The sequence below is a fragment of the Streptomyces panacea genome, assembly GCF_040560175.1.
Lineage (GTDB): Bacteria > Actinomycetota > Actinomycetes > Streptomycetales > Streptomycetaceae > Streptomyces > Streptomyces panacea.
This window is the reverse complement of the sequence record NZ_JARJHW010000038.1, coordinates 1-47,337: the sequence shown is the minus strand read 5'-3', so window position 1 is coordinate 47,337 and position 47,337 is coordinate 1. Positions and strand designations below refer to the sequence as shown.

42 protein-coding genes are annotated in these 47,337 nt (G+C 71.6%); 19 read left to right on the top strand and 23 right to left on the bottom strand.

The features are described from left to right. Positions 1 to 26 precede the first annotated feature (26 nt). The 4 genes from P3L51_RS12405 to P3L51_RS12390 all read right to left on the bottom strand — a co-directional run bounded on the left by P3L51_RS12405 (position 27) and on the right by P3L51_RS12390 (position 5,947). On the bottom strand, positions 27 to 1,817 hold the full coding sequence (locus P3L51_RS12405) for an ABC transporter ATP-binding protein (protein WP_354605203.1): 1,791 nt from the start codon (positions 1,815 to 1,817) through the stop codon (positions 27 to 29). Continuing rightward, positions 1,814 to 3,688, bottom strand: a complete 1,875-nt coding sequence (locus P3L51_RS12400; RefSeq protein ID WP_354605202.1) for an ABC transporter transmembrane domain-containing protein — start codon at positions 3,686 to 3,688, stop codon at positions 1,814 to 1,816. Before P3L51_RS12400 ends, P3L51_RS12405 begins: the two co-directional genes overlap by 4 nt. 156 nt (positions 3,689 to 3,844) lie before the next feature. Next, on the bottom strand, positions 3,845 to 5,308 hold the full coding sequence (locus tag P3L51_RS12395; RefSeq protein ID WP_354605201.1) for a Gfo/Idh/MocA family protein: 1,464 nt from the start codon (positions 5,306 to 5,308) through the stop codon (positions 3,845 to 3,847). A gap of 168 nt (positions 5,309 to 5,476) precedes the next feature. Beyond that, positions 5,477 to 5,947, bottom strand: coding sequence for a MarR family winged helix-turn-helix transcriptional regulator (locus P3L51_RS12390; RefSeq protein ID WP_354605200.1), 471 nt, complete (start codon positions 5,945 to 5,947; stop codon positions 5,477 to 5,479). A 102-nt stretch (positions 5,948 to 6,049) separates the two neighbouring features. On the opposite strand from P3L51_RS12390, the gene P3L51_RS12385 reads away from it, so the two are divergent. Continuing rightward, on the top strand, positions 6,050 to 7,891 hold the full coding sequence (locus tag P3L51_RS12385; RefSeq protein WP_354605199.1) for a NovA family novobiocin export ABC transporter: 1,842 nt from the start codon (positions 6,050 to 6,052) through the stop codon (positions 7,889 to 7,891). Between the two features lie 152 nt (positions 7,892 to 8,043). Continuing rightward, positions 8,044 to 8,892 carry an endolytic transglycosylase MltG gene (gene mltG / locus P3L51_RS12380; protein ID WP_354605198.1) on the top strand — a complete coding sequence of 283 codons (849 nt, stop codon included), beginning with the start codon at positions 8,044 to 8,046 and terminating at the stop codon, positions 8,890 to 8,892. 44 nt (positions 8,893 to 8,936) lie between these two features. On the opposite strand, the gene P3L51_RS12375 is transcribed toward mltG, so the two are convergent. After that, positions 8,937 to 10,028 (bottom strand): NAD(P)-binding domain-containing protein, encoded by a 1,092-nt coding sequence (locus P3L51_RS12375; protein WP_354605197.1) that lies wholly within the window; start codon positions 10,026 to 10,028, stop codon positions 8,937 to 8,939. A 73-nt stretch (positions 10,029 to 10,101) separates the two neighbouring features. Between P3L51_RS12375 and P3L51_RS12370 the strand changes: the two genes are divergently transcribed. The 3 genes from P3L51_RS12370 to gap all read left to right on the top strand — a co-directional run bounded on the left by P3L51_RS12370 (position 10,102) and on the right by gap (position 12,612). Beyond that, on the top strand, positions 10,102 to 10,524 hold the full coding sequence (locus tag P3L51_RS12370; protein WP_354605196.1) for a YjbQ family protein: 423 nt from the start codon (positions 10,102 to 10,104) through the stop codon (positions 10,522 to 10,524). Positions 10,525 to 10,546: 22 nt separating this feature from the next. After that, positions 10,547 to 11,503, top strand: a complete 957-nt coding sequence (locus P3L51_RS12365; RefSeq protein WP_354605195.1) for a GlxA family transcriptional regulator — start codon at positions 10,547 to 10,549, stop codon at positions 11,501 to 11,503. A 110-nt stretch (positions 11,504 to 11,613) separates the two neighbouring features. Next, positions 11,614 to 12,612 carry a type I glyceraldehyde-3-phosphate dehydrogenase gene (gene gap, locus P3L51_RS12360; RefSeq protein WP_354605194.1) on the top strand — a complete coding sequence of 333 codons (999 nt, stop codon included), beginning with the start codon at positions 11,614 to 11,616 and terminating at the stop codon, positions 12,610 to 12,612. Between the two features lie 89 nt (positions 12,613 to 12,701). Here the strand turns inward: gap and P3L51_RS12355 are convergent, their stop codons facing one another. The 7 genes from P3L51_RS12355 to P3L51_RS12325 form a co-directional block, all read right to left on the bottom strand. Then, positions 12,702 to 13,496, bottom strand: coding sequence for an ABC transporter ATP-binding protein (locus P3L51_RS12355; RefSeq protein WP_354605193.1), 795 nt, complete (start codon positions 13,494 to 13,496; stop codon positions 12,702 to 12,704). After that, a complete protein-coding gene (locus P3L51_RS12350; protein WP_354605192.1) occupies positions 13,493 to 14,305 on the bottom strand; it encodes an ABC transporter ATP-binding protein in 813 nt (270 codons plus the stop codon). The genes P3L51_RS12355 and P3L51_RS12350 overlap by 4 nt, the downstream gene beginning before the upstream one ends. Further along, positions 14,302 to 15,201, bottom strand: a complete 900-nt coding sequence (locus P3L51_RS12345; protein ID WP_354605191.1) for an ABC transporter permease — start codon at positions 15,199 to 15,201, stop codon at positions 14,302 to 14,304. The genes P3L51_RS12350 and P3L51_RS12345 overlap by 4 nt, the downstream gene beginning before the upstream one ends. Next, entirely contained in the window at positions 15,198 to 16,163 is a 966-nt protein-coding gene (locus P3L51_RS12340) for an ABC transporter permease (protein WP_354605190.1), read from the bottom strand. Before P3L51_RS12340 ends, P3L51_RS12345 begins: the two co-directional genes overlap by 4 nt. 27 nt (positions 16,164 to 16,190) lie before the next feature. Continuing rightward, positions 16,191 to 17,711 carry an ABC transporter substrate-binding protein gene (locus P3L51_RS12335; RefSeq protein WP_354605189.1) on the bottom strand — a complete coding sequence of 507 codons (1,521 nt, stop codon included), beginning with the start codon at positions 17,709 to 17,711 and terminating at the stop codon, positions 16,191 to 16,193. Continuing rightward, positions 17,708 to 18,481 carry a DUF1684 domain-containing protein gene (locus tag P3L51_RS12330; RefSeq protein WP_354605188.1) on the bottom strand — a complete coding sequence of 258 codons (774 nt, stop codon included), beginning with the start codon at positions 18,479 to 18,481 and terminating at the stop codon, positions 17,708 to 17,710. Before P3L51_RS12330 ends, P3L51_RS12335 begins: the two co-directional genes overlap by 4 nt. 199 nt (positions 18,482 to 18,680) lie before the next feature. Then, positions 18,681 to 18,767 carry a putative leader peptide gene (locus P3L51_RS12325; RefSeq protein ID WP_354605205.1) on the bottom strand — a complete coding sequence of 29 codons (87 nt, stop codon included), beginning with the start codon at positions 18,765 to 18,767 and terminating at the stop codon, positions 18,681 to 18,683. Between the two features lie 329 nt (positions 18,768 to 19,096). Between P3L51_RS12325 and P3L51_RS12320 the strand changes: the two genes are divergently transcribed. Both P3L51_RS12320 and P3L51_RS12315 read left to right on the top strand, forming a co-directional pair. Then, positions 19,097 to 19,282 carry a hypothetical protein gene (locus P3L51_RS12320; protein WP_354605187.1) on the top strand — a complete coding sequence of 62 codons (186 nt, stop codon included), beginning with the start codon at positions 19,097 to 19,099 and terminating at the stop codon, positions 19,280 to 19,282. Between the two features lie 10 nt (positions 19,283 to 19,292). Next, on the top strand, positions 19,293 to 22,196 hold the full coding sequence (locus tag P3L51_RS12315) for a glycoside hydrolase family 2 TIM barrel-domain containing protein (protein ID WP_354605186.1): 2,904 nt from the start codon (positions 19,293 to 19,295) through the stop codon (positions 22,194 to 22,196). A gap of 68 nt (positions 22,197 to 22,264) precedes the next feature. Here P3L51_RS12315 and P3L51_RS12310 read toward each other — a convergent pair whose 3' ends face one another. Further along, positions 22,265 to 23,224, bottom strand: a complete 960-nt coding sequence (locus P3L51_RS12310) for an NAD(P)-dependent alcohol dehydrogenase (RefSeq protein WP_354605185.1) — start codon at positions 23,222 to 23,224, stop codon at positions 22,265 to 22,267. A 114-nt stretch (positions 23,225 to 23,338) separates the two neighbouring features. On the opposite strand from P3L51_RS12310, the gene P3L51_RS12305 reads away from it, so the two are divergent. After that, positions 23,339 to 24,040 (top strand): TetR/AcrR family transcriptional regulator, encoded by a 702-nt coding sequence (locus P3L51_RS12305; protein ID WP_354605184.1) that lies wholly within the window; start codon positions 23,339 to 23,341, stop codon positions 24,038 to 24,040. Here P3L51_RS12305 and P3L51_RS12300 read toward each other — a convergent pair. After that, the gene (locus P3L51_RS12300; protein WP_354605183.1) at positions 24,037 to 24,918 is read right to left on the bottom strand and encodes a helix-turn-helix domain-containing protein; all 882 of its coding nucleotides are present in this window, start codon (positions 24,916 to 24,918) and stop codon (positions 24,037 to 24,039) included. The genes P3L51_RS12305 and P3L51_RS12300 overlap by 4 nt on opposite strands. Positions 24,919 to 25,077: 159 nt before the next feature. Here P3L51_RS12300 and P3L51_RS12295 point away from each other — a divergent pair, with 159 nt between their 5' ends. Further along, positions 25,078 to 26,112, top strand: coding sequence for an alcohol dehydrogenase catalytic domain-containing protein (locus tag P3L51_RS12295; protein WP_354605182.1), 1,035 nt, complete (start codon positions 25,078 to 25,080; stop codon positions 26,110 to 26,112). Positions 26,113 to 26,149: 37 nt separating this feature from the next. Continuing rightward, the gene (locus P3L51_RS12290) at positions 26,150 to 26,644 is read left to right on the top strand and encodes a hypothetical protein (protein WP_354605181.1); all 495 of its coding nucleotides are present in this window, start codon (positions 26,150 to 26,152) and stop codon (positions 26,642 to 26,644) included. A 183-nt stretch (positions 26,645 to 26,827) separates the two neighbouring features. On the opposite strand, the gene P3L51_RS12285 is transcribed toward P3L51_RS12290, so the two are convergent. The 4 genes from P3L51_RS12285 to P3L51_RS12270 form a co-directional block, all read right to left on the bottom strand. Next, positions 26,828 to 28,153, bottom strand: coding sequence for a vWA domain-containing protein (locus P3L51_RS12285; RefSeq protein WP_354605180.1), 1,326 nt, complete (start codon positions 28,151 to 28,153; stop codon positions 26,828 to 26,830). Continuing rightward, on the bottom strand, positions 28,150 to 29,397 hold the full coding sequence (locus tag P3L51_RS12280; RefSeq protein ID WP_354605179.1) for an AAA family ATPase: 1,248 nt from the start codon (positions 29,395 to 29,397) through the stop codon (positions 28,150 to 28,152). The genes P3L51_RS12285 and P3L51_RS12280 overlap by 4 nt, the downstream gene beginning before the upstream one ends. Before the next feature lie 137 nt (positions 29,398 to 29,534). After that, positions 29,535 to 30,962 carry a hypothetical protein gene (locus P3L51_RS12275; RefSeq protein WP_354605178.1) on the bottom strand — a complete coding sequence of 476 codons (1,428 nt, stop codon included), beginning with the start codon at positions 30,960 to 30,962 and terminating at the stop codon, positions 29,535 to 29,537. Positions 30,963 to 31,083: 121 nt separating this feature from the next. Further along, positions 31,084 to 31,974: an AraC family transcriptional regulator gene (locus tag P3L51_RS12270; RefSeq protein WP_354605177.1), complete on the bottom strand. Its 891-nt coding sequence runs from the start codon at positions 31,972 to 31,974 to the stop codon at positions 31,084 to 31,086. 88 nt (positions 31,975 to 32,062) lie between these two features. Here P3L51_RS12270 and P3L51_RS12265 point away from each other — a divergent pair, with 88 nt between their 5' ends. Continuing rightward, entirely contained in the window at positions 32,063 to 33,070 is a 1,008-nt protein-coding gene (locus P3L51_RS12265; protein ID WP_354605176.1) for an aldo/keto reductase, read from the top strand. Here P3L51_RS12265 and P3L51_RS12260 read toward each other — a convergent pair. Then, positions 33,040 to 33,216, bottom strand: coding sequence for a hypothetical protein (locus tag P3L51_RS12260; protein WP_354605175.1), 177 nt, complete (start codon positions 33,214 to 33,216; stop codon positions 33,040 to 33,042). The genes P3L51_RS12265 and P3L51_RS12260 overlap by 31 nt on opposite strands. Before the next feature lie 184 nt (positions 33,217 to 33,400). On the opposite strand from P3L51_RS12260, the gene P3L51_RS12255 reads away from it, so the two are divergent. From P3L51_RS12255 to P3L51_RS12220, 8 genes are all read left to right on the top strand, one after another. Continuing rightward, on the top strand, positions 33,401 to 34,222 hold the full coding sequence (locus P3L51_RS12255) for an endo alpha-1,4 polygalactosaminidase (RefSeq protein ID WP_354605174.1): 822 nt from the start codon (positions 33,401 to 33,403) through the stop codon (positions 34,220 to 34,222). 189 nt (positions 34,223 to 34,411) lie between these two features. Continuing rightward, entirely contained in the window at positions 34,412 to 35,743 is a 1,332-nt protein-coding gene (locus P3L51_RS12250) for an ABC transporter substrate-binding protein (protein WP_354605173.1), read from the top strand. A gap of 11 nt (positions 35,744 to 35,754) precedes the next feature. Then, complete coding sequence (locus P3L51_RS12245; RefSeq protein ID WP_354605172.1) at positions 35,755 to 36,837, top strand: carbohydrate ABC transporter permease; 1,083 nt, start codon at positions 35,755 to 35,757, stop codon at positions 36,835 to 36,837. Next, positions 36,834 to 37,709: a carbohydrate ABC transporter permease gene (locus tag P3L51_RS12240; RefSeq protein ID WP_354605171.1), complete on the top strand. Its 876-nt coding sequence runs from the start codon at positions 36,834 to 36,836 to the stop codon at positions 37,707 to 37,709. Before P3L51_RS12245 ends, P3L51_RS12240 begins: the two co-directional genes overlap by 4 nt. Before the next feature lie 56 nt (positions 37,710 to 37,765). After that, positions 37,766 to 38,827, top strand: coding sequence for a carbohydrate kinase family protein (locus P3L51_RS12235; RefSeq protein WP_354605170.1), 1,062 nt, complete (start codon positions 37,766 to 37,768; stop codon positions 38,825 to 38,827). Continuing rightward, the gene (locus tag P3L51_RS12230; protein ID WP_354605169.1) at positions 38,827 to 40,137 is read left to right on the top strand and encodes an alpha-glucosidase/alpha-galactosidase; all 1,311 of its coding nucleotides are present in this window, start codon (positions 38,827 to 38,829) and stop codon (positions 40,135 to 40,137) included. Before P3L51_RS12235 ends, P3L51_RS12230 begins: the two co-directional genes overlap by 1 nt. A 35-nt stretch (positions 40,138 to 40,172) precedes the next feature. After that, complete coding sequence (locus P3L51_RS12225; protein WP_354605168.1) at positions 40,173 to 41,018, top strand: class II fructose-bisphosphate aldolase; 846 nt, start codon at positions 40,173 to 40,175, stop codon at positions 41,016 to 41,018. A 46-nt stretch (positions 41,019 to 41,064) separates the two neighbouring features. Next, positions 41,065 to 42,405 (top strand): Gfo/Idh/MocA family protein, encoded by a 1,341-nt coding sequence (locus P3L51_RS12220; protein ID WP_354605167.1) that lies wholly within the window; start codon positions 41,065 to 41,067, stop codon positions 42,403 to 42,405. Here P3L51_RS12220 and P3L51_RS12215 read toward each other — a convergent pair. The 4 genes from P3L51_RS12215 to P3L51_RS12200 form a co-directional block, all read right to left on the bottom strand. Continuing rightward, positions 42,386 to 42,892: a hypothetical protein gene (locus P3L51_RS12215; RefSeq protein ID WP_354605166.1), complete on the bottom strand. Its 507-nt coding sequence runs from the start codon at positions 42,890 to 42,892 to the stop codon at positions 42,386 to 42,388. The genes P3L51_RS12220 and P3L51_RS12215 overlap by 20 nt on opposite strands. Positions 42,893 to 43,012: 120 nt before the next feature. Beyond that, a complete protein-coding gene (locus tag P3L51_RS12210) occupies positions 43,013 to 43,795 on the bottom strand; it encodes a dienelactone hydrolase family protein (RefSeq protein WP_354605165.1) in 783 nt (260 codons plus the stop codon). Between the two features lie 7 nt (positions 43,796 to 43,802). Then, the gene (locus P3L51_RS12205; protein WP_354605164.1) at positions 43,803 to 45,506 is read right to left on the bottom strand and encodes a hypothetical protein; all 1,704 of its coding nucleotides are present in this window, start codon (positions 45,504 to 45,506) and stop codon (positions 43,803 to 43,805) included. Beyond that, on the bottom strand, positions 45,503 to 47,337 hold a 1,835-nt coding region (locus P3L51_RS12200; RefSeq protein WP_435594437.1), incomplete at its 5' end, for a flavin-containing monooxygenase. The genes P3L51_RS12200 and P3L51_RS12205, both read right to left, overlap by 4 nt.

Genomic DNA, 47,337 nt, shown 5'->3' with positions numbered 1-47,337 from the left:
CCGCCCGCCGAGCGGGTCCGGACCGCTCAGCCGTGCCAGGAGCGCCACAGCGCCGCGTACGCGCCGTCCGCCGCCACCAGCTCGTCGTGACTGCCCAGCTCGCTGATCCGGCCCTCCTCGACCACGGCGATCACGTCCGCGTCGTGCGCGGTGTGCAGCCGGTGCGCGATGGCCACGACCGTGCGGCCGTCCAGGACCTTCGCCAGCGACCGCTCCAGATGGCGGGCCGCGCGCGGGTCGAGCAGCGACGTCGCCTCGTCCAGGACCAGCGTGTGCGGGTCGGCCAGCACCAGCCGCGCCAGCGCGATCTGCTGCGCCTGCGCGGGCGTGAGCGTCGTACCGCCGGAGCCGACCTCGGTGTCGAGTCCGTCGTCGAACGCGCGGGCCCAGCCGTCCGCGTCGACCGCGCCGAGCGCCGCCCACAGCTCCGCGTCCGCCGCGTCCGCGCGGGCGAGCCGCAGATTGTCGCGCATCGACCCCACGAAGACGTGGTGCTCCTGGTTGACCAGGGCGACATGGCCCCGCACCCGCTCCGCGGGCATCCGCGACAGCTCGGCCCCGCCCAGCGTGATCCGGCCCGTCCGCGGGGCGTAGATCCCGGCGAGCAGCCGCCCCAGCGTGGACTTGCCCGCACCGGACGGTCCGACCAGCGCGACGCGGGTGCCGGGAGCGACCTCCAGCGTCACCTCATGAAGGACGTCGACACCCTCGCGGTAACCGAAGTCGACCCGGTCGGCGCTGACGTCCCGGCCGTCCGGCACGACCTTCTCGTCACCGTCCTCCGACGCGATCTCGCGTACGCCGACGAGCCGGGCGAGTGACACCTGTGCCACCTGCAACTCGTCGTACCAGCGCAGAATAAGACCCACCGGGTCGACCAGCATCTGCGCGAACAGGGCACCGGTCGTCAGCTGCCCGACCGTGATCCAGTCCTGGAGGACGAAGACACCGCCGCCCACCAGCGTCGCCACGAAGATCGTGACGTGGGTGAGGTTGATGACGGGGAAGAGCACCGACCGCAGCCAGAGGTTGTACCGCTCCCACGCCGTCCACTCCTTGATGCGCCGGTCGGACAGCGCCACCCGGCGGCGGCCGAGGCGGTGCGCCTCGACGGTCCGGCCGGCGTCGATCGTCTCGGCCAGTACGGCGGCGACCGCCGCGTAACCGGCCGCCTCGGAGCGGTACGCCGACGGCGCCCGCCTGAAGTACCAGCGGCAGCCCACGATCAGCACCGGCAGCGCCACCACCACCGCGAGCGCCAGCGGCGGCGCGGTGACCGCCAGAGCGCCGATCAGCAGCGCCGCCCACACCACGCCGATCGCCAGCTGGGGTACGGCCTCGCGCATCGCGTTGGCCAGCCGGTCGATGTCGGTGGTGATCCGGGACAGCAGGTCGCCGGTGCCGGCGCGTTCGAGGACACCGGGCGGCAGCCGTACCGACCGTACGAGGAAGTCCTCGCGCAGGTCGGCCAGCATCTCCTCACCGAGCATCGCGGCACGCAGCCGCATCATCCGGGTGAAGAGGGTCTGGACGACCAGCGCGGCCGCGAAGATGACGGCGGTGCGCTCCAGATGGAGCTCCTTCGCCCCCTTGGCGCCCTCGGACAGGTCCTCGACGACGCCGCCGAGCAGATACGGCCCCGCCATGGACGCGATCACCGCGACCGCGTTGACCGCGATGAGCAGGACGAACGCCTTGCGGTGGCGCCGCAGCAGCTCCACGACGTAGGTCCGCACCGTCGCCGGGCGGGCGACGGGCAGGGTCGTGGCCGACTCCGGTGCCGCCGGGTCGTACTCCGGTGGTGCCACGCCGATCATGCGGATTCCTCGATCTCTTCCAGCCGGTCGCGGGTCTTGAGCGGTGTCGGCACGAGCGCGCCGCCGGTCGCGTCGTCGGGCGTGCCGTCGGGCGTGCCGCCTGTCCCGTTCTCGTTCTCGGTCTCGTCGTCCGTCTGCCGCGTGACGACATTCAGATAGCGCGGGTCGTCCCGCAGCAGCTCCCGGTGCGCCCCCGTGGCCGCGACCTTCCCGTCGTGGACGAACACCACGGTGTCCGCGCGGTCGAGCAGCAGCGGCGACGACGCGAACACCACCGTCGTACGGCCGTCGCGCAGGCGCCGGACGCCTTCCGCGATCCGCGCCTCCGTGTGCGAGTCCACGGCCGACGTGGGCTCGTCCAGGACCAGCACCTCCGGGTCGGCGACCAGCGAGCGGGCCAGCGCGAGCCGCTGGCGCTGCCCGCCGGAGAGCGACCGGCCGCGCTCGGTGATGCGCGAGCGCAGCGGGTCGCCGCTGCCGTCCACCGACGCCTGGACGAGCGCGGCCAGCACGTCGTCGCACTGCGCGGCGTCCAGCGCGTCCTTCGGCTCCACCGTCCCGGACGCGGGCACGTCCAGCAGCTCGGTGAGGGTGCCCGACAGCAGCACCGGATCCTTGTCCTGTACGAGGACGGAGGCGCGCGCCGCGTCCAGCGGGAGGTCGTCGAGCGCCACCGAACCGAGCAGTACGGACGGGCTCTTCTCCTCCTCGGCCGCGTGTCCGCCCAGCCGTTCGGCCAGTCGCCCGGCCGCGTCGGGGTCGCCGCACACGACGGCGGTCAACCGCCCGGCGCGGGCGAGCACGCCGGTGGCCGGGTCGAAGAGGTCCCCGGTGGGCCGGGCGTCGTCGAGACCGCCGCGCTCGTCCTCGTAAGAGGTCCGCTCCAGCCGCAGCACACGGGCCGCGCGCGTCGCTGAGGGACGCGAGAAGGAGTAGGCCATGGCGATCTCCTCGAAGTGACGGAGCGGGAAGAGCAGCAGCGTGACCGCGCTGTACACCGTGACCAGTTCACCGACGGAGATCCGGCCGTCGCCCGCGAGGAGCGCGCCGTACCAGACCACCGTGATCAGCAGCACGCCCGGCAGGAAGACCTGGATCGCGGAGATCAGCGCCCACATGCGGGCGCTGCGGACGGCCGCCACGCGGACCTCCTGCGAGGCTTCCCGGTAGCGCGTGAGGAACAGCTCCTCGCCGCCGATGCCGCGCAGCACCCGCAGCCCCGCCACCGTGTCGGCGGCCAGCTCGGTGGCCCGGCCCGCCTTGTCGCGCTGGACGTCGGCGCGCCGCGTGGCGCGGGGGAGCAGCGGCAGTACGGCGAGGGCCAGCACCGGCACCCCGATGGCCACGACCGCGCCGATCGACGGCAGATACAGCACCAGGCCCACGCACACCACGACGACCGCGATGGCGGCCGCCAGGAAGCGCGACAGCGCCTCGACGAACCAGCCGATCTTCTCGACGTCGCCCGTCGACACGGCGACCACCTCGCCGGCCGCGACACGGCGGGTCAGCGCCGAACCCAGCTCGGCGGTCTTACGGGACAGCAGCTGCTGGACACGGGACGCCGCGGTGATCCAGTTGGTGACCGCCGCACGGTGCAGCATCGTGTCGCCGACGGTGATCGCGGCGCCGAACAGGGCGATGACGACGCCGGCCGTCGCGAGGCGCCCGCCCGAGCGGTCCACGACGGCCTGGACGGCGAGTCCGGCCCCCAGCGGCAGCCCGGCGACGCCCAGTTGGTGCAGCAGTCCCCAGGAGAGCGATCTGAGCTGGCCACGCAGCTGATTGCGGCCGAGCCAGTACAGGAAACGCGGTCCTGACCGGGCATCGGGTGTCCCGGGATCGGGATACGGAAGATCGCGAATCTGCATGACGTCCCAGTGAGTCGTGGATGGCCCAAACCGTGCAAGGTTGTCCCTCGGGCGGGGTCCGGGGCAATCGATTATTCGCTTCTCGGCCACATGGGAGTGAAACGCGACGGGGCCCGGCCGGCGCACTCGCGCCGGCCGGGCCCACGACTTCCTCGGTTACGCCTCGGACGGCTTCGCGGAATCCGTACCGGGCCGGGACTTCTTCCATTCGCCGCGGGTGAAGTCCGGGATCCGCTGCGGTGTGCCGTTCGCCTTGATGGACGCGTGGCTCAGCGGTACGGGGGCGGTCCACGTCGCCGCGTCGTACACGTCGAAGTCGGGGACCAGGCCCAGCCGGACGCACTGCATCAGCCGGAAGACCATGATGTAGTCCATCCCGCCGTGCCCGCCCGGAGGGTTGGCGTGCTCCTTCCACAGCCAGTGGTCCCAGTCGGCGTACGCGGCGAAGTCGCCCCACTCGTCGTTCGTGTGGTCCGGTTCGAGGTAGATGCGCTCCGGATAGTCCTCGAAGACGCCCCTGGTGCCGCCGAGACTGTTGATCCGGCTGTACGGGTGCGGTGTCGAGACGTCGTGCTCCAACCGGACGACCCGGCCCCTGGCCGTCTGGACCAGACTGATCGTCCGGTCACTGCTGACGTAGCTCTCCTTCCAACTGGGGTCGCCCGGCGGCATGTTCTCCTCGCGGTACTGGGCGAGGCCGAGCGCGGGCGTACCGATGCTGGTGATGCTGACGGCGCGGTCACCGCGGTTGATGTCCAGGTAGTTGGCGACGGGGCCGAAGCCGTGGTTCGGGTACAGGTCGCCTCGGAGCCGGGTGTGCCACAGCCGGCGCCAGGGGCCTTCGTAGTAGTCCGGGTCGAACATCAGGCCGCGCAGATCGTGGTTGTACGCGCCGGCGCCGTGCAGCAGATCGCCGAACAGGCCCGCGTGCGCCATCCGCAGGACGCGCATCTCGTTCTTGCCGTACGCGCAGTTCTCCAGCTGCATGCAGTGGCGCCGGGTGCGCTCGGAGAGGTCGACCAGCTTCCACAGCTCGTCGAGCCGCATCGCGACCGGACACTCCACGCCGACGTGCTTGCCGGCCAGCATCGCCGTCTTGGCCATCTCGAAGTGGAAGTCCCACGGAGTGGCCACGTAGACGAAGTCGACGTCGCCGCGCGCGCAGAGCTGTTCGTAGTCGTGCTCGTCCTTCGTGTAGACGGCGGGCGCCGGCTGCCCGGCCCTGACGACCTTGGCGGCGGCGGCGCGCGCCTTGTCCCGCACCGTGTCGCACACGGCGACGACCTGGACGCCGGGCACCGCGAGGAACAGATCGATCATGCTGCCGCCGCGGTTGCCGAGGCCGATGATGCCGACACGGACCGTGGCGCGTCTTTCGAAGGGCACGCCGGCCATGGTGCGGCCCTGGCGCTCGGGGACGGTGGATTCGGCGCTGTCGGAGGCGGCTTGCGCGGAGGCGGCTCGCGCGGTGGCGGCGGCGGTCCCGCTGCCCAGGGCGGTGAGTCCGAGCCCGGCGCCGGCGGCGCCCGCCGTCGTCCGGAGAGCGGAACGGCGGCTCACCGAGCCGCCGTTGTCGTCGTCCTGGTCCCTGCCGGGGTTCTGCGGTGCTGCGTCGTTCATGAAGCCTCCGTAGGAGCTGACGTGCGCGGCGGAATTGAACCTCGGGAAGGACCTTGGTAGGTGGGACTGGTGGTGCGCAAGGGGCCTTGTTTGGACTCTTCGATCGGACCCTTGGACTCTTCGACACGCAGGCCGGGGCGGTGGCCGGAACCCGCTCCCCGGCGCCCCTCAGCAGCGCCGCTCCGGTACGCCGTCGACCGGCCCGCCCACCAGCGCCGACAGCAGCCCGCCGAGCACGCCGCGCTGGTCCGCCGTCAGCGGGGCCAGGATGTCCTCGGCGGCGGACCTGCGCGCGTCGCGCAGCGCCCGCAGCACGCCCCGCCCGGTCTCGGTGAGCTCGATCCGGATCACCCGGCGGTTGGTCGGGTCGGGGGCGCGGCGGACCCAGCCGCTCGACTCCAGGCCGTCGACCAGGCTCGTCACGGCGCGGGGCACCACTTCGAGGCGCTCGGCGAGATCCGCCATCCGCGGCGGACTGTCGTAGAAGGCGACCGTGCGCAGCAGGCGCGACTGCGCGGGGGTGATCCCGATCGGCTCCAGATAGCGCTTCTGGACGCGGTGGAGCCTGCGGGTGAGCCTCAGGAGCTGTTCGGCCAGCAGGCCGTCGGCGTCTGGCGTGCCGGCGTCGGGGGTGCTCATGGCGGAATAATAACAGGACTACGTACATTGTGAAGGTAGGTAACAGTGAGCTATGCTCCTCAAAGCCTTTTTCCCGCTTCCTGAATCCCCTCGAAGGAGCCCATGAAGTCCGAACTGTCGACCTGGAAGCCCTCCGACCGGCCCCCGGATCCGTCCCTGCCCGAACCGCCGGCCCAGCTGCACCGTATCTTCCGGCTTTTCCGTCCCTACCGAGGCAGACTCGCCGTCGTCGGCCTGCTCGTCGGTGCCTCGTCGCTGGTGGCCGTCGCCTCGCCGTTCATGCTGCGCGAGATCCTCGACACCGCGATCCCGCAGGGCCGCACCGGGCTGCTCAGCCTGCTCGCCCTCGGCATGATCCTCACCGCCGTCCTCAGCAGTGTCTTCGGCGTCATCCAGACCCTCATCTCCACGACGGTCGGCCAGCGCGTCATGCACGACCTGCGGACGGCCGTCTACGCGCAGTTGCAGCGCATGCCGCTCGCGTTCTTCACCCGCACCCGCACCGGCGAGGTCCAGTCCCGGATCGCCAACGACATCGGCGGCATGCAGGCGACGGTCACCTCCACCGCCACCTCGCTCGTCTCCAACCTCACCGCCGTCATCGCCACCGTCGTCGCGATGCTCGCGCTGGACTGGCGGCTGACGGTCGTCTCGCTGCTCCTGCTGCCGGTGTTCGTGTGGATCAGCCGCCGCGTCGGCCGTGAGCGCAAACGGATCACCCTCCAACGGCAGAAACAGATGGCCACGATGGCCGCCACGGTCACGGAGTCGCTGTCGGTGAGCGGCATCCTTCTCGGCCGCACGATGGGGCGCGCCGACTCGCTCACCAAGTCCTTCGCCGAGGAGTCCGAGCAGCTCGTCGACCTGGAAGTGCGGTCGAACATGGCCGGGCGGTGGCGGATGTCCGTCATCGGCATCGTCATGGCCGCCATGCCCGCCGTCATCTACTGGGCGGCCGGCTTCGTCCTCCAGTCCGGCGGCACGGTCGTCTCCCTGGGCACGCTGGTCGCCTTCGTCTCCCTCCAGCAGGGCCTCTTTCGCCCGGCCGTGAGCCTGCTCGCCACCGGCGTGCAGATGCAGACGTCGCTCGCGCTCTTCCAGCGCATCTTCGAATATCTCGACCTGCCCGTCGACATCACCGAATCCGAGAGTCCGGTCGCGCTCGACAAGGTCCGGGGCGAAGTGCGCTTCGACGGCGTCGACTTCAGCTACGACGAGAAGGACGGCAACACCCTCCACGGCCTGGACGTGACCGTCCCGGCGGGCGGCAGCCTCGCCGTCGTCGGTCCCACCGGATCGGGCAAGTCGACCCTCAGCTATCTCGTGCCGCGCCTGTACGACGTGACGGGCGGCCGGGTCCTGCTCGACGGGGTCGACGTACGCGACCTGACCTTCGACACCCTGGCCCGCGCGGTGGGCGTCGTGTCCCAGGAGACGTATCTCTTCCACGCCTCCGTCGCCGACAACCTCCGCTTCGCGAAGCCGGAGGCGACGGACGAGGAGATCGAGACGGCGGCCAGGGCGGCACAGATCCACGACCACATCGCCGCTCTGCCCGACGGGTACGACACGCTGGTCGGCGAGCGCGGATACCGGTTCTCCGGCGGCGAGAAACAGCGCCTCGCCATCGCCCGCACCATCCTGCGCGACCCGCCGGTCCTCGTGCTCGACGAGGCGACCAGCGCGCTCGACACCCGTACCGAACACGCGGTCCAGCAGGCCATCGACGCCCTCTCGGAGGGCCGTACGACCATCACCATCGCGCACCGGCTCTCGACGGTGCGGGACGCCGACCAGATCGTCGTCCTCGACGCGGGGCGAATCGCCGAGCGAGGCACGCACGACGAGCTGATCGACCGCGACGGCAGATACGCGGCGCTCGTCCGCAGGGACGGAACGACGGCGCCCGGACCGGCCCGGGACGAGCGCGTGAGCGCCGCCTGACACCCGGCAGCGCCGCCGCTCCCCGGGACGGGAAGGGACAACGCCGTCGTGGGGGCATGTGGACGAGCCGGCCGACGACGTGGACCGGGTCGGCGGGCCTCGCCCCGTGCGGGGTGCCGGAATCCGCGCTTTGTCCGGGTTAGCGTGCCCGCATGATGAACGAGCCCCCGCGTACGCCGTCCGGACGCAGGCCCCGACTGACCCGCCGTGGCCGACTGGTCCTGATCGCGACGGCGGTGGTCGTCGTCGCGGTGGCCGTGCTCGTACCGCTGTCGCGTACCGGCGACTCACCCGACGGCGAGAGGAAGACGGTGTCGCTGCTCGTCCCCGAGGGGCGACGCGCCACCCAGGTGTACGCCTCCGTCGACAAGGTTCTCGGCGTCCCGTCCGGCACGACAGCCGAGGCGGCGACCGGCACCCGGCTCGAACTCCCCGGCGCCGCCAAGCGCAACCCCGAGGGATATCTGTTCCCGGCCACCTATCCGGTCGGGACCGGCGCGACCCCGTCCGGTCTGCTCGGCTACATGGTCGACACCGCCCGGGAGCGCTTCGGGGCCGACCGCGTCACCGAGGGCGCGCGGCGCAACGGCGTGAGCGTGTATCAGACCGTGACGATCGCCAGCATCGTGCAGGCCGAGGCCGACACGGCCGCCGACATGGGCCGCGTCGCGCGCGTCGTGCACAACCGACTGGCCCGGGACATGCCGCTCCAGATGGACTCGACCCTCAACTACGCCCTGAACCGCAGCACGCTGGACACCACCCACTCCGACACGAAGACCGCGAGCCCCTACAACACCTACGAGTTCAGGGGCCTGCCGCCCACGCCGATCGGCAATCCGGGGGAGGAGGCGATGAACGCCGCGATCAATCCGGCGCGGGGCGACTGGCTGTACTTCGTGACGGTGGCGCCGGGGGACACCCGCTTCACCGCCGACTACGACGAACACCGCGTAAACGTCGAGGAGTTCAACGCGAACAGAAGCGCCGCTACGAGCTGAGCGCGCGCCGCCCACCAGCCTGGGACGGGACGAGGGACGAGCCCTCAGGCGAGGACCGGGACCGGCTCCCGCTCCAGCAGCGCCCGGATCTCGCGTACGGCGGCGCGGCCCGCCCGGTTGGCGCCGATCGTGGAGGCCGAAGGCCCGTACCCGACGAGATGGACGCGCTCGTCCCGTACGGCACGCGTGTCCTCGACCCGGATCCCGCCACCCGGCTCACGCAGCCGAAGCGGCGACAGATGGTCGATCGCCGGGCGGAAACCGGTGGCCCAGAGGATCACATCGGCGTCCACGCGCCGCCCGTCGTCCCAGGCCACACCGGACGGGGTGATCCGGTCGAACATCGGCAGCCGGTCGAGCACACCCCGCTCACGCGCCCGCGTGATCGCCTCGTTCACCGGCAGCCCGGTCACCGACACCACGCTCCGGGGCGGCAGCCCGGCCCGTACCCGCTCGTCCACCAGCGCGACGGCGGCCCGCCCCTGCTCCTCGCCGAACGGCCCCTCCCGGAAGACGGGCGGCCGGCGAGTGACCCATGTCGTCCCGGCGGCCACGTCCGCGATCTCCATCAGATGCTGCGTCCCGGAGGCCCCGCCACCGACGACGACCACCCGCAGCCCGGCGAACTCGTCCGGTCCCGGATAGCCGGCCGTGTGCAGTTGGCGCCCCCGAAAAGTCTCCTGCCCCGGATAACGCGGCCAGAAGGGCCGGTCCCAGGTGCCCGTGGCATTGATCAGCGCCCGCGCCGACCAGACCCCCTCCGAGGTCTCGATCCGCAGCCGCCCACCCTCGCCCTCCCGCACGGACGCCACATCCACGGGCCGGCGCACGCGCAGGTCGAACCGCTCCTCGTACGCAGTGAAGTACCCCCCGATCACCTCCGACGACGGCCGCGATCCGTCGGCGCCGGTCAGCTCCATGCCGGGCAGCGCGTACATCCCGTGGATCTTCTCGTACGTGAGCGAGGCCCACCGGAACTGCCAGGCGCCGCCCGGCCGCGGGGAATGGTCGAGGGTGACGAAGTCCCGGTCGGGCACCAGGCCGGACCGCCGCAGATGGTAGGCGCTCGACAACCCGCCCTGCCCCGCGCCGATGACCACGACGTCCACGTCCCGTACCGCCCCGAAGTCGTTCACGCTTCTACCAACAGCCGAGGGCACCCGGATCATCCCGTACGCGAACGCGACCGGGGGACGGCAGGATGGACCCATGCCCGACGCCTTCACCACCAGGACCGTGAACATCGCCACCGGCACCGACGAGACCGTCACCGACCTGACGCACGTGTGCGAACGGTTCCTCCGCGAGACGGCGGCCGGCCGGGACGGCCTCCTCAACGTCTTCGTCCCGCACGCGACGGCCGGCGTGGCCGTCATCGAGACGGGCGCGGGCAGCGACGACGACCTGCTCGCCGCGCTGCACACCCTCCTCCCGCCGGACGACCGCTGGCGACACCGCCACGGCTCCCCGGGCCACGGCCGCGACCACGTCCTCCCGGCCCTGGTCCCACCCCACGCGACCCTCCCGGTGATCGGCGGCCGCCTGGAACTGGGTACTTGGCAGTCGGTCTGCCTGGTCGACACCAACACCGACAACCCGGACCGGACGGTACGGCTCAGCTTCCTGGGCTGACCCGGCCCGTAGGCTGGGCACCGTGCCCGCCCCCCGCCCCCATCGCGTCGCCGTCCTCGTGCTGGAGGGCGCGAAACCGCTCGATGTCGGGATTCCCGCGCAGGTGTTCACAACCCGCGAGAGCATGCCGTACGAGGTGCGGGTGTGCGGCGCCGCGCCCGGTCTGGTGGCCGGTGGGGACGGGCTGTCGTACCACGTGGCCCACGGGCTCGACGCGCTCGCGTGGGCCGACATCGTCTTCATCCCCGGCTACCGGTTCCCCGACCGCGACGACCCCCGGCGGGAGATCATCGACGCGCTGATCGCCGCCCACGAGCGGGGCGCGCGGCTCGCCGCCATCTCCACGGGTGCCTTCGCGCTCGCCGCCACGGGCCTGCTCGACGGCAAGCGCGCCACGACGCACTGGCACTACACACGGGCACTCGCCGCGAAGCATCCGCTCGTGCGCGTCGACGAGAACGTGCTGTTCGTGGACGAGGGCACCGTGCTGACATCGGCCGGGGCCGCCTCCGGCATCGACCTGTGCCTGCACATCCTGCGCGCCGATCTCGGGGTGGCCGCCTCGAACCACGCGGCCCGGCGCCTGGTCGCGGCCCCGTACCGCAGCGGCGGTCAGGCGCAGTACGTACCGCGCAGGGTGCCCGAGCCGCTCGGCGAGCGGTTCGCCGCCACCCGCGAATGGGCGCTGCGCCGGCTCGGCGAGCCCCTCACGCTCCAGGCGCTCGCCCGGCACGCGGCCGTGTCGCCGCGCACCTTCTCGCGGCGCTTCGTCGAGGACACCGGGTACACGCCGATGCAGTGGGTGATGCGCGCCCGCGTCGACGCGGCCCGGGAGTTGCTGGAGCTTTCGGAGCGGAGCGTCGAGCAGATCGCCACCGACGTCGGACTCGGCACCGGTACGAATCTGCGGCTGCACTTCCAGGCCACCCTCGGCACCACACCGAGCGCCTACCGGCGGACCTTCGCCCAGGGCGAGTAGCCCGCGGCGGACCGCCGTTTGGCGTAATCCTTTCGAACCATGGCGTTCACGCCGCCGTCATCGGCGGGCGCCGTGCGCGAGCCTGAGAGGGACCCGAAAGGACATCACTCATGACTCGCATCGCCATCAACGGATTCGGCCGCATCGGACGCAACGCGCTGCGCGTCCTGCTGGAGCGCGACAGCGACCTCCAGGTCGTCGCCGTCAACGACCTCACGGAGCCCGCCGCCCTCGCGCGGCTGCTCGCCTTCGACACGACGGCCGGCCGGCTCGGCCGCCCGGTCACCGCCGACGAGGACGCCCTCGTCGTGGACGGCCGCCGTATCGCCGTGCTAGCCGAGCGCGAACCCGCGCGGCTGCCGTGGGCCGAACTCGGCGTCGACATCGTGCTGGAGGCGACCGGCCGCTTCACGTCGGCCGAGGCCGCCCGCGCCCACCTCGACGCGGGCGCCAGGAAGGTGCTCGTCAGCGCGCCGTCGGCGGGCGCCGACGCCACCGTCGCGTACGGGGTCAACACCGAGGCGTACGACCCGGCCACCCACACGATCGTCTCGAACGCCTCGTGCACGACCAACGCCCTCGCGCCACTGGCCAAGGTGCTCGACGACCTCGCGGGCATCGAGCACGGCTTCATGACGACCGTGCACGCCTACACCCAGGAACAGAACCTTCAGGACGCCCCCCACCGCGACGCCCGCCGCGCCCGCGCCGCCGCCGTCAACATCGTGCCGACCACGACCGGCGCCGCCAAGGCGATCGGCCTCGTCCTGCCGAACCTCGACGGCAAGCTGTCCGGTGACTCGATCCGCGTACCCGTGCCGGTCGGCTCGATCGTCGAACTCAACACGACCGTCGCCCGCGACGTGTCGCGCGACGACGTGCTGGCGGCGTACCGCGCCGCGGCCGACGGGCCGCTCGCCGGGATCCTGGAGTACTCGGACGACGCTCTCGTATCGTCCGACATCACCGGCAACCCGGCCTCGGCGATCTTCGACTCGGCCCTCACCCGGGTCGACGGCCGCCACATCAAGGTGGTCGCCTGGTACGACAACGAGTGGGGTTTCTCGAACCGGCTGGTCGACACGCTCGAACTCCTCGCCGCCCACTGACCGGCCGCCCGGTGGCCCCGGTCGGGTGACAAGGCGTGTGACACGGACGGGTGACCAACTCCCGTACGCGCCCCGCGCGGTCGGAGCGCTCAGCCCTCGGCACCGCTCCCGTCGAGGAGCGGCGCCGTCGGCAGCCGCGGCACACTCGCGATCAGCCGGGCGGTGTACGGGTGGGACGGCGCGCCCAGGACCGCGCGGGTGTCGCCCTGTTCCACGACCCGGCCGTTCTCCAGCACCGCCGTGTGTTCGCAGAGCGCCGCCACCACCGACAGGTCGTGGGAGACCATGGCGATGGTCAGCCCCCTCGACTCCTTCAGCTCGCCCAGGAGATCGACGATGCGCACACGCGTCGTGACGTCGAGGGCGCTGACCGGTTCGTCCGCCAGCAGCACGCGCGGGTCGCAGACCGTGGCGCGGGCGAGGGCGACGCGCTGCCGCTGGCCGCCGGAGAACTCGTGCGGATAGCGGTCCCCGGCGTCCGCCGGCAGCCCCACGCCCTCCAGCGCCGCGGCGACCCTGTCGTCCGTGTCCGGCCCCGCCAGCCCCAGCGAGCGCAGCGGCTCGGAGACGATCCGGCGCACCCGCTGCCGGGGGTCCAGCGAGGAGTACGGATCCTGGAAGACGCTCTGCACGCTGCGCCGGAAGCCGCGCAGCTGCGCCCTGTTCCGCACGTTGAGCGGCTGTCCGTCGAAGAGCACCTGGCCGCTGGTCGGCCGGGTGAGGCCGAGCAGCAGCCGCAGGAGGGTCGTCTTGCCCGCCCCGGACTCGCCCACGAGGGCGACACTGCGGCCGGCGGCGATCTCCAGCGTGACGCCGTGCAGCACGGGGGCGGCGCCCCGGTACGCGAAACCCGCGTCCCGTACGGCGAGGACCGGTGAACTCATCGCGTGATCCGTTCCAGTGCGTTCTCGAAGGTACGGGCGCTGGCCACCAGGCCCCGGGTGTACGGCTCCCGGGGCGTGTGCAGGATGCCTGCGGTGGGCCCCGACTCCACCGCCTCGCCGTCCTTGAGCACCACCAGCTCGTCGGTGACCCCGGAGACGACGGCCAGATCGTGGCTCACGAACAGCAGGGCCATGTCCCGTTCCGCGATCAACTCGCCCAGCAGCCGCAGTATTTCGGCCTGGACGGTCACATCGAGCGCGGTCGTGGGCTCGTCCGCGATGAGCAGGGCGGGTTCACAGGCCAGGGCCATGGCGAGGGCCACCCGCTGGCGCTGGCCGCCGGAGATCTCGTGCGGGAAGGCGCGGGCGATCCGGTCCGGTTCCGGCAGTTGGACCCGGTCGAGGGCGGCGGCGACGGCGCGATGCAGCTCCGTGCCGCGCAAACCCCCGTGGCGCCGCAGCGGTTCGGCGATCTGCCGTCCGACGCGCATCAGCGGGTCGAGCGCGGTGAGGGGTTCCTGGAACACCACACCCATGCCCCGGCCGCGCAGCGGACGCGTCCGGGACTCGGCCGCGCCCACCACCTCGGTCCTCGTGAGTCCCGGCGCGTCCAGCACCACACTCCCGGACGCGGTCAGTCCCGGCGGGAGCAGGCCCATGACGGCGAGGGCGGTCAGTGACTTCCCGGAGCCCGACTCACCGATCAGCCCGAGGCGGGAGCCCTTTTCGACGGTGAACGAGAGATCCGAGACGAGGACGCGGCCACTGTCCGTGACGATGGTGAGGCCGGTGACGTCCAGCAGGCTCATGAGCTCCTCCGGCGGGTCGGGTCCAGGGTGTCGCGCAGTCCGTCCGCGATCAGATTGACCCCGACGACGAGCGCGACCAGCAGCACGCCCGGCGCGATGGCCCCGTACGGGGCGGTCGACACCGTCGCCTGGGCCTCCTGGAGCATGCGGCCCCATGAGGCGTTGGGCGGCGGGGCGCCCAGCCCGAGGAACGACAGGCTCGCCTCCGCGAGCACCGCGAGGCCGAACTGGAGCGCCAGATTGACGACCAGGGTGGGCCAGATGTTCGGCAGCACATGGCCGGTGATCACCCGTGGCCAGGACGTACCTGACGTACGCGCGGCCGTGATGTAGTCCTCCGCGAGCACCCGTTTGACCAGGATGCGGGTCAGCCGCGCCACGACGGCCGTCATGGCCAGGCCGATCGCGACGATCGCCGAACCGAGCGACGCCGACTGGGCGGCCACCACCAGCATGGCCAGCAGCAGGGTGGGAAAGGCGATCAGCACATCGAGGAACGCCGAGAAGGTGTCGTCCACCCAGCGGTTGGCGAATCCGGCCGCCAGCCCCGCGGCCACCCCGAGCACTCCGCCGATCGCCACCGCTCCCGCGCCCGACTCCAGGGCGATCCGCGCGCCGATCATCACCTGGGAGAGCAGATCGCGCCCCAGCTTGTCGGTGCCGAGCAGATGGGAGGGGCCGGGCGGAGCCAGCCGGTCCCCCGAGGTGTCGTCCAGGGGATACGGCAGCCAGAAGAACGAGACCAGGGCGAGCACCGCGATCAGCCCGGCCGGCACACAGCCGGCGATCAGGATGGTGGAGCGGCGGCGGCGGCGGTTGGACGTGACGCCGGCGCCCGCCTCCGCCCCGGTCCCGGCCCCCGCCCCGCTCGCGGTCTTGACCGCACGGCCGGTCATGGCTTGCCCCCGCTCAGTGTGGAACGCAGCCGCGGGTCGATGAGGCGCTGCGCGAGATCGGCCAGGAACCCGATGATCAGTACCGCGAGCGTGGTCACGAACAGCACGCCCTGGATCGTCGGGTAGTCGTGCTGGGCCACGGCCTGGGACAGCATGCTGCCCAGCCCCGGCAGGGCGAAGACGGTCTCGACGACCACCGCGCCGAGCAGGGTGGAGGCGAGCTCGATGCCGAGTACGGCGACGACGGGGACCGCCCCGTTGCGCAGTCCGTGCCGCCGTACCGCCTCGCCGAACGAGGAGCCGAGCGCCCGTGCCGTACGGAGGTAGTCGCTCCCCAGGACGTCCAGGCTCGCGGACCGTACGTACCGGATGAGGGACGCCGACATCACCACGGCGACGGTGATGACCGGCAGGGCCAGCGACCGCAGCGCCTCGACGGGATCGGCCCAGCCGTCCTGCGGGAAGCCGCCCGCCGGCAGCACCCCCAGATGGAGCGAGAACACGGTGATCAGGATCATGCCCACCCAGAACACCGGTACGGCGATGCCGAGTTGGGAGACACCGTTCAGGATCAGCCCGTACCAGGTGTTCGCCCGGTGGGCGGCCAGGAATCCGACCGGGAGCGCGATGAGGAGCGCCAGCCCGAACGCGAGGAGCGTGAGCGGGCCCGTCACCTCGATCCGGGTCGCGATCTCCGGTCCGACCGGCAGGGTGCTGACGAAGGAGTTACCGAGGTCGAAGGTGGCCAGGCTGTGCAGCCAGGTCACGAACTGCTCGGGCAGCGGCCGGTCGGACCCGATCTCCCGGCGGGCCGCCGCCAGCTGCTCCGGGCTCGCGCCGACCGACGACAACGCGTTGGCGGGGTCGCCCGGAAGCAGCCGCAGCAGCAGGAACAGCACCACGCTGGCCAGCAGGAGGGAGGCTGCCAGGAAGGCCAGCCGCCTGAGTATGTACACGGTCATGGGTGCGTCGGTTCCTGTCGGTTCCGGTCAGCTCTTCTTGATGTCGTAGGCGTAGAACTGCGAGTTCAGACCGTTGAGCGGATAGCCGGAGAGCTTCGAGGAGGCGACGACGATCTGCGGGTAGAGGTACAGCCAGTCACTGGCCGCGTCCTGCGCGATCCGCTGGTTGACCTTCTTCAGCAGCGCCGTCTGCTCGGCCGTCGTGTCCGACTGCTCGGCCTGCTCGACCCACTGGGTGACCTGCTTGTTGTCGTAGCCCCAGTAGAAGTCGGGGTTGCCGTACCAGACGATGTCCCGGTCGTTCACGTGCTCCTGGAGCGTCGCGCTGAAATCGTGGTTCTGGTAGACCTTCGTGTACCACTCGTCCGGTGTGATGACGTTGATCTTGACCTTGATCCCGACCTTCGCGAGCTGCGACTTGATGAACGTCGCGGCCGTCGGGTGCGGGTCGTAGTTCGGGGTGTCGATCGTGAGGTCGAAGCCCTTGGGGTAACCGGCCGCGGCCAGTTCCTTCTTGGCGAGGGCGGGGTCGTACGGATTGACGCCCGTCAGGTCCTCGTACCAGGGGTCGGTCGGCGGGACCATCGAGCCGATGAGCTTGCCGTAGCCGCCCCAGACCGACTCCAGCAGCTTCTTGTTGTCGATCGCCGAGCTGACGGCCTTGCGGACCTTCACGTCGTTGAACGGCTTGACGCGGTCGTTGAAGGCGAGCAGCAGCTTGGTGGTCGAGTTACCGCTGTTGACCTTGTACGCGGGGTTGCTCTTGAACTGGTCCAGCGCGTCCGGGCTCTGCTCGCTCGTCACCACGTCCACGGCGTTGGTGAGCAGCGCGTTGTTGAGGGCGGTCGCGTCCTTGTAGTAGTGGAAGACGACCTTCTTGTTCTTCGCGCCCTCGCCCCAGTAGCCGGCGTACCGGTCGAGGCTCAGGGCGGAGCCACGGTTCCAGCGATCCAGCTTGTACGGCCCGGTGCCGTCCTCGGACGTCTTCAGATTCTTGGCCTCGGCGTCGATGATCCAGACGTAGCTGAGGTTGTAGACGAACGAGATGGACTTGGTCTTCAGCGTCACCTCGACGGTGCGCGGGTCCGGGGTGGCGATGGTCTTGACGGCTTCGAGACTGCTCTTGCGCGCCGACTGCGACGATTCGCCCGTCACCTTCTCGATGCTGTACTTCACATCGGCGGAGTCGAGCGCCCGGCCCGAGTGGAACTTCACCCCGTCCCGGAGCTTGAACGTGTAGGTGAGGCCGTCCGGGGAGACGGTGTAGCTCTCGGCGAGCAACTTCTCGACCTCGCCCTTGTCCGTGAGCTTGAACAGCCCTTCGTAGACATTGCCGTTGAGGGCCTCGGTGACTCCCTGGCCGCCGCCGCCCGTGTTGTCCAGGTTCTGCGGTTCGTAGAGGGAACCGATGCCGACCGTCGCGTCCGCGTCGAAGGAACCGGACGACCCGCTCTTCTGGTTCGACGTGCCGCCGCCGCAGGCGGTGAGGACGACGGAGAGAGCGACCACCAGGACGCCGCCGGCGAGGGGAGTGGCTGTTCTTTTCACTTCGATACTCCTGAGGGGTGGCCGTCGACCGGGTGGCCGTCGACGAAGACGGGCAGCTTCTCGCCCGCGGGTACGGGCAGGTGGAGCCGGTTCTGCGGCGGGGGCAGCGGGCAGTTGTACTGGGCGGAGAAGCCGCACGGCGGGACGAAGGCGCGGTTGAAGTCGAGGGTGACGGTGCCGGTGTCGCCGTCCGGTTCGCGCTCCACGAAGAGGAAGCGACCGGAGCCGTACGTACCGACACCGTTCGTCGGGTCCCCGAAGACGAGGAGCAGCGTCCCGTCGTCGTCGAACGCCGCGAGGGTGTAGTCGACCCCGTCGAGCGTGAGGGTGATGTCGCCGGGCACGATCAGCCCCCGGCTGCCGCCGTTGTCGCGGATGTACTCGAACGGGATCCGGCGGTCGGTGGCGACCGGCGTGAAGGTCGCCCGGAGTACCCACTCCGGGTCGTGGTCGAACGTCTCGATGTGCGAGAAGCGCCGGAGGGCCGGGGACTCCGCGTCCCAGAACCGGAGGCCGAACTCCGGCTCACCGGTGAGGATGTCGGACCGCTCCAGCGACGTGACGCGTACGCCCTGGGGAGCGTTCCGCCGCTCGGCCTCGATGTCCGGGGCCGAGGTCGTACCGGAAGGCAGCCATCTGGTCTCGACCAGTGCCAGGTTTCCGGTGGGCGCCGTCACGGAGGCGATCCGCCGTGCGCGCCAGGCTTCCCAGGCGGCCGCTGCGGTGTCGGTGCTCCGCGCCGAGGCGGCGCCGGGCGACGGGAGGGGCATGCTGACTCGATTCGGCAAGGTGAGATGTGTGCTTCGACACACGCGTCTCGCATGGTGGTACGGGGAGAGAGAAACCCCTTGTCCATGGCCCGGCTACGGGCGGACAAGGGTGGCCGGCACGTCCACGGTGGAGGAGATGGTTCCGGCTGCACAAGACGGCCCTCCTGGCCGGGTACGGCGGAGGGGGCCCTCGGACCGCTCAGACGGCGGAGGGGCTACAGAGCGCGCTCGCGACGCGGAGAAGATCCACGTGCGTGCGGACGACGAGGTGCAGAGAGCGGAACACGGCGCAAGATTCGCACACGCTTTCCCAGGGGTCAAACAAACCAAACCGGATGGTTCGTCAGATGTCGGATGCGACCGTCGGGGGCGACGGGCTCATGATCCGCGCGCCGCCGGGGCGTGGGTCCCGGCCTGGGTCCGGGTGTACTTCATGCCGTCGACGACCGTCTCGGCGGTTTCGGTGGCAGCCCGAAGACCGGCCGGGCCCCGGCCGGACACGGGATCACCGACCGCCGTCGATGGCGCTCGAAGCGTGCGCGCGTACGTCATACGGCAGCACGCCCCCGCGCCCGGCCGAGGCCGGGGCATACTCGGATCCCTGCCGACGCGCCCGTGTCGTCGATGGTGGCCTGCGGCCTCGACCTCGGCCGGCTCGGAAGTCCGAAGGCACTGATCGTGCCCGCCGCGATCAACGCCTTCGGCATCTTCACGTTCGTCATCGTCCCGCTGATGATCATCTTCCTGTTCGGCGCCCGGCACTTGATCCGCGACATCGCCGCCGGCGCCCTCAAGGGCTGAAGGGAATCCATTGCCCTCCTCGTACATAGCAGATCCGGCCCCCGGCCACGGCTCGTCGGCACCCCGGTCCGCCTTCCGCTCCGACGCACCCGCGCTCAGTCTCGGCGGCCGTTGGCGGTTCCTGCTCTCACCCTCGGTCGAGGCGGCGCCGGACGGGATCGAACGGGACGACTTCGACGACGGCGGCTGGGGCGACCTCGCCGTCCCCGGCCACTGGCAGCTGGACGGCCACGGCAGCCCCGCGTACACCAACGTCCGCTACCCCTTCCCGGTCGACCCGCCCCACGTGCCGTCCGACAACCCGACGGGCGACCACCGGCTGGTCTTCGACCTGCCCGACGGCTGGCCCGACGAGCCGGCCGTCCTCCGCTTCGACGGCATCGACTCCTGCGGGCGCGTCTGGCTCAACGGCGTCGAACTCGGCGTGACCAAGGGCAGCAGACTGCCGGCGGAGTTCGAGGTGGGACCGCTGCTGCGACCGCGCGGCAATCTGCTCGCCGTCCGCGTCCACCAGTGGTCGGCCGGCAGCTATCTGGAGGACCAGGACATGTGGTGGCTGTCCGGCATCTTCCGCGACGTCACCCTGCTCGCCCGTCCGGCGGGCGGGGTACCGGACTTCACCGTCGACGCCGGCTACGACCATCTCACCGCACGAGGCACGCTGCGCGTCGACGCCGACAGCGGCGTGAGCGTCACCGTCCCCGAGCTGGGGATCGTCGGCCTGCCCGCCGGCCGGTCCGCCGAGGTGGCGGACGTAGAGCCATGGAGCGCGGAGGAACCCCGGCTGTACGAGGGCGAGGTCCACACCGCCACCGAACGCGTGCCCGTACGTATCGGCTTCCGCACCGTCACCGTCGAGGACGGCCAACTCAAGGTCAACGGCCGCCGTATCGTCTTCCACGGCGTCAACCGCCATGAATTCCACCCGGAGTCGGGCCGCGTCGTGCCCCGCGAGTTCGCCGTCGCCGACATCGAACTCATGAAGCGGCACAACGTCAACGCCGTCCGCACCAGCCACTACCCGCCCGACCCCGCGTTCCTCGACCTGTGCGACAGCCACGGCCTCTGGGTCATCGACGAGAGCGACCTGGAGACGCACGGCTTCTCCGAACTCGACTGGCGGGGCAACCCCAGCGACGACCCCCGGTGGGCGGACGCCTGTCTGGACCGGATGCGCCGCATGGTCGAGCGGGACAAGAACCACCCCTCGATCGTCCTGTGGTCGCTCGGCAACGAGGCCGGCACCGGCCGCAATCTGGCAGCCGCCGCCGAGTGGACCCACCGGCGCGACCCCACCCGCCCGCTGCACTACGAGGGCGACGCCGACTGCTCCTACACCGACGTGTACAGCCGGATGTACGCGGACCACGACGAGGTGGACCGCATCGGACAGGGCATTGAAGGGCCTGAGCCGGTCCGTCAACGGCCCTTCATCCTCTGCGAGTTCGGCCACGCGATGGGCAACGGACCGGGCGGCCTGCTGGAGTACCGCGACCTCTTCGAACGCCACCCGCGTTGCCAGGGCGGCTTCGTGTGGGAGTGGATCGACCACGGCATCGCCCGGCGGGACGCGGAAGGCCGCGCCTACTTCGCGTACGGCGGCGACTTCGGCGAGCCCCTCCACGACGGCAACTTCGTCATCGACGGCCTGGTGCACCCCGACCGCACACCGTCCCCCGCCCTCGCGGAGTTCGCCAAGGTCTTCGAACCGGTGCGGATCACAGCGGTCGACGGCGCGCTACGCGTCACCAACCACTACGACATCCTGTCGACGGCGCATCTCGCGTTCTCCTGGGTACTCGAGGAGGAGGGCACCGAGGTCGCCGGCGGCGTACTGACCGTGCCGCCGCTCGCCGCGGGCGCCGGCACCGACCTGCCACTGCCCGAACTTCCCGCCACCGGCGCGGAGAGCTGGCTCACCGTACGGGCCGCGCTCGCCGCCGACACCTCGTGGCCGGCGGGGCATGTCCTCGCCTGGGGGCAGATCCCCGTCGCTCCACGGCCCCCGACCGACGCCCCGGCGATCGGGGCGACCCTCGCCGTGACGGATACGGCGCTACGGCTGGGTCCCGGCGTGTTCCACCCGGTCACCGGGCGGTTGACCGCGCTCGGCGCGCTGCCCGTCGAAGGGCCTCGGCTCGACCTGTGGCGCGCTCCCACCGACAACGACCGCGGCTCCGGCGACCCCGACGAGGCGCGCTGGCGGGCGGCCGGACTGCACCGGTTGCAGCACCGCCTCGTGGGTACCGAACACCTCGGCGACACCCTCGTCGTACGCACACGGGTCGCCCCGCCCGGCCTCGGCCTCGGGATGCGGGCCGACTACCACTGGAGCGCCGACCGGCACCGCCTGCGACTGCGCCTGGAGATCGAGCCGGAGGGCACCTGGCCCAGCACCCTGCCCAGGCTCGGGGTACGGATGGCCCTGCCCGCCGCCCTCGGCGGCGCCGAGTGGTTCGGGCGCGGACCGGGTGAGGCGTACGCCGACAGCCGGCAGGCCGCCCGGATCGGCCGCTTCACCAGCACCGTCGACGACCTCCAGACGCCGTACGTCTTCCCCCAGGAGAACGGCAACCGCGTCGACCTGCGCTGGCTGCGGCTCACCTCCGCCGACGGGGCGGGCCTGCGCGTCGACGGCGAACCGGCCTTCGCCTTCACCGCGCGCCGCTGGACGTCCGAGCACCTCGACGCCGCCACCCACACCACCGACCTCGAACCCGGGAGGACGATCGTGCTCAACCTCGACCTCGCCCAGAACGGCCTCGGGTCGGCGTCCTGCGGCCCCGGTGTCCTGCCTCGGCACCGCCTCCACCCGGGCAGGGCCTCCCTCACCCTCACCTTCACCCCCCTGGACGCGGAAGAGATGAGTTCCGGACGGTACGGGAGTGCCGAACCGGGACGGAGGACACGATGACGATCCGGCGGCCCCGGATCCCGCCGGGAGCCTGAAGAGTCCGGAACGGCCGGCGCACCCGGTCCGGCTCACACCACTTGGACGACGTGTTTTCCCCGGACGCCGCCGGCTTCCAGCGCGCGGTGGGCGGCGGCGATGTCGGCGAGGGGATGGACGGTGTCCACCACGGGACGGATGTCGCCGCTCTCCGCGTACCGGGTCAGTTCGGCGAACAGCGCGTGCCGGGGATTGCCGCTGAAGAAACGCACCCGCCCGGAGCCGTGCACGGTGGAGCGGAGGATGTACGAGAGGCCGGCGGCGATGTTCTCGATATCGAAGGCGATGGCCACCATCCGCCCGCCCGGCGCCAACAAGCGGCGATAGACGGGGTGTTGGGTGCCGACCGTGTCCATGATGACGTCGAACGGGCCCAGCGCGGACGGGTCGGTCGTCCGGTAGTCGTGGACCTCGTCCGCGCCCAGGCCCAGGACGAAGTCGAGACCCTTCGCGCCCGCGAGAGCGGTGACGTGGGCACCGAGGAGCTTGCCGATCTGGACGGCGACGCTGCCGACCCCGCCGGCGGCACCGCGCACCAGAAGGCGTTCGCCGGGCTTGAGGCCGGCCTTGTCGCGCAGGGCGGTGATCGAGGTCGTTCCGCCGGCCAGCAGGGAGGCGGCCTCCACCGGGGTGAGGTTGCCGGGGGCGAGGGCCAGCTGCCGGGGCCGGACGGCCACGTACTGCGCGGCGCTGCCGAACGTCGCCCGCCCCAGCAGTCCCCACACCTTCTGCCCCTCCCGGGGGCCGGTCACCGAGGAGCCGACCCCGGCGATCTCGCCCGCGAAGTCCAGCCCGGTGCGCTGGGGGAAGCGGCGCCCCGTCACCAGGCGCATCTTCCCGGCCCGGCCCGCCAGTTCACCGCCGTTGACGGTGGCCGCGTGGACGCGGACCAACACCTCGCCGGGCCGGACGTCCGGCACCGGCACCCTGCCCTCGTACAGCACCTCCGGGGGGCCGTACCGGTCGAAGAGGGCTGCGCGCATGTCGCTCACGGTCTGGTCCTGTCTCTGTCTCGGGAGTCGCGGGCGGAAGGGATCTCCCGGCTCGCTCGACCAAGCTAACGAGATAAACGGACGACACCTTCCACTTGGCCTAAAGTGAGAGACATGTCTGCTCAGCCTTCTCGGAAACCGGACCAGCCGACCGGAACCGCCGCCGACGAGCCCCGTCCCGCCACCCCTGCCACCGGGTTGCGCGCCGACGCGCGGCACAATCGCGACCGCATCCTCGAAGCCGCCCGCGAGGCGTTCACGACCCAGGGCACCGACGTACCCCTGACGGCGATCGCCCGTCGCGCCGGCGTCGGCCCCGCCACCCTCTACCGGCGCTTTCCCAGCCGCGCCTCGCTCGTCACCGAAGCCTTCGCCGAACAGCTTTCCCTGTGCGTCGCCGTCCTCGACGAGGCGCTGGAGGACCCCGACCCCTGGCGCGGTCTCTGTACGGTCATCGAGAAGGTCTGCGCCATGCAGGCCACGGACCGGGGCTTCACCGCGGCTTTCTTCTCCGAGTTTCCCGACGCCATCGACTACAACCGCGAGCGCACGCGCGCCGAGGAAGGTCTCGACCGGCTGGTCCGGCGGGCCAAGGACGCCGGGCAGCTGCGCGAGGACTTCGACCCCACCGACATCACCCTCCTGCTCCTGGCCAACAGCGGTGTCGTCGGAGAGTCCCGGCAGGTCTCACTGGCGGCGTCCCGGCGACTGGTCGCCTATCTCCTCCAGTCCTTCCGAACCGACCACACCGCACCGCTGCCGCCCCCCGCACCCCTGGACCTCCACCAGCTCCACGCACCCGCGCGCCGCCGCTAAGGGCTGTCCGCCAGGCCGGGTGCGGCTCCTGGTGTGCCGGTGGTGGCCCAGGAAGCGAGGAAACGCAGACCCTCGTAGGTCGGGGTGCCGGGTTCCGCGGTCCAGATCACGAGCTGCTGGTCGGGGTCGGTGGTGGCGGTGAGGGTGTCCCAGTCGAGGACGAGTTCCCCGGCGACGGGGTGCTGGAGGGACTTGGTGCCCACGCTCAGCGTGGCGACGTCGTGAGCGGCCCACCACCGGCGGAATTGCTCGTCACGTACGGACAGTTCGCCGACGAGTGCGGAAAGCCGCGGATCGTCCGGGTACTTGGCGGCGTCCATACGGAGCTGGGCGACGCAGGTACGCGCGACCGTACTCCAGTCGGAATACAGGGTGCGCATGTCCGGGTCGGTGAAGATCAGACGAATGTAGTTGCGCTTCTTTTCGGGGATCTGCCCGAAATCCGTGATCATCGCGGCCGCGAGAGCGTTCCAGGCGAGAATGTCCATGCGCCGGCCCATGACCACCGCCGGCGTCGCCGTCAGATCGTCGAGCAGCCGCCGCAACTGCGGCTGGACCCTCTGCCGTGCGCGGCGCGGGGATCGTGCCGACGCCTTCCCCGCCAGGCTGAAGAGGTATTCACGCTGGTCGTCCTGTAGGTGGAGAGCGCGGGTCAGCGCGGACAGGACGGGCGCGGAAGCCTGGATACGGCCCTGCTCAAGGCGGGTGTAGTAGTCGGTGCTGATGGTGGCCAGCTGGGCGACCTCCTCGCGGCGCAGCCCCGGCACCCTGCGCGGGCCGCCGCTGTCGGGCAGGCCGACGGTGCGAGGGCTGAGCTCCGCCCTGCGGGCCTTGAGGAACTCTCCCAGCTCGTTCCGGTGGGCGGCGTCGCTGCTCATACGTCCACTGTCCCACCGGATGCCCGACGCCTGGGAGGGAGGGTTTCCTCCCAGGAAGATTTTCTCCCCTTTTCAGGCCCGGGTACGGGTGCGAGCGTGCATGACGGGCCGGCCGAACGGCCCATTACCTTGATCATCAGTTGGAAGAGGGATGTCCCGATGAGGGCGACGTTCATGTACGAAGCCGGAGACGTGCGGGTCGAGGACGCGCCGGATCCGGTGATCGAGCGGCCCACCGACGCGGTCGTCCGGGTCGTTCGGTCCTGTGTGTGCGGCAGCGACCTGCACCCGTACCGCGCCAAGGCCGCCTCCGACGGCCCCGTACCCATGGGCCACGAGTTCCTCGGCGTCGTCGAGGAACTCGGTTCGGACGTGGCCGGGCTGCGGCGCGGTGATCTGGTCGTGGCGCCGTTCGCGTACGCGGACAACACCTGCGCGTTCTGCCGGGAGGGACTCCATACCTCCTGCCCCAACGGCGGGTTCTTCGCCGCGGGGATCGGCGGCGCCCAGGCCGAGGCCGTCCGGGTGCCGCAGGCCGGGGGCACCCTGGTCAAACTCCCCGTGGGCGAGGACTCCGCGCTGCTGCCGTCACTGCTGACACTGGCCGACGTGTACGGCACCGGCCACCACGCCGCCAAGCAGGCACGGGTCGACGAGCGGACCACGGTGACGGTGATAGGCGACGGCGCGGTCGGTCTGATGGCCGTGCTGTCGGCGCGCCAACTGGGCGCCGAGCAAATCATTCTGATGGGCCGTCATCGCAGCCGTACCGACCTCGGCCGGTTCTTCGGCGCCACCGACGTCATCGCCGAGCGCGGTCAGGAGGGCATCGAGAAGGTCCGCGAACTGACCGGCGGCCAGGGCACCCACACCGTGCTGGAGGCGGTGGGCCACCTGCCCGCCTATGAGATGGCGGTCGGCGCCGTACGGCCCGGCGGTGTGATCAGCCGGGTCGGCGTGCCGCAGTACGAGGCCGCCCCCGTCGGCTTCACCAGCCTGTTCGGGCCGAACATCACGCTGACGGGTGGCCCGGCCCCGGTGCGCGCCTACATCGACGAGTTGCTGCCCGCCGTCCTGGACGGCACGGTCGAACCCGGCCGCGTCTTCGACCGCACGGTCCCACTGGACGAGGTGCCCGAGGGGTACCGGGCGATGGACCGGCGTGAGTCGCTGAAGGTGCTCGTCACGCCGTGACCCGGCCCTTGCCGGTGCCGTGCGCTTGAATCACCCCATGGACGACTCGGCGCGCATGTGGATCACCCCCGTTCCCGTACTGGACCTGGACGGCCCCGCGGTGCTCCTCGGGCACGACCGCACCTCCCAGGACGCCGGTGAGCGCATGGTCTCCCTGCTGCTCGACCGGGGACACGAAGGCGAGGAGGGGGTGTTCCACCTGCTGCCGTTCGACCTGTCGGCCCGCTACGAGCGGACCGGTGAACGGCTCGCGGTCGTCGTCAGCACGTCCAGAGAGGTGCTCACACGAGACCTGGCCGAGTGCGCCGATCCCTCGTACGGGCACCTCGCCGATCTGCCCGGCGACGCCGGGGACGACGACCGGGTCGTCCTGCTGCGCCGCGAGTGCGTGACGGATTTCGTCCCCGCCGAACGGGGCGGCCAGAAGCAGCCGGTGCTCCTCGTCGACCACGACGGCCCGGCCTCGCTCGCGGAGCTGTTCGCCCGGTTCGACGAGGGCGAGGCCGGTATCGCCGTCCTCAACGCCGACTGACGAGCCGTCCGGCCCGGCGGACGTCACGTCCACCGGGCCGGACGGTACGGCAGGGTGGGAGAGGCGGCGCGGCGGACCCGCCTCATCGGGCGGGCGATCGAGGACATGGCGGCGTGAGCGCGGTTCGTCCTCCCGGTCGGGAGGACGTCCGGGCCGAGCGCCGTCGTGTCGTCCCGCGAGCGCTCACCGCGCGGCGGGCGCCTGTCCGATGGAGACCACGCGCGCCCACGCGGGCGGCGACTCCGGTACGTAGTCGGGATCGTCCTCGTTCCACGAACCGGAGGACCGGTCGAACAGGCCCACCACCGTCCGGCACGATGGCCGGGCGTCGGGCCAGGGGGTCTGCCCGTCGGTCAGGACCACGATGACATCCGGTCGCGGCCCCTTCCGGAGCGCCCTGGCGAAGCCCGTACGCAGATCCGTACCCCCACCGCCCACCAGGGGAATTCCGGCGGCCCGGCACAGCGGGTGGACGATCTCGGACGCCGCGTCGCACGGCAGCACGCTGATCAGGTCCCGACGGCCGCCCACGGCACGGGAGATGGCGGCGACCTCGTGGAGCGCGCTGCCGAGCTCCGAGTCGCTGACCGACCCGGACGTGTCGATGATGACCGCGACCCGGGGCGGCCGGCGCCGCAGGCTGGGCAGTACGGCGCCGGGCACCCCGGCCGAGCGCCGCGACGGCCGGCCGTACGTGTAGTCCTCGCCCGCTCCGGAGCCGGTGGTCGCCGAGCGGACCGCCGCGCCCAGCAACTCCCGCCACGGCTGCGGCGCGTGGAACGCCTCCTCCGCCCACCGCTGCCACCCCTCCGGGGTGTTCCCCGGGCGGGCCTTGATGCCCTGCGCCACCCGGAACCGGACGGCGTCCCGTTCCTGCTCGCTGAGGCCGTGCGAGCCGCCCGGTCCGAGGTCCCACCCCCGTTCCAGGCCGTCGGCGCCACTGCCGCAGTCCAGCCAGACCATGCCCTGTGTGTACGGTCCGAGCCGGAACTGCCGCAGGTAGTCCTCCATCAGCTCCCCGTCGTGGAGCCCCAACAGCCCTGGCCGGACGGCGTCCTGGGGCAGGACCAGCCCGTCACCGAACGCGTCGTCGTTGATCTCGCAGTCCGCCGCGATGTTCATCCGCAGCCGTTCCCCCGGGCCGGTCAGCCCGCGCGCCCGCGCGACCCGGTCACCGCGCCCGTGGTGGTCGCGGAGCAGATGCGACACCTCGTGCACCCAGACCCCGGCCAGCTCCTCCACCGGCGTCCGGGCCACGAACATCGGCGAGACGTAACACCGCCAGTGCCGGTCGACGGCCATCGTCGGCACCCGCCGTGACTCCACCACGTGCAGCGCGAACAGCGCCGTCGCCATGAAGGGCCGGACCCGAACGGCGTGCAGCCGGGCGGCGAACAGCTTGTCGAGGTCCAGCCTCCCCGGTCGATCCGCGTCAGCGTTCCCGCCCGGGAGCCCGTCCGCGCCCCCGTCCGTGCCGGTAGCGGTGTCGGTGTCGACTTCCTGGATCATCGGCCGGCCCCGGCGACGGACGCGGCGCGGGACGCCGCGCGATCCGCTCGCCGGGAGAGGGACACCGCCCCGGCGAGCCGGTCGATCGACGCCGGAACGTCCCACTCCTCCTGCCGCAGCGAGGCGAGCGTGGTCGCGGGGACGACCACCAGGTCCGGTGCCCCGGTCTCCATCGCCCGGACCAGCAGCGCCCACGCCGCGTCCCAGCGGGACTTCTCCGGGCGCTCGCGGACCGCCCGCACCACACCGTCGAGCACGGCCTGGCGCAGGTCGCCCCGCTGGGGCAGGACGGCGCCTGCCGGATCGGCGAGAAGCGTCTCGGGGTCCGGGAGGTCCATCCGGTCCAGACTGGCCAGCAGTTCCAGCCCCGGACCGTCCCCGACAGTGCCCCTCACCAGCAGCGACAGTACGTCTCGCGAGGAGCCGGACGCGGTCGCGAAAGCGATCAGGCGCAGTGTCATCTCCCAGCTTCGGGGTGACGGCCAAGGGCCGCCCTGCCGGGTCTCGTTGCCGGGGAGCCGGTGTACGAGCCCGGCGCGCGCGGCGAGCAGCCCGCACACGGCCCGGCGGGCGAAGTCCACCGCCTCCGGCAACCGCCGCGGGTCGAGCCGTGGCAGGGTCGCCCGCGGCCACGTCCCACCGAGGCCGCGGACCACCACCTCGTGGTCGTGGATCCACTGAAGATGGACGAACCGGTTCGCCAGCGGCGGGCTCAGCTCCCACCCGTCGGCCGCCGAGGAACGCGGATTGGCGGCGGCCACGATCCTTACGTCGGGCGGCAGTTGGAGGGCGCCGATCCGCCGTTCGAGTACGAGACGCAGCAGGGCGGCCTGAACGGCCGGCGGCGCGGTGGACAACTCGTCCAGGAACAGCAGCCCGCGCCCCGCCCGTACGAGTCGGACCGCCCAGTCCGGCGGGGCCATCGGGACACCCTGCTCGGCGGGATCGTCCCCGACGACGGGCAGGCCCGCGAAGTCGGAGGGCTCGTGCACGCTGGCGATCACCGTGGTCAGCGGAAGGTCCAGCGACGCGGCGAGCTGGGTCAGGGCGGCGGTCTTGCCGATCCCCGGCTCACCCCACAGGAGTACGGGCAGGTCGGCGGCGACGGCCAGGGTCAGGGCCTCCAACTGGGTGTCGGTACGCGGCTCGGTGGTCGTATCGCGGAGCAGCGCCAACAGGTCCCCGGCCACGTCGAGTTGGGAGGAAGGGGCGTCGGTGGGCGCGAGCGGGGCGCACGTGGACAAGTGGCATCACCTTTGGGTTCGTCGAAAGCTTGAAAGGGCTGAAGGGCTGAGGGTCTTGAAAGCGCCCGAAAGGCAGGGAGAGCTCGGCGGGCAGGGTGAACGTGGGGACGGAGATCCCCGGGCCGATCGGCCTCGCGTCAGCGAGTGGACATCTCACGCGGGTGCGAGCGCAGACCACGAGGACGGAGGCCGTGCGGCAGGTTGCGGCCGGACGTCGGTCCGGGCCCGACCATCCCCGCCCGGAACAGGCCGTGGACGATCCGCCGTCGCGCGGCGGCCTCCAGCTCGTCCCAGAGAGTGCCGTCGCGCAGCAGCGCGTCGGGGCCCAACAGGCCCTCGACGACGGCCAGCGCGCCGGCGGCGTCGCCGTGGTCGAGGCGTTCACGGACACCGGGGAGGCAGTCCGGACTCCGGTGCGCCTCGTCGATCGCCCGCAGACAGGCGAGGGGGGTACCGGTCAGAGCGGCCAGCAACTCCTCCCGCCGGATCTCGGCCGGGTCGTGGTCCAGCGGCGCCAGCACCCCGTCGACCAGGCCGATCCGGTGCCGTGCTCCCCGGCACTCCACGAGGCGTGGCGCTCCCCCCGGTTCCGGGGTCCGGGACGGACCGGGCGACGGCGGGTGGTCCGGTACGAGTGCCGAGGCGACCAGCGGGTGCAACCGGTCGACCTCGATCGCACCGGCGCGGAGCAGGTCCAGGTCGGGCAGTACCCAGGTCGCCGCGTCGGGCAGCAGCAGCGGTGGCGCGGAGGCCGCGCCGGTGCTCTCCGGCGCCGCGATCCGCAGGGTGGGCGGCCCGGCGCCGTCCTCGTCCGCGACCAGTTCCAGGTCCAGCCGCCGCCGGGCCCCGAGCCGTACGGCGACGGGACCGGTGGACCGCCCCTCGGCCCGGAGCAGGATCTCGGCCTCGGCCGCCCACCGGTCGACGGCGCAGCGACGCTCCGGCGGCACCCTCTCCAGAACGGCCGGGTCCAGCGACGAACGGCCCTCGTGGGAAGGCGAGTCGGTGCCGGTGGCACCGGCCCGTATCGCGAGATCCCCGGTCCTGCGCGCGTCCCACAGATGGCGGTGCAGGTCGAGCCGGAACCGCCGGTCGGGATGGGGATGCGGATGACGGCGTGCGCCGGCATCGGCGAGGGACCCGTCCCACAGCGCGAGGCTGATCCGCTGCCCGGCATCCGCCCAGGCGGGCGGAGTCCGGACCACGAGGTGCACAGGGCCCGCGCCGGCACGCCCCGCGCCGCCCTCGTACCGGGCCAGGGCGACGGTCAGACCTGGTCGCAGCAGGCCGTCGGGAGCGATCCTCGGCAGGTGCCAGCGCAGCAGGTCAGGTGCCAGCCGGCGGAGATCGGCCCGGAGTTGGGCCAGGAGTTCGCGGCCGTGGGTGTGGGCCACGGAACGCGGATTGAAATCGATGTCGATGCCTGCGGCGGCGCACGCCCCCGCCCAGTCGCCGACGTGGCGGCGGGCGGTCGCAGTCTCGATCATGGACGGCGGCACGGCGAACTCACGCACGCGCGGCCAGAAGGAAAAGCGGGAGGTTCCGTTCGCGGTCCCAGTGAGCATCAGCACTCACCTTGCGCGGACGGGGCCCCCAATCTGCGAGCGGGGTAGGTAGTCATCGCGGTGACCATAGCGCTCCTGGCCCCGATCTGCCAGATCTTTTTCTCCGGCCCCACCGGGATCCTCACGACTGCCGGGCACCCGCCAGCCGGCCGCGCAGGCGAGCCGCGTCCGTGGCGGGCGGCAGGCCGTAGACGCGCCGGTACTCCCGGTTGAACTGCGTCGCGCTCACATACCCGACCGCTTCCGCGACCAGCGCCGCCGTGGTGTCGCCGGCGACCAATCGCCGTCGCGCCTCCTGTAGTCGGAGCTGTTTCTGGAAGCGCAGCGGGCTCATTCCGGTGGCGGCCTTGAAGTGGCGGTGGAGGGTGGCGGTGCTCATGTGCGCGACTTCCGCGATCGTGTCGACGCTCAGCGGCTCGGTGTAGTGCGCGGCGATCCACGCGGCGGCGACGCGCATCCGGGCCGTACCGGAATCGGCCGACGTGAACCGACGCAGCGTCGGACCGAGCGGGCTGCCCAGCAGCCGGTACAGGATCTCGGCCTCGAACCGGGCCGCCAGCGGGCGGATGTCGTCCGGACTGTCCAGCAGCCGCACCCACCGGGTGACGGCGTCGACGATGTCCGGCGTCATCGGGGCGGTGATACGTCCGTCCGTACCGGGCGGGGTACGGGGCTCCGCGCCGTCGAGTTCCAGCAGGAGATCGGTGAGCACCCGCCCGTCGAGCCGCAGCACCGTCGAGCGGTACGGCACCTGGTGGAACGTGGCGGTGACCGGCAGTACGAGCGGGTTCAAGAACATCTCACCGCGCCCGGTCACCCAGCTCCGCTCGCCCGCTGTCGCTCCCTTGGCCCCCTCGGCGATGAAGCAGATCATCGGCTCGTACAGCAGGTCGGTGGGGGCGACGGGCTCATCGATCGCGACCAGGACCTGCCGTGGCACGGCGCTGTCACTCCACAGCCCGTCGCTGTGCAGGGCCACGGCCGCCGCGAGCCGGTCCAACTGCTCCAACATGGCACGCACTCCTTGGTGAGAGGATCAGGCAATCCTACGCGGCCCGCGCCCCATGATCTTCCGGGGCGCCGTCACTAGCCTCGGAGGTATGACACAGCACGGTGAGAACCTTCCGCGACGCACCCTCGGCACCCAGGGCCTCCAGGTCGGGGCGATCGGTCTCGGCACGATGGGCATGACCATGGCGTACGGCGCCGGCGACGAGCCCGGCGGCACGGCCGCCATCCGCAGGGCGTACGAACTCGGCGTGACTCTCTTCGACACCGCCGAGCTGTACGGCATGGGCACCGGCAGCAACGAGCGGTTGCTCGGCCGCGCGGTGAAGGGTTTCCGCGACGACATCGTGATCGCCACCAAGTTCGGCTACGACCTGAGTGATCCGGAGCGGATCGGAACCGTACTGGACAGCCGGCCGGAACATATCCGCGAGGTCACCGAGAACAGCCTTCGCCACCTCGGCACCGATCACATCGATGTGCTGTACCAGCACCGCGTGGACCCGGATGTCCCGATCGAGGAGGTGGCGGGAGCGGTCGGCGAGCTGATCGCCGAAGGCAAGGTGCGTTACCTCGGACTGAGCGAGGCGGGACCCGACATCATCCGGCGCGCGCACGCCGTCCACCCGGTGTCCGTGCTCCAGACGGAGTACTCGGTCTTCGAGCGTGCCGTGGAGGCCGATGTACTGCCGGTGGTACGGGAGTTGGGCATCGGCTTCGTGCCGTACTCCCCGCTCGGCAGGGGCTTCCTCACCGGCGCGGTGAAGCCGGCCACGGAGTACCCCGCCGACGACATGCGCAGCTGGGACGACCGCTGGCAGCCCGGCAACTACGAGAAGAACCTCGCCGCGATCGGCGAACTGAAGGCACTCGCAGGCGAGTTGGGCATCACGGTCACCCAACTCGCGCTCGCCTGGCTGCTGGCCGGGGGCGACGACATCGTGCCGATCCCGGGGACCCGTGACCCGCTGCGCGTCGCCGAGAACACCGCGTCGGCTCATGTCGCACTCTCGGCGGCGGACCTCGCGCGCGTCCGGCGGATCCTGCCGCGCGGAGCGGCGGGATCCCGCTACCCCGAGGGGATCATGCCCACCTGGTAGCGGCCCGCCCGCGACTCGACCGCGCCCCTCACCCGGTCACCGAGGAACGGTGACCGGGACGGGGTGTGGCCGCCCGCGTCGGCGCGACCCATGTCGCGGTCCATGTCGCGGCCCACACCGCGGTCCACGTCGCGGTCTGTTGACACGGGGAGGTCCGCTCGCTTTACTCCTCGCAACGCCGCAGCTGAGCCAGCAGAGCTGAGCACACGGCGCCAGAGGTACGCCTAGCCGGTGGACGGGCCCATGGGGCCCGCAAGCCCGGACAGAGTCGCCAGGATCGCTCCAGGGTCCGAGGCGGGGACGTACCCTCCATGTTTCTGGAGCTCGACTGTGAGCATCACACGTGTCCGTTCCCGCCGGTTCCTCACCGCGGTGGCGGCCCTCACGGCAGCGTTGATCACCCCCCTCCTCGCCTCGTCCTCCGCGGGCGCCTCGGCCGCCGCCGCGCCCCTCCCACCGGTCCACGCCGGATTCGACTACCAGATCGGCGGCGCGTACACGCCGCCCGCCGGGGTGAGCGTGGTCAGCCGTGACCGCGAGGACCCACCGGCGGCCGGGCTCTACAACATCTGTTACGTCAACGCCTTCCAGGTCCAGCCCGACGAACTCGACGAGTGGGCGCCCGACCTGCTGCTCCGCGACGCCAACGGCGACGTCATCATCGACGAGGAGTGGGACGAGGCCATCCTGGACGTCAGCACCGCGGGCAAGCGGGACCGTATCGCGGCCAAGGTGAACGGCTGGATCGACGGCTGCGCCGGCAGCGGTTTCCAGGCCGTGGAGCCCGACAACTACGACAGTTACGAGCGCAGCCGGGGCCAGTTCGGCTCCTCCGCCGCCAGGGCCTTCATCACCCTGCTCTCCCGGCACGCGCACGACAAGGGCCTGGCGATCGGCCAGAAGAACACCGCCGACCTCGCCGAGTTCCGCGACGACACCGGGCTCGACTTCGCCGTCGTCGAGGAGTGCGGGCAGTACGAGGAGTGCGACGCCTTCACCGAGTACTTCGGTGACAACGTGATCGTCATCGAGTACACGTCCAAGGGGCTCGCGACCGCGTGCGCGGGCTGGCGGGACAGGCTCAGCATCGTCCGCCGCGACGTCGACGTCCGGCCCGCCGGCAGCAGCGGCTACCTCCGCCAGACCTGCTGACCGCGTCGCTCGTCCGCCCTTCCACGCGGGGCACTTCACCCCGGCCCGGTGCGCCACCGCCGTACGCGACCGCACCCGGCCGGGTCCGCACCCCTTCTCCCGGAGCGCTGTCGCCGTCGCGCCCACCGTCGTTCACGAAAGCTCGAAGCTCGAAGCTCGAAGCTCGAAGCACGGAGCATGGAGGTACACATGGCCGCCGACCCCCGTATACCGCGCCGCACATCCCGCCGCGGGATTCTGCGCCAGGGCTCCGGACTTGCGCTCGGCGCCGCCGCGTCGGCCGCCCTGACGGGCTGCGCCGGGGGCGCCTCCGACGGCGTCGACGCCGACGGCCGCGTCACGATCGAGCTGTGGCACGGGCAGAACGACACCGGCCGCGCCGCGATCGAGGCACTGGTCGGGGACTTCAACCGGACCCACCCCAAGATCCGCGTCGACCCGGGCGGCGGTGTCCTCTCCGACGCGATGCTCCAGAAGATCACCGCGGCGCTCGCGTCCGGCTCCTTCCCCGACATCGCGTACATCTTCGGCTCGGACCTCTCCAGCGTCGCGCGCAGCCCCTCGGTGGTGGACCTGTCCGAGACGGTCCGCTCCGGACCCACCCCGTGGAGCGACTACTGGGCGCCGGCGCGCGAGGCCGTCACCGTCAACGGCCAGGTACGGGCGGCCCCCGCCCTGCTCGACTCGCTCGCCGTCGTGTGCGACAAGAAGATCTTCCGCGAAGCCGGTCTGCCCCTGCCCCGAGCCGGCTGGACCTGGCAGGAGTTCACCGACACGGCCGCCCGGCTCACCGACCGGAAGCGGGGCGTCTTCGGCACCGGCTGGCCGGGAGTGGGGGACGAGGACACCGTGTGGCGGCTGTGGCCCATGGTGTGGGACCTGGGTGGTGACGTCGTCGCGCCGGACGGACGGTCGATCGGCTTCGCCAAGACCGGCGTACGGGCACTGGAGACCGTGGCCGCACTCGCGCGGGCCAAGAGCGTGTACGTCGACCCCAAACCCGGCAGCGAGCAGATGTACCAGGTCTTCCTCTCCGGACGCATGGGCATGGTCGTCACCGGACCGTGGCAGCTCCCCGACATCCGCGACGCGGGGATCGACTACCACGTCGTCCCGCTGCCCAGCTACAGCCGCGAACCGATGACCATCTCCGGACCCGACACCTGGACCGTCTTCGACAACGGCCCGGCCCGGGTGCGGGCCGCCCGTACCTTCGTGACCTGGCTGGCGCAGCCCGCCCAGGACGTGCGCTGGGACATCGAGGCCGGCAGCCTGCCGCTCAGCCGGCGGACCCAGGCACTGCCCGCCTGGCAGGCCCAGGACGCCGAGACGGAGGGGCTCGCGGTGTTCACGCGGGCCCTGGAGACCGCGCGCGTACGACCCGCGCACCCCGCGTATCCGCAGATCTCGCAGGCACTCGGCCAGGCGATCGCCGCCGTACTGCTCGGCAGATCCAGCCCCGCCGACGCACTGCGCCGATGCGCCCGTACGGCCGACGCCGCGCTGCTCATCCCGCGTTGAGGAGAACCACCATGCCGAGACTGCCCACACCGCTCACGCTCCCGGCGCGGGACGGACGCCGGGACGGACGCCGCGACCGGGACCGGGACCGCCCGGACCGTACGGGTGCGCGGGAACCCGGCCGACCGGTCGCACCGGCCGCCGGCCGGCGCCGCCGCTCACGGCTGCGCCGTGGCGAGACCGCGACCGCCTGGGCGTTCATCACCCCCGCCGTCCTGATCATCCTCGGGCTGAGCGTCATCCCCGTCGCCTGGTCCGTCCTGCTCTCCTTCCAGGCCGCCGACCTGGTCACCCCCAGCCGCTGGGTCGGACTCGACAACTACCGCGCGCTCAGCCAGGACCCGAACTTCAGCCAGGCCGTGCGGAACACCCTGCTCTACACGGTGCTGTACGTGCCGCTCAGCATCGGTCTCGGACTGGCGCTCGCCCTCGTACTGAACCGGCGCATCCGGCTCGTGGGGCTCTACCGGACCCTGATCTTCGTGCCGTTCGTCATCTCGGCCACGGCCCAGGGCGTGCTGTTCTCCTTCATCCTCGACCCGGAGTTCGGCGCCGCCAACTCCGTACTGAACAAGCTCGGCATCTCCGCCCAGGGCTTTCTCACCGACCCCGGCCAGGCCCTTCTCGTCCTGGTCGCGATATCGCTGTGGAGCGGTACCGGCTTCTGCGTCGTCGTCTACCTCGCGGCGCTTCAGGACGTCCAGCCGTCCCTGATCGAGGCGGCGCGGCTGGACGGCGCCGGGCGGTGGCAGCTCCTTCGGCACGTCACCCTGCCCGCCATGGCACCCGTGAGCGTGTTCCTGCTGGTGTGGCAGACCATCAACGCCCTTCAGGTCTTCGACCTGGTGTACGTGACGACCAAGGGCGGGCCGCTCGGGTCCACCACCGTGATCGTCTACTTCATCTGGGAGCAGGCGTTCAAGAACTTCACCGCCGGTTACGGCGCGGCGGCGGCCTATGTGCTCGCGGTGGCGCTGGGCCTGGTCACCGTCGGCCTGCGGCTGGTCCGGGGCCGTGAGAAGCGGCGCTCCGAAAGCCCCGAAGGCTCCGCAAGCCCCGCGACCCCCGTACGCCTCGAAGGAGCCGGCACATGACGGCCACCACCGCTCCGGCCACCACCGCACCGGCCGCGCCACCCCGACGGGGACTCGCCCGGCTGCCGTTCAGCGCCTGGCATCTGCTGCTGGCGCCCCTCGCGCTGGTCTTCGCGGTCCCGCTGATCTGGCTGGTGCTCAGCTCCGTGATGAGCGACGCCGAGATCAATCGCTTCCCGCCCGCCCTGTGGCCCTCGGGCATCGACCTCGGCGGCTACCGCTACGTCCTCGGGAACGCCATGTTCCCGCGCTGGTTCGCCAACTCGCTGATCGTCTCGGCCGTCGCGGTCGCCTCCAACCTGCTGTTCGGCGCCCTCGGCGGATACGCGTTCGCCCGGATGCGGTTCGCCGGGTCCCGGCTGCTGATGGGGCTGATGCTCGCCACGATGGCGATCCCGTTCCAGCTCACGATGGTGCCCACCTTCCTCGTCATGAAGCGACTGGGCCTCATCGACACCCTGGGCGCGCTGATCGTGCCGTCCCTCGTCACGCCGTTCGCGGTCTTCCTGCTGCGGCAGTTCTTCCTCTCCCTGCCGAGGGAGCTGGAGGAGGCCGCGTGGATGGACGGCTGCTCGCGGCTGCGGGTGCTGTTCCTCATCGTCCTGCCGATGTCGCGGCCCGCGCTGAGCACCGTGGCGGTGCTGACCTTCCTGACCACCTGGAACGACCTGACCTGGCCGCTGATCGCCATCAACCACGACACGCAGTACACGTTGCAGCTCGGGCTCACGACCTTCCAGGGGCAGCACCACACCAAGTGGGCGGCCGTCATGGCGGGCAACGTGATCACCGTGCTGCCGGTGCTGCTCGCGTTCCTCGTGGCGCAGAAGTCGTTCATCCAGTCCATCACCTCCTCCGGACTCAAGGGATGAGACCGGACCACCGCGCCCATCTCTCCACACGTCGTTCCGCACCTCAGGGAAGCCGGATGCCGCCCAACTCGCCCCACCCGCCCCACTCCCGTACCTCCCACGCCTCCCGCGACTTCGATCTGCTGGTCGTCGGGGACGCCAACCCCGACGTCGTCGTCGGACCACTCGACGCGCCCCTCGCCTTCGGCCAGCGCGAACAACTCCTCGGCACCGGGCTGCTGACGCTCGGCGGCTCCGCCGCGATCATGGCCTGCGGCGCCGCCCGGCTCGGGCTGAAGGTCGCCTTCGCCGGACGCGTCGGGGACGACGAGGCCGGACGGTTCGTCGTGGCGGCGCTGGCCGCGCGCGGCGTCGACACCGGCGCCGTACGGATCGACCCCGGCCTGTCGACCCCGCTGACCGTCGTCGTGACGCGCGGCGACGGCGACCGTGCGATCCTCACCGCGCCCGGCACCCTCGCCGCCACCCGCGCCGACGACGTACCCGAGGCGCTGCTCGGCGACACCCGCCATGTGCACGCCGCCTCGTACTTCCTGATGCCACAGCTGGCCGAGGCGCTGCCCGGCCTCTTCCGTACGGCACACGACCGGGGCGCCACCACCTCGCTCGACACCAACGACGACCCCGCCGGTAGCTGGGACCGGGACGGCTCGCTCGGCCTCGGCGCGCTGCTCGCCGTCACCGACATCCTGCTGCCCAACGCCCGGGAGGCCCGCGCGCTGGCCGGGCTGCCCGAGGACGCGGCCCTCGACACGGTCGCCGGTCAACTCGCCTCGCGCGGACCGCTCGTGGTCGTCAAGGACGGCGCCGACGGCGCGCTCGCCCACAACGGCCGCTCCACGATCCGTACGTCCGGCATCCCCGCCCGCCCCCTCGACACGGTGGGCGCGGGCGACAGCTTCGACGCCGGCTTCGTCGCCGCCGTCCTGGCCGGACACTCACCCGCCGACGCGCTCGAACTCGCCGCCGTCTGCGGCGCGTTGTCGACCCGCGCGTACGGCGGCACCCCCGCCCAACCCACCTGGGACGAGGCCCACGAAGCACTCGCCGGGCCGCCTTCCGCCACGCCGCCCACAGCCGCGGCCCCCACCACCCATCGCAACGGAGCCACCCTCTGATGAGCACCACCAAGATCGCCTTCATCGGCGCGGGAAGCGTCGTCTTCACCCAAGGGCTCCTGACGGACCTCTTCGCCTTCACCGAACTCCGCGACATCCACATCGCCCTGCACGACATCGACCCGCAGCGGCTCGCCACCGCCCACGGCGCCGCCCGCCACATCGCCGCCCGCAGCGGCGCCACTCCGCGCGTCACCGCGCACGCGGACCGCCGGGAAGCCCTGGCCGACGCCCGGTTCGTCATCAACATCGTCCAGGTCGGCATGGGCGGATCGACCCGTACCGACTTCGACGTACCGGCCCGCCACGGCGTCCGCCAGACCATCGGCGACACCCTCGGCATCGGCGGCATCTTCCGGGCGCTGCGCACCTTCCCCCTGCTGAAGGCGCTCGGCGCGGACATCGCGGAGCTGTGCCCCGATGCCTGGCTGCTCAACTACACCAACCCCATGGCGATGAACGTCCAGTACCTCACCGCCGCCACCGGCCTGACCCGGGTCGTGGGTCTGTGCCACTCCGTCTACTGGACGCTGCGCGACCTGTCCGACCTGCTCGACGTGCCGTACGAGGAGGTCACTTACCGCGCGGCCGGGGTCAACCACCAGGCGTGGCTGCTGCGGTTCGAGCACAACGGCGCCGACCTCTACCCACGGCTGGACGAACTCATCGCCGCCGACCCCCAGTTGAGGCGCCGCGTACGCGTCGACATGTACCGGCGCCTCGGCTACTACCCCACCGAGACGAGCGAGCACTCCGCCGAGTACGTGCCCTGGTATCTGCACCACGACAGCGAGATAGAGCGGCTGCGGCTGCCCGTCGGCGCGTACCTCGGGATCGTCGACGAGAACGTCGCCCTCTACGAGAAGACCCGCGACGCGCTCGCCGCCGGCTCCCCGCTCGATGTCGAGGGCACCATGGAGTACGCGCCCCAGGTCATCCACAGCATCGTCACCGGCACCCCCCGGACCGTCTACGGAAACGTCCCCAACCACGGCCTGATCGACAACCTCCCCGCGACCGGGACCGTCGAAGTGCCGTGCTTGGTCGACGCGTCGGGCGTTCAGCCGACCCGCATCGGTGCGCTGCCCGCCCAGTGCGCGGCGCTCAACCGCGGCTATCTGAGCATGAACGACCTGGTCGTCAGGGCGGCCCTGGAGGACGACCCGCGCTCCGTACGCCAGGCCGCCATGGCGGACCCGGCGACCGCCGCCGCCCTGCCCGTGGAACGCATCTGGGAGCTGTGCGACGACATGGTGCGCGCGCACGGCGAGCTGCTCCAGCCGTCGCTCCGGGCGACCGGTCTGCTCTGACCGGCGCCGATCCATCTCTCACAGGAACAGGAACCATGCCCCTCATCCCCACCGGTGACCTCGTCGACCGGGCCGCGCGGGGGGTCGGCGCGTTCAACGTCGCCCTCCTCGAACAGCTCGAAGCCGTCCTCGCGGGCGCCACCGAGGCGGATCTCCCCGTCATCGTGCAGATCAGCGAGAACGCCGCCGCCTACCGCGGCACGCTCGGCCCGCTCACCGCCGCCGCGCACGAGGCGATCGCCGCCGCCGGCGTACCGGTCGCGCTCCATCTGGACCATGCCACCGACCCGGAGCTGATCAAGGAGGCCGTACGGCGCGGCTTCACCTCCGTCATGTACGACGGTTCCCGACTGCCCTGGGACGAGAACCTCTCCCGTACCCGCGCCATCACCACGCGGTGCCACGACCACGGCGTCTGGGTCGAGGCCGAACTCGGCGCCGTCGGCGGCAAGGACGGCGCTCATGTACCGGGGGTGCGGACCGACCCCGGCGAAGCGGCCCGCTTCGTGGCCGACACAGGCGTGGACGCGCTCGCCGTCGCCGTCGGCACCGCGCACCGGATGACCCGGCGTACGGCGGCGCTCGATCTCGCGCTCGTCGCGGAGCTGCGCGCGGTGGTACCCGTCCCGCTGGTGCTGCACGGCTCGTCGGGGGTGGACGACAGCACGCTGGTGGCGGCGGTCGACGCCGGGATGCGCAAGATCAACATCTCCACGCACCTCAACGGCGTCTTCACGGCGGAGGTACGCGACCGGCTCGCCGCGCGGCGGACGACCGTCGATCCACGCCGCTATCTGGGCCCGGGACGCGACGCGATGACCCAGGAGGTGGCGCGGCTGCTGAGGCTGCTGGCCGGGGTGTCGGAGCCGGCCACTCTCTGACATCCCGAGGCGGATGTCCTCTCAACTCAGGCGGAAGGAGAACGAGATGACCGGAGCGACGACAACTCCCGTGACACTGGCGCTCGTCGGGGCCGGTCTGCGCGGACTGACCTACGCACGGCACGCGTCGGCCGGGGGAGCGGGCACGGTGGTGGCCGTCGCCGAACCCGACCCCCGCCGGCGCGCCGCGGCGGCCGCCGAATTCGGGGTGCCCCCCGAGCGGGTGTTCGGGGACGCGAGTGAACTCGCCGCGACGGGGCGGCGGTTGGCCGACGCTGCCGTCATCGCCACGCAGGACCGGCAGCACACCGGTCCCGCCGTCGCACTGGCCGGGCTCGGCTACCACCTGCTCCTCGAAAAGCCGATGGCGACCACCGAGAGCGACACCGTCGCGATCACGGACGCGGCCCGCGACGCCGGCGTCATGCTGGCCGTCTGCCACGTCCTGCGGTACACCCCGTACACCCGGGCCATCAAGGAGCTGCTGGACGGTGGGCTCATCGGCCGGCTCGTCAGCGTCCAGCACCTCGAACCCGTCGGCTGGTGGCACCACGCGCACTCCTTCGTACGCGGCAACTGGCGCCGCCAGGACACCTCGGCCCCCATGCTGCTCACCAAGTCCTGCCACGACATCGACTGGTTGATCCATGTCATCGGCGAAAGCCCGGCCAGGGTCAGCTCGTTCGGGAGCCTGACGCACTTCCGCGCCGAGGACACCCCGCCCGGCGCGACCGCTCGCTGTCTCGACTGCCCGTTGGAACCCGTCTGCCCGTACTCGGCGAAACGGCTCTACCTCGGCTGCCTGGGTGACCCGGACGCCGAGTTCTGGCCGCTGTCGGCGGTGACCTCCGACCACACCGAACAGGGTGTGCTGGACGCGCTGCGGACCGGTCCCTACGGGCGGTGCGTGTACGCGTGCGACAACGACGTGGTCGACCACCAGGTGGTGGCGATGGAGTTCCCGTCCGGCGCCACCTGCTCGTTCACGATGAGCGCCTTCACGCGCATGGAGCAGCGTCGTACCCAACTGCTCGGCACACACGGCTTCGTCGACGGTGACGGACACACCCTGCGGGTCGTCGACTTCCGCGACGGTTCCGAGTGGACGATCGACACCCTCACCGGCTCGGGTGCCTCGGCGGAGGACGGCCACGGCGGCGGAGACGAGGAGCTGACGGCCGCCTTCCTCGCGGCCGTCGCGACCGGCGACCGGTCACTGCTGCTGTCCACCGCCGAGGAGAGCCTGGCCACGCACCGGGTGGTGTGGGCCGCCGAGGAGGCCAGGACGAGCGGCCGCGTCGTCCGGGTCGAGCCGCCGGGGACGGAGCCCGGGGAGGGGGTGGCGGCCCCCACCCGGCGGCGGGCGGCTACGACGAGACCTGAGTGACCCGCTCGGCGATGCCCTTCTTGATCGTCACGGTGACGTCCGGGCCACCGGCCTTGGCGTAGTCGTCCAGCTCGTCGGGGGTGCAGGTCTCCGCCTCCGGGGTCTCCGGGTCGCCGCAGATCTCGCCGCCGATGATCTCGGTGTCCTCGGCGACCCAGAAGGGACGGCCGTCGACCTCCAGCTTGCCCGGCGCCAGATAGGTGAGGGGGCCGGTGACCGTACCGTCCTCGCGGTTGTCGGCACCGGCTTCATCGGGGTTGTCGACGGCGCCGGGATCGGCCGCGGCGTCGTCACCGGTGTCTGCCGTGGTGTCGGCCGTGGGATCGGCGGGGGGCTTCGTGCTCGCGTCGGCACCGGCGTCGGCCGTGGAACCGCCGGTGGGAGCGGCGGACGACTCCTCGGGCCCGCACGCGGTGAGGAACAGACCGGCGGCGGCCAGGAATCCGACGGCGGCGAGCGTGCGGGGGCGGGTGCGGCGCAGAGACATGGGGGAGAGCCCTTTCGGCGTTGGTCGTTGTTGACCTCGAATGATCAAACGCCATACGCGGCAGATCAGTTGACCGATCGGCGCCTCTGTTGCACTGCGAAGATCAACCGCGTGCTTCTGTTACAGAGCTCCCCCTCGGCCGGTTCGGATGGTGCGGCCCAGCAGATCCAGCAGGGCCGTCCAGTGCCGCTCCGCCGCCTCGGCGTCGTACGACGCGGTGTCCGCCTGCGTGAAGCCGTGGTGGGCGCCCGCGTAGACCTCGGCGTGGTGGCGGACACCGCCGTCGGTGAGGGCCTTTTCGAGGCGGTCGATCTGCTCCGGGGGAAGCGTGGCGTCCTGGTCGGCGTGGCCGAAGTAGAGCTCGGCGGTGATCCGGCCGGCGCCGAGGTGCGGGCTGTCGGGCGCCTCACTGGCGAGATACGCGCCGTGGAAGCCGGCCATCGCCGCGACGCGGTCCGGGTACGCGGCGGCGGTGCGCAGCGCCAGACCTGCGCCCATGCAGTAGCCGGTGATGCCGATCGGTCCTTCGTTGGCACGCGGGTCGGCGGCCAGCCGGTCGAGGTACGCGCCGGCGTCCCGTACGGCCGACTCCGGGGTGAGCGACCGCGCGGCGGGAAGCAGGCTCTGGAAGATCCTCGGGCGCTCGTCGGCGCCGATGAAATCGGGCAGTTCCACGACCGGGGCCCGTCCCGCGCGGTAGAGGACGTTGGGGACCAGGACGGTGTAGCCCTCCGCCGCGATGCGGTCCGCCATGCCTCTGAGACTCGGGCGCAGCCCGAACGCGTCCATGTAGAGCAGGACGGCCGGGTGCGGGCCGGCGGATTCGGGGTGGACCAGATAGGCGTCGGCCGTTCCGTCGGCAGTGGGGATGTCGACGGACGATCCGTGTACAGCGGTGGTCATGGGCGTCTCACTTCGTGGGTGGAGCGGTCGTTCGGGTGGTCGGCGCGGCCGGGGCCGGCGGGCTCGCCGGGGACAGCCGCACAAGTGACCCTTCGCCGTTGGCGGAGAGGAGGAGAGAGCCGTCCGGAGCCGCCGCGAGACCCGCGAAGAGGCCCGGCGAGCCGGGCATCCCATGGGCGAACAGGGCCACTTCGGCGCGAGCGCTCACGCCGGGCGGCGGACCGACCGCCAGATCCTCGACGTCGACCCTACTCTCCCCGGTGATCAGGGACACGGCCCGCAGGGTGCGGTGCTCGGCGTCCACGGTGAACAGCTCCGTGCCCCGGATCACCAGCCCCTGCGGCGCGCCGAGACCCTCCGCGACGGTCACCGTGCGGTCACCGTCGACGCGCAGCACGGCGCCGAGCCGGTCGTCGCTGACGTAGCAGCGCTGCTCGCTGTCGAGGGCGACGTCCACGGGGTGCCCGAGCCCTTCGGCCAGCACGGTCACGGTGTCCGCCTCGTCGATGGCCAGCACGCGGCCGGCGCCCGCCTCGGCGACGATCAGCGCGCCGTCCGCCCGTACGGTGATGCCCAGCGGCTGGTCGAGTCCGGTGGCCCGGACGCGCGTCGACCTGGTCTCGGGGTCGTACGTCTGGACGGCGCCGTACTGCGAGGTGAGGTGCAGCAGCCCGTCGTCGGCGGTGATCCCGTGGCAGAAGTGCAGCAGCTCGTGCGTGATCGCACCTCCGGGCCGGTCCCCGCCCGTCTCGGCGTCCCGCTCGCCCCGCCCCGCGCTCTCGGGGCTCGCGAGTCGGTAGTGGTCCGCCGCGTGGACCGTGCCCCCGAGGTCGATCGTCACCCCGTACGGACCGACGAATCCGCGCGGCACGATGTCCCGCGTGCGGCCGTCGGGGTGCATCTCCGTGACACCGCCGTCGGCGAAGCTGGAGACGAACATGCGGTTCTCGGCGTCGAACGCCGCGTTGTCCAGCCCGACGACGCCGCTGGTGACGACCGACCGGGAGCCGGTGCCGTGGAGGTCGACGCGGGTCACGATGCCGGCGGCGCCGCGCGACAGGACGTGCAGGACCCCGCCCCGGTCGAACCGGACGGCGACCGGATCGTGCACCTCCTCCGCCACGATCTCCGGTGTGCCGCCGTCGACGGGGATGCGCCAGACCTGGTTGGTCAGCATGTGCGGGTAGTACAGACAGCCGTCCGGCCCGAGTTGCATGGCATTGCCGAGAGCCAGCCCCTCGGTCAGCACCACCGGCTCGCCGCCGTCCGGGAACAGCTCCAGCAGACGGCCGTTGGTCTTCATCTCGTTGACGAACAGGCGGTCGCCGACGCAGGTGATGCCGTTCGGCACCCTCACCTCCTCGGAGAGGAGCGTGTACGCCCCGTCCGGGCTGCGGCGCCAGACCCGGCCGGGCACCAGGTCGGCGATGTACATCGAGCCGTCCGCCCCGAAGGCGAGATCGTCCGGTGATTGGACCGGGCCGTCCATCGGCACCACCGTCTCCACCTCCCCGGTGGCGATGTCCACGGCGCTGATCTGCCCGGCGAGGAACTGCGCGGCGTACAAACGCCCGTCGGGGCCGAAGGCGACGCCGTTCGAACCCCACAGCGGGCTGGGCCTGTTGAGCCTCCGGGCCTCCCAGCGACGGCTGGTGGCACGGCGCCGTGACCCGGCCCCGTCGAACCGGCTGAAGTGGTCCACGCCGCTCATCCGTTCTCCTCGGCCCCGACGACCTCGCTCATGCCGCCGTCCTCGCGCCAGTGCTTGAGCAGGGCGTGGAAGGCGACCGGGCCCTCGCCGTACGCCTCGCTCCGCTCCCTCGGCCTGCCCTCGTTGTTGTAGTAGCCGGGCGTGCACTCCGCCTGGAACTCGTAGAGGTCCGGGGCCTTCTGACGGATCGTCGCCACCCATGCCGCCTCGGCCTCGGCCGTCGGCTCGATGTACGGAGCCTCACGCCTGCGTGCCTCGGCGACGACCTCGGCGACATGAACCGCCTGTTCGTCCAGGATGTGCACGTAGTTGACGGCGCTGGCGTTCTGAAGCGGACCGAGCTGGAACAGATTGGGGAAGCCGTGGCTGTAGAACCCGTGGAGTGTCTTCGGCCCCTGACGCCACGCCTCGGAAAGCGCGACACCGCCCCGGCCGTACACCGGGAGCTGACCGGACAGGATCCCCGAGACACCGACCGCGAAACCGGTCGCGAAGATGACGCAGTCGACCTCGTACTCGGTCCCGCCGACCACCACCGCGTTCTCAGTGATCCGCTCGACGCCGTGGCTGTCGGCGGTGTCGACGAGGCTGACGTTGGGCCGGTTGAACGTCTGGAGGTAGTGATCGCTGAACGTGGGCCGCTTGCACATGTAGCGGTACCAGGGCTTGAGCGTCTCCGCCGTCGCCGGGTCCGTCACCTCGGTGTCCACCCGGGCGCGGATCTCGTTCATCTTCCGGAGATCGACGACCTCCTCCAGCAGTTCCCGCTCCCCGGGCGGCAGGTCCGCGTGGGCTCCGGTCGGAATGAGCTTCTGCTGGAGCCCGGAGCTGGTGGTCCAGCCGTCGGCGACCAGGTCCTCGTCCACCTGGCCACCGGTGACGAGAGTGAGGAAGTTGTCCCGGCGGCGCCGCTGCCAGCCCGGAGTCAGTGACTCGGCCCACCCCTGGTCCGTGGGCCGGTTGCCGCGTACGTCGACCGAGGACGGCGTGCGCTGGAACACGTACAGATGCCCGGCGTCGGCCCCGAGGTGCGGCACGCACTGGATGGCCGTCGCGCCGGTGCCGATGACGGCCACGCGCTTGTCGGCGAGCCGGTGGAGATTCCCGTCCGCGTCGCCGCCCGTGTAGGCGTAGTCCCAGCGGCTCGTGTGGAACGTGTGGCCCTTGAAGTTCTCGATCCCGGGGATGCCGGGGAGCTTCGCCTGGCTCAGTGTCCCGCTGGAGATGACCACATGGCGCGCCCGCATGCGGTCCCCGCGGTCCGTGCCGACGATCCACTCCAACGCCCGGTCGTCCCAGCGCAGTTCGGTCACCCGGGTCTGGAAGCAGGCGTCACGGTACAGGTCGAAGTGGCGCCCGATCGCCTGCGCGTGCTGCCGGATCTCCTCCCCGGGCGCGTACTTCCACTTGGGGACGTAGCCGATCTCCTCCAGCAGCGGCATGTAGATGTACGACTCGATGTCGCAGTGGATCCCGGGATACCGGTTCCAGTACCAGGTCCCGCCGAAGTCGCCGCCCTTCTCGATCACCCGGATCGACTCCACACCGGCCCGACGCAGCCGCGCTCCGGCGAGCAGCCCGCCGAACCCGCCCCCGATGACGGCGACTTCGACCCGGTCGGTCAGCGGCTCGCGGTCGGACTCCGTTGCCGCGTAAGGGTCGTCGGCGTAGTAACCGAACTCGCCCTCGGTACGCCGGTACTGGGTGTTGCCCTCGGGCCGGATCCGGCGGTCGCGCTCGGCGCGGTAGCGGGCCCGTACGGCATCGAGATCGGCATCGGGGCCGGTCGCGGCGTCGGCGTCGGCCTCGACGGGCGCGGGGGTGTGGGGCT

Excerpts from the sequence above, each read along its gene's own strand:
- P3L51_RS12405 (WP_354605203.1), bottom strand. The coding sequence starts at position 1,817 with ATGATCGGCGTGGCACCACCGGAGTACGACCCGGCGGCACCGGAGTCG.
- P3L51_RS12400 (WP_354605202.1), bottom strand. The coding sequence starts at position 3,688 with ATGCAGATTCGCGATCTTCCGTATCCCGATCCCGGGACACCCGATGCC.
- P3L51_RS12395 (WP_354605201.1), bottom strand. The coding sequence starts at position 5,308 with ATGAACGACGCAGCACCGCAGAACCCCGGCAGGGACCAGGACGACGAC.
- P3L51_RS12390 (WP_354605200.1), bottom strand. The coding sequence starts at position 5,947 with ATGAGCACCCCCGACGCCGGCACGCCAGACGCCGACGGCCTGCTGGCC.
- P3L51_RS12385 (WP_354605199.1), top strand. The coding sequence starts at position 6,050 with ATGAAGTCCGAACTGTCGACCTGGAAGCCCTCCGACCGGCCCCCGGAT.
- mltG (WP_354605198.1), top strand. The coding sequence starts at position 8,044 with ATGATGAACGAGCCCCCGCGTACGCCGTCCGGACGCAGGCCCCGACTG.
- P3L51_RS12370 (WP_354605196.1), top strand. The coding sequence starts at position 10,102 with ATGCCCGACGCCTTCACCACCAGGACCGTGAACATCGCCACCGGCACC.
- gap (WP_354605194.1), top strand. The coding sequence starts at position 11,614 with ATGACTCGCATCGCCATCAACGGATTCGGCCGCATCGGACGCAACGCG.
- P3L51_RS12355 (WP_354605193.1), bottom strand. The coding sequence starts at position 13,496 with ATGAGTTCACCGGTCCTCGCCGTACGGGACGCGGGTTTCGCGTACCGG.
- P3L51_RS12350 (WP_354605192.1), bottom strand. The coding sequence starts at position 14,305 with ATGAGCCTGCTGGACGTCACCGGCCTCACCATCGTCACGGACAGTGGC.
- P3L51_RS12345 (WP_354605191.1), bottom strand. The coding sequence starts at position 15,201 with ATGACCGGCCGTGCGGTCAAGACCGCGAGCGGGGCGGGGGCCGGGACC.
- P3L51_RS12340 (WP_354605190.1), bottom strand. The coding sequence starts at position 16,163 with ATGACCGTGTACATACTCAGGCGGCTGGCCTTCCTGGCAGCCTCCCTC.
- P3L51_RS12330 (WP_354605188.1), bottom strand. The coding sequence starts at position 18,481 with ATGCCCCTCCCGTCGCCCGGCGCCGCCTCGGCGCGGAGCACCGACACC.
- P3L51_RS12305 (WP_354605184.1), top strand. The coding sequence starts at position 23,339 with ATGTCTGCTCAGCCTTCTCGGAAACCGGACCAGCCGACCGGAACCGCC.
- P3L51_RS12300 (WP_354605183.1), bottom strand. The coding sequence starts at position 24,918 with ATGAGCAGCGACGCCGCCCACCGGAACGAGCTGGGAGAGTTCCTCAAG.
- P3L51_RS12295 (WP_354605182.1), top strand. The coding sequence starts at position 25,078 with ATGAGGGCGACGTTCATGTACGAAGCCGGAGACGTGCGGGTCGAGGAC.
- P3L51_RS12290 (WP_354605181.1), top strand. The coding sequence starts at position 26,150 with ATGGACGACTCGGCGCGCATGTGGATCACCCCCGTTCCCGTACTGGAC.
- P3L51_RS12285 (WP_354605180.1), bottom strand. The coding sequence starts at position 28,153 with ATGATCCAGGAAGTCGACACCGACACCGCTACCGGCACGGACGGGGGC.
- P3L51_RS12275 (WP_354605178.1), bottom strand. The coding sequence starts at position 30,962 with ATGCTCACTGGGACCGCGAACGGAACCTCCCGCTTTTCCTTCTGGCCG.
- P3L51_RS12270 (WP_354605177.1), bottom strand. The coding sequence starts at position 31,974 with ATGTTGGAGCAGTTGGACCGGCTCGCGGCGGCCGTGGCCCTGCACAGC.
- P3L51_RS12265 (WP_354605176.1), top strand. The coding sequence starts at position 32,063 with ATGACACAGCACGGTGAGAACCTTCCGCGACGCACCCTCGGCACCCAG.
- P3L51_RS12250 (WP_354605173.1), top strand. The coding sequence starts at position 34,412 with ATGGCCGCCGACCCCCGTATACCGCGCCGCACATCCCGCCGCGGGATT.
- P3L51_RS12245 (WP_354605172.1), top strand. The coding sequence starts at position 35,755 with ATGCCGAGACTGCCCACACCGCTCACGCTCCCGGCGCGGGACGGACGC.
- P3L51_RS12240 (WP_354605171.1), top strand. The coding sequence starts at position 36,834 with ATGACGGCCACCACCGCTCCGGCCACCACCGCACCGGCCGCGCCACCC.
- P3L51_RS12235 (WP_354605170.1), top strand. The coding sequence starts at position 37,766 with ATGCCGCCCAACTCGCCCCACCCGCCCCACTCCCGTACCTCCCACGCC.
- P3L51_RS12230 (WP_354605169.1), top strand. The coding sequence starts at position 38,827 with ATGAGCACCACCAAGATCGCCTTCATCGGCGCGGGAAGCGTCGTCTTC.
- P3L51_RS12225 (WP_354605168.1), top strand. The coding sequence starts at position 40,173 with ATGCCCCTCATCCCCACCGGTGACCTCGTCGACCGGGCCGCGCGGGGG.
- P3L51_RS12220 (WP_354605167.1), top strand. The coding sequence starts at position 41,065 with ATGACCGGAGCGACGACAACTCCCGTGACACTGGCGCTCGTCGGGGCC.
- P3L51_RS12215 (WP_354605166.1), bottom strand. The coding sequence starts at position 42,892 with ATGTCTCTGCGCCGCACCCGCCCCCGCACGCTCGCCGCCGTCGGATTC.
- P3L51_RS12210 (WP_354605165.1), bottom strand. The coding sequence starts at position 43,795 with ATGACCACCGCTGTACACGGATCGTCCGTCGACATCCCCACTGCCGAC.
- P3L51_RS12205 (WP_354605164.1), bottom strand. The coding sequence starts at position 45,506 with ATGAGCGGCGTGGACCACTTCAGCCGGTTCGACGGGGCCGGGTCACGG.